The 57,671-nt window shown below is 44.0% G+C and carries 37 protein-coding genes and 1 pseudogene (1 of these 38 running past the window's edge); 11 read left to right on the top strand and 27 right to left on the bottom strand.

Going from position 1 to position 57,671, the window contains the following annotated elements; all coding sequences use genetic code 11:
* From MKX60_RS16240 to MKX60_RS16210, 7 genes are all read right to left on the bottom strand, one after another.
* Nucleotides 1-1,727, bottom strand: the 5' portion of a protein-coding gene (locus tag MKX60_RS16240) for a beta-galactosidase (RefSeq protein WP_341060380.1). 1,423 nt of this gene lie to the left of the window's left edge; the window shows 1,727 of its 3,150 coding nt (coding positions 1-1,727); its start codon is at nt 1,725-1,727; its stop codon lies off the left edge, out of view.
* Nucleotides 1,724-3,043, bottom strand: a complete 1,320-nt coding sequence (locus MKX60_RS16235; RefSeq protein WP_341060378.1) for a glycoside hydrolase family 125 protein — start codon at nt 3,041-3,043, stop codon at nt 1,724-1,726. Before MKX60_RS16235 ends, MKX60_RS16240 begins: the two co-directional genes overlap by 4 nt.
* Before the next feature lie 123 nt (nt 3,044-3,166).
* A complete protein-coding gene (locus MKX60_RS16230) occupies nt 3,167-4,684 on the bottom strand; it encodes an ABC transporter substrate-binding protein (RefSeq protein WP_340968822.1) in 1,518 nt (505 codons plus the stop codon).
* 85 nt (nt 4,685-4,769) lie between these two features.
* Entirely contained in the window at nt 4,770-5,693 is a 924-nt protein-coding gene (locus MKX60_RS16225; RefSeq protein ID WP_076283087.1) for a carbohydrate ABC transporter permease, read from the bottom strand.
* 19 nt (nt 5,694-5,712) lie between these two features.
* Nucleotides 5,713-6,594 (bottom strand): ABC transporter permease, encoded by an 882-nt coding sequence (locus MKX60_RS16220; RefSeq protein WP_042193664.1) that lies wholly within the window; start codon nt 6,592-6,594, stop codon nt 5,713-5,715.
* A 328-nt stretch (nt 6,595-6,922) separates the two neighbouring features.
* Nucleotides 6,923-8,491, bottom strand: coding sequence for a response regulator transcription factor (locus MKX60_RS16215; RefSeq protein ID WP_149644027.1), 1,569 nt, complete (start codon nt 8,489-8,491; stop codon nt 6,923-6,925).
* Nucleotides 8,491-10,305, bottom strand: coding sequence for a sensor histidine kinase (locus MKX60_RS16210; RefSeq protein ID WP_081382735.1), 1,815 nt, complete (start codon nt 10,303-10,305; stop codon nt 8,491-8,493). Before MKX60_RS16210 ends, MKX60_RS16215 begins: the two co-directional genes overlap by 1 nt.
* Nucleotides 10,306-10,553: 248 nt before the next feature.
* Between MKX60_RS16210 and MKX60_RS16205 the strand changes: the two genes are divergently transcribed.
* From MKX60_RS16205 to MKX60_RS16190, 4 genes are all read left to right on the top strand, one after another.
* Nucleotides 10,554-13,685: an alpha-mannosidase gene (locus MKX60_RS16205; RefSeq protein WP_341060376.1), complete on the top strand. Its 3,132-nt coding sequence runs from the start codon at nt 10,554-10,556 to the stop codon at nt 13,683-13,685.
* Between the two features lie 168 nt (nt 13,686-13,853).
* Entirely contained in the window at nt 13,854-15,044 is a 1,191-nt protein-coding gene (locus tag MKX60_RS16200) for a pectinacetylesterase family protein (protein WP_256721564.1), read from the top strand.
* A gap of 44 nt (nt 15,045-15,088) precedes the next feature.
* Nucleotides 15,089-15,709, top strand: coding sequence for a TetR/AcrR family transcriptional regulator (locus MKX60_RS16195; protein ID WP_341060373.1), 621 nt, complete (start codon nt 15,089-15,091; stop codon nt 15,707-15,709).
* Nucleotides 15,710-15,803: 94 nt separating this feature from the next.
* A complete protein-coding gene (locus MKX60_RS16190) occupies nt 15,804-16,583 on the top strand; it encodes a helix-turn-helix domain-containing protein (RefSeq protein ID WP_341060371.1) in 780 nt (259 codons plus the stop codon).
* Between the two features lie 55 nt (nt 16,584-16,638).
* On the opposite strand, the gene MKX60_RS16185 is transcribed toward MKX60_RS16190, so the two are convergent.
* On the bottom strand, nt 16,639-19,494 hold the full coding sequence (locus MKX60_RS16185; RefSeq protein WP_341060370.1) for a glycosyl hydrolase 115 family protein: 2,856 nt from the start codon (nt 19,492-19,494) through the stop codon (nt 16,639-16,641).
* Nucleotides 19,495-19,731: 237 nt separating this feature from the next.
* On the opposite strand from MKX60_RS16185, the gene MKX60_RS16180 reads away from it, so the two are divergent.
* On the top strand, nt 19,732-21,474 hold the full coding sequence (locus MKX60_RS16180) for an SGNH/GDSL hydrolase family protein (RefSeq protein WP_341060368.1): 1,743 nt from the start codon (nt 19,732-19,734) through the stop codon (nt 21,472-21,474).
* Nucleotides 21,475-21,630: 156 nt separating this feature from the next.
* On the opposite strand, the gene MKX60_RS16175 is transcribed toward MKX60_RS16180, so the two are convergent.
* Nucleotides 21,631-22,596 carry a 2,3-diaminopropionate biosynthesis protein SbnB gene (locus MKX60_RS16175; protein ID WP_341060366.1) on the bottom strand — a complete coding sequence of 322 codons (966 nt, stop codon included), beginning with the start codon at nt 22,594-22,596 and terminating at the stop codon, nt 21,631-21,633.
* Nucleotides 22,597-22,627: 31 nt separating this feature from the next.
* Nucleotides 22,628-24,901: a 2,3-diaminopropionate biosynthesis protein SbnA gene (gene sbnA, locus MKX60_RS16170; protein ID WP_341060364.1), complete on the bottom strand. Its 2,274-nt coding sequence runs from the start codon at nt 24,899-24,901 to the stop codon at nt 22,628-22,630.
* A gap of 104 nt (nt 24,902-25,005) precedes the next feature.
* On the opposite strand from sbnA, the gene MKX60_RS16165 reads away from it, so the two are divergent.
* Entirely contained in the window at nt 25,006-25,794 is a 789-nt protein-coding gene (locus tag MKX60_RS16165) for a YheC/YheD family protein (RefSeq protein WP_341060362.1), read from the top strand.
* 86 nt (nt 25,795-25,880) lie between these two features.
* On the opposite strand, the gene cls is transcribed toward MKX60_RS16165, so the two are convergent.
* From cls to MKX60_RS16140, 5 genes are all read right to left on the bottom strand, one after another.
* Complete coding sequence (cls, locus tag MKX60_RS16160; RefSeq protein ID WP_076283096.1) at nt 25,881-27,335, bottom strand: cardiolipin synthase; 1,455 nt, start codon at nt 27,333-27,335, stop codon at nt 25,881-25,883.
* 277 nt (nt 27,336-27,612) lie between these two features.
* On the bottom strand, nt 27,613-29,496 hold the full coding sequence (locus tag MKX60_RS16155; protein ID WP_341060360.1) for a DUF2264 domain-containing protein: 1,884 nt from the start codon (nt 29,494-29,496) through the stop codon (nt 27,613-27,615).
* Between the two features lie 8 nt (nt 29,497-29,504).
* Nucleotides 29,505-30,641, bottom strand: a complete 1,137-nt coding sequence (locus tag MKX60_RS16150) for a glycoside hydrolase family 88 protein (RefSeq protein ID WP_341060358.1) — start codon at nt 30,639-30,641, stop codon at nt 29,505-29,507.
* A gap of 45 nt (nt 30,642-30,686) precedes the next feature.
* Nucleotides 30,687-32,504 carry a heparinase II/III family protein gene (locus MKX60_RS16145; RefSeq protein WP_341060356.1) on the bottom strand — a complete coding sequence of 606 codons (1,818 nt, stop codon included), beginning with the start codon at nt 32,502-32,504 and terminating at the stop codon, nt 30,687-30,689.
* 38 nt (nt 32,505-32,542) lie between these two features.
* On the bottom strand, nt 32,543-33,688 hold the full coding sequence (locus tag MKX60_RS16140; protein WP_341060354.1) for a DUF2264 domain-containing protein: 1,146 nt from the start codon (nt 33,686-33,688) through the stop codon (nt 32,543-32,545).
* Nucleotides 33,689-33,877: 189 nt separating this feature from the next.
* On the opposite strand from MKX60_RS16140, the gene MKX60_RS16135 reads away from it, so the two are divergent.
* The gene (locus MKX60_RS16135) at nt 33,878-34,714 is read left to right on the top strand and encodes a helix-turn-helix domain-containing protein (protein WP_081392972.1); all 837 of its coding nucleotides are present in this window, start codon (nt 33,878-33,880) and stop codon (nt 34,712-34,714) included.
* A gap of 104 nt (nt 34,715-34,818) precedes the next feature.
* On the opposite strand, the gene MKX60_RS16130 is transcribed toward MKX60_RS16135, so the two are convergent.
* From MKX60_RS16130 to MKX60_RS16115, 4 genes are all read right to left on the bottom strand, one after another.
* A complete protein-coding gene (locus tag MKX60_RS16130) occupies nt 34,819-41,481 on the bottom strand; it encodes an S-layer homology domain-containing protein (protein ID WP_341060352.1) in 6,663 nt (2,220 codons plus the stop codon).
* Between the two features lie 156 nt (nt 41,482-41,637).
* The gene (locus MKX60_RS16125; protein WP_081392974.1) at nt 41,638-42,477 is read right to left on the bottom strand and encodes a carbohydrate ABC transporter permease; all 840 of its coding nucleotides are present in this window, start codon (nt 42,475-42,477) and stop codon (nt 41,638-41,640) included.
* A gap of 15 nt (nt 42,478-42,492) precedes the next feature.
* Entirely contained in the window at nt 42,493-43,431 is a 939-nt protein-coding gene (locus MKX60_RS16120) for a carbohydrate ABC transporter permease (protein WP_341060350.1), read from the bottom strand.
* 72 nt (nt 43,432-43,503) lie between these two features.
* Nucleotides 43,504-44,847 (bottom strand): ABC transporter substrate-binding protein, encoded by a 1,344-nt coding sequence (locus tag MKX60_RS16115; RefSeq protein ID WP_341060348.1) that lies wholly within the window; start codon nt 44,845-44,847, stop codon nt 43,504-43,506.
* 352 nt (nt 44,848-45,199) lie between these two features.
* On the opposite strand from MKX60_RS16115, the gene MKX60_RS16110 reads away from it, so the two are divergent.
* Nucleotides 45,200-46,978: a sensor histidine kinase gene (locus MKX60_RS16110; protein ID WP_341060346.1), complete on the top strand. Its 1,779-nt coding sequence runs from the start codon at nt 45,200-45,202 to the stop codon at nt 46,976-46,978.
* 30 nt (nt 46,979-47,008) lie between these two features.
* Nucleotides 47,009-48,619, top strand: coding sequence for a response regulator (locus MKX60_RS16105; RefSeq protein WP_341060344.1), 1,611 nt, complete (start codon nt 47,009-47,011; stop codon nt 48,617-48,619).
* A gap of 132 nt (nt 48,620-48,751) precedes the next feature.
* On the opposite strand, the gene MKX60_RS16100 is transcribed toward MKX60_RS16105, so the two are convergent.
* From MKX60_RS16100 to MKX60_RS16080, 5 genes are all read right to left on the bottom strand, one after another.
* Entirely contained in the window at nt 48,752-49,234 is a 483-nt protein-coding gene (locus MKX60_RS16100) for a DinB family protein (RefSeq protein ID WP_042186968.1), read from the bottom strand.
* 190 nt (nt 49,235-49,424) lie between these two features.
* A complete protein-coding gene (locus MKX60_RS16095; protein ID WP_256721566.1) occupies nt 49,425-50,072 on the bottom strand; it encodes a sugar O-acetyltransferase in 648 nt (215 codons plus the stop codon).
* Nucleotides 50,073-50,084: 12 nt separating this feature from the next.
* Nucleotides 50,085-50,468 (bottom strand): VOC family protein, encoded by a 384-nt coding sequence (locus MKX60_RS16090; RefSeq protein ID WP_341060342.1) that lies wholly within the window; start codon nt 50,466-50,468, stop codon nt 50,085-50,087.
* Between the two features lie 28 nt (nt 50,469-50,496).
* Complete coding sequence (locus MKX60_RS16085) at nt 50,497-51,849, bottom strand: MATE family efflux transporter (protein WP_341060340.1); 1,353 nt, start codon at nt 51,847-51,849, stop codon at nt 50,497-50,499.
* Nucleotides 51,846-52,466: a sugar O-acetyltransferase gene (locus MKX60_RS16080; protein WP_341060338.1), complete on the bottom strand. Its 621-nt coding sequence runs from the start codon at nt 52,464-52,466 to the stop codon at nt 51,846-51,848. Before MKX60_RS16080 ends, MKX60_RS16085 begins: the two co-directional genes overlap by 4 nt.
* 141 nt (nt 52,467-52,607) lie before the next feature.
* Between MKX60_RS16080 and MKX60_RS16075 the strand changes: the two genes are divergently transcribed.
* Nucleotides 52,608-53,504, top strand: coding sequence for an AraC family transcriptional regulator (locus MKX60_RS16075; protein WP_341060336.1), 897 nt, complete (start codon nt 52,608-52,610; stop codon nt 53,502-53,504).
* A 146-nt stretch (nt 53,505-53,650) separates the two neighbouring features.
* On the opposite strand, the gene MKX60_RS16070 is transcribed toward MKX60_RS16075, so the two are convergent.
* Nucleotides 53,651-54,562: a DsbA family oxidoreductase gene (locus tag MKX60_RS16070; RefSeq protein WP_341060334.1), complete on the bottom strand. Its 912-nt coding sequence runs from the start codon at nt 54,560-54,562 to the stop codon at nt 53,651-53,653.
* A gap of 152 nt (nt 54,563-54,714) precedes the next feature.
* Here MKX60_RS16070 and MKX60_RS16065 point away from each other — a divergent pair, with 152 nt between their 5' ends.
* The gene (locus MKX60_RS16065; protein ID WP_341060332.1) at nt 54,715-55,053 is read left to right on the top strand and encodes a winged helix-turn-helix transcriptional regulator; all 339 of its coding nucleotides are present in this window, start codon (nt 54,715-54,717) and stop codon (nt 55,051-55,053) included.
* A gap of 15 nt (nt 55,054-55,068) precedes the next feature.
* On the opposite strand, the gene MKX60_RS16060 is transcribed toward MKX60_RS16065, so the two are convergent.
* Nucleotides 55,069-57,057, bottom strand: a complete 1,989-nt coding sequence (locus MKX60_RS16060) for a translation factor GTPase family protein (RefSeq protein WP_341060330.1) — start codon at nt 57,055-57,057, stop codon at nt 55,069-55,071.
* A 360-nt stretch (nt 57,058-57,417) separates the two neighbouring features.
* Nucleotides 57,418-57,671 (bottom strand): annotated as a pseudogene (locus tag MKX60_RS16055) (5,10-methylenetetrahydrofolate reductase); the annotation flags it as partial.

The raw sequence follows: 57,671 nt of genomic DNA, 5'->3' as shown, positions 1-57,671 counted from the left end.
GCACTGTGCATATCCTGAACATCGAAGTTCATCTCTTTCGCTTCTGGCAGCCCTGCCGATGCAAAGTCCGGAAGCTGTGCGGGTGTCATATTCCAACGTTCCTGTAGTACTTCGATTTCCCCATGTCTATGTCGAAGCCATTCTATGAAAGCTTGTTGCTCGAAGCGATCATGACATGAACTCGGACCATCCGAGAAAATACGTGCCGGATCAAACATCGACGGTTCATTAATAAGATCCCAATCTACATTCGAAGACGCTTTATGACGAGATACAATAGAACGAATGAAACGCTTCTGAGCCTCAACACTTTGTGGGTCCAAATAAGGATTTACCCCACCCCACGTTTCCGGTGTGAAGGAGAAGAACGTGAAAGTCACCTGAAGATCATGCTTCTTCGCCGTCATGATAAAGGCATCAATCGCTCGCAGTACCTCTTCTGAAACATGACCATCGTCTTGCATCACATTACGATAAGCAGTCCAGATTCCTGTTCGGATCCAGTTAATCGCTGCCTTCCGCATTTGACCCATATCGCGATCCCATACCCCAACGTTCGGCAGAAATAGAAATTTTCGTGCCACATCACTCGTCATATAAGTCATTCCCACAACAGGTAGCGGACGCCCATCTTTTATGAAATAATCTCTTCCACTCGTTACCGGTTCACCTGCTGCCAGAAGTTCAGGGGCATGCCCCCAGAACCCTTGACGTAGAATGCGGACCTCACCATCACTGGCTTCCGCTTCGCAGACCACTTGGAACAGACCACTCCTAATTTCCAGAGGAATAGGCACCCGAACGATGTTAAGCTCAGCATTAGCCTTCATCTCTAAACAATGGGACCAATGTAAGGAGGGATCGGATTCATGCTCAACATGCATTGTAAACTTCCATTTGTCTTCATTTCGCAAAGAAGGTTTTACCCGCTCAAGCTGCTGAATCTGAAGTGTCAGAGAAGCCCGTTCTCCTGACTCATATGAAGCGTAATTTGGCTTAACCCACATTTCCGTTACACCCTTACTACAGAAACGAACCCACTCAGACATCGCGGACAGCCCTTTTTCCTTCCATAAAGAAGCCGTTGCAGCCGTATTTACGAACAGCCAGCGTGAGCCTGCAAATAAACCAATCGTATTCTCCCAAAGAACTACTGGAGCAGCAGTTTCCCGCCCCTCATGCGTAATTCCCTTCAAAAGCGGGTAAATCCGTGTGCTCATCGGACCTGCTGACCCCATTTGATGGGGTAAATCACTCGTCTTCGTCGTATGTGGCACAAGGTTCCATGTCTCTTCACTCGCTATAAAAAGAGCTTCTTGCCCCTTAAGCAGAGGAATGACATCTGATGCAAGCAAGGACTGGTTGCGAGAACAATCAACACGCAGTACCTCATGAATAGACAGCTCTTGATGATAAGAGGTCTGTTCCACTTCCACATGCCATTGTTCATTTTTCCAGCGAACGGGTTGTTTGAAGGGGGCACCTCCAATGCTGATCAGTCCACCACCTCTTTGCAAATATCCAAGAATGTCTATCCATGCCGCTTTTGGGAAATAGGGTGCATGCAGATTAATGAAACATCCACCTTCGATTTCCTTAAGCGTTGCCGAAAGCTGATTCGCATTCACGATCGTACCGAACTCACGCATGGATTTAATCGCGTCACTAGGAATCGAATTGGAAATTGGGAAATCAGAATCATAGAATATGATTACAGGTCTGCTCATAGTAGTCCTTCCTTCATCGATTTATAGACTAGTTGGGAGAACAGACTATTGGACCAGGCAAACCATTTTCTAGTGAACATATTCGGGTCATCGACATGAAATCCTTCATGCATAAAACCAGTCCCCGCATCCGTTGACTCTAGCATCGCAAGCATGTCCAGCTTCTCTTCCTTCGTGGAAGCCGTCAAACCTTGCATAGACAATGCCATATGCCAGATATAATCTTTCGGAGTATGTGGACTGCCAATCCCTTTCGCTGCTGTTCCTTCGAAGTAAAAAGGATTCTCCTTGCTCAGCGCAAATCGGCGTGTATTCTGATAAATCTCATCATCTGCTGTAACATAGCCTAGATAAGGAATCGACATGAGTCCCGGTGTTCCCGCATCATCCATCAAGCAGTAGTTGCCGTAGCCGTCGGTCTCATAGGCGTATATTGGGCCAAATTTCGGATGACGATAAATACCATACAGCTTGATTCCATGATCAATGTCCGCTTCTAATGCTTTAAGCTCTTTTAGAAATTCAAGATCACGGAATACCCATTCTGCGAATTCCTGCATATGACGTAATGCAACAACGGCGAACATATTCCCTGGGATATTGTAATGGAAGTCGCAAGCATCATCGCTTGATCGGAACCCGGACCAGACCATCCCCGTGTAATTTACAGGCATACCAAGACCGTTGCTGCGTAACGTATCTTCAGGTATTCCATTATTACGCATAAAGCGGTAAGGAGATAATTCAGCATGGCGTTGCTCTGTTCTAAATAAATTGTATATTTTGACCATTGCTGCCTTAAATCCGGCGTCGAATATATCAGTTTTCCCCGTTTCTTTCCAATAGGCATAAGCCAGACGCATAGAAAAACAGAGAGAATCGATCTCGAATTTACGTTCCCACACCCAAGGGGACATTTCCGTAATATCGCTAGTGCTCCAATGCCAGTCATTCGCTGTTTCGTTAAACGCATTGGCATACGGATCAATATGTATATACTGAATATGTCGTTTAATTAAACCGCTAATGATACGTTGAAGATCCGGATCATTCTTCGCAAATGGCACATAGTGCATAACCTGCTCCACAGAATCTCGCAACCAGGAAGCTGGGATATCACCAGTAATGATGAATGTTGTTCCATCATCCATGAGCTTAGTCGTAGTCTCAAGTGTATTCGGAAAGCAGTTCTTGAAAAGCTGCAATAGTTTAGGCCGATGAGCTAACTTCTCCTCTGCTTCGTTCAATACTTCTTGAATCGCTTGTGGAAGCGGAAGCTTCGGCATTGAGATGGTTGGCAGTCTGAATTGTTCCATATTTCCACTCCTCTTGATAAAAATGAGTATAGATAGAGAGACGGGCAGCATGGCTGCCCGTCTCCACTAATCCTATTTGCGTTACCTTTAGATTAATCGTAGGCGTTTTGTTACGTTCAAAGCTTATTTCTTTGTCTGGTTCCACTCATCAAGCTGCTTTTGAACTTCAGCAATGACTTTATCCAGTCCAGCTTCTTTAAATTTCTTGGTTGCTTTTGGCAGATATGTTTTAGGATCAACAGAACCTGTGTATAGCGCTGGCATAAATTCTTTAGTTACGTTGTTGATGGCCGCTACTTCTGTTTTTACAGGTGTAGGATCAAATGCAAAACCGAAGGTAGGGGCTTCTTTTGATGAATCATTAAACTTCTTGAAAGCATCCCATTTATCAGCAGGGTCATCAGCATGCAGATAAGTCAGTAACATATTTCCAAGCGTGAAGCCTGGCATTGCATAGCTATCTTGCATAGCTGGCAGATCTTCAATGACATTCTCGGAAATTTTCTTATAATGAGTGCCTTCGATACCATAGTTGAGCAAATTGCGTAAGTACTTATCTGTATTCAAAAGATTCAAGAACATCATAGCCCGTTCAGGATCACCTGAGGTTACGGAAATAGCGTGCATCGAACCTGCAGCGGACTGTGTATACACATAAGGCTCATGCATAGGCGAAGTTACAATTTCATAACCTGCTGAACGAGACCAACCTTTTTCTGCATAAGGCTGTGTGATTTCGCGATCGGCAAACCATTTACCTGTCTTAATGTTATCAATACCTTCAAGTGTTGCAACGTCTGGGCGTAAGTAACCTGCTGTGTAAAGTCTGCGCATCGTATCTAACGATGTTGCAAGTTCAGGTGTCTCCAGAATATTAACAACCTTGCCATCTGTGGAATCCATATAGACCCCAATAGGTAACTCATCACCTAATACATAGTCAAATGGCATGAATGGTTTAAAGCCTTTAGGAACAGCTAGCGGTGTAATATCCGCAGGCTCATTCTCTTTAATCGTTTTAAGAAGTGGCTCTAGATCATCCAATGTACGAATGTTGGAAATGTCCATGTTATATTTATCTACATATTTCTTATTGAAGCGCCATACCCATTGCTGTCCAAGCTCCTTATTTACAGGAACACCATAGATCTCACCTTTAATCTTAGTTCCTTCTAAGAAACGTGGGTCCAAAACTTCTTTCGTTTCCTTTCCATACTTATCTAGCAGATCGTTCAGACCCAAGAAGGTACCGTTAGCTGCATTACGGCGGAAATCATTTGTCCAAGAAGAGGTAAAGGCAATGTCATAAGGCTCACCAGAAGCGGTAATGACTTGCATCTTCTTATCGTAATCACCCCAATCGAACATCGTAATGTTCAACGTCGCATTAATTTTTTCTTGGGTATATTTATTAACTTCTTTTAATACAAGATCCAAATCCTTTTGAGGTCCACCAATTAAATACATCTTCAGCTCATATGGCTTTAATTCCGATGTACTCCCTGCTGAATTCCCTGCTGCCGCTGAATTGTTTGTTTCTTTAGCAGCATTTGTATTATTATTCGAACCACATCCAGCAAGAAGGCCAGAGAAAAGCATTGTTCCAGCAAGAGCGAGCGTTAAACTTTTTTTCACTTTCATTTCTATTTTCCCCCTTTAGTTTAATTAACTCTTTATTTATATCGACTCCTGTTCTAGCGATTCGAATAAATACATCTTAGTAGTGTTACTCTTTTAAAGAGCCAACAGTTAAGCCTTTTACAAAATACTTTTGGAAGAAGGGATACGCTAGTGCTATAGGCAAGGTCGCCAGTACAACCATCGCCATACGAACGGTTTCTGTCGGCAATGTCGCAGCAATCTCAAAGCTTGATCCCATCTGCATGCTGTTCTGGATAACAAACTCCATATTATTCTGAATTCGCATCAGCATCGCTTGGAGCGGTACAAGACTCGCATCATCTATATACAGCAGCGCATTAAACCAATCATTCCAATAGCCCAGCGTACAGAACAATCCAATCGTTGCAATCCCCGGTAATGAGATCGGAAGTACAATTTGCAGGAATGTCCGAAACTCCCCTGAACCGTCGATTTTGGCTGCCTCAATGAGTGCATCAGGCACTGAAGTCTGGAAGAAGGTCCGCATCACTAGGATGAAAAAGGCATTCATCGCTATTGGCAATATTAAAGCCCATATCGTGTTGTACAAATGTAAAAACTGTGTGGCCACAATATAGTTTGGAACCATTCCGCCTGAGAATAACATCGTGAAGAAGGCGAAGAAGCTGAAAAAATTACGATAGCGAAATGATCTTCGAGAAAGAACATAGGCGTAAGTTGTAATTAGAAATAAGCTAATGAGCGTACCTAGTACAGTAACAAGTAAGGTAACTCCAAAGGAACGAAATAACTGATCACCTGTGTTAAAAATAAACTGATACGCCGCCATACTAAATTTTTCTGGAATTAAGCTAAATCCATTTAAAGCGAGTACTTTCTCATCTGTAAAAGAAATGGCTATGACAAACAAGAACGGAAACACACAGGTAAAGGCGAAAACTCCAATCACAATATTGAGTACCACATTCCAAAAAGGAGTAATGGCGTTGTTGTCGACTTCTTTCGGCTTACGTTTGAATACTTCCATAACGTCAATTGACTCCTTTCTAGAATATCGCGTTTTCTTTGCTGATCTTTTTCACAATAGAATTCGTTACAATTACCATGATAAATCCAACGATCGATTGATATAGACCCGCTGCTGTACTCATCCCTAGGTTTCCTGTCGTACTCATGCTTCGATAGATATAAGTATCGATAACATTCGTTACGGAGTATAGAACACCGGAATCCCGAGGTATTTGATAGAATAGACCGAAATCAGATCTAAAAATACCACCAATCGCTAGAATAGTTAGCGTTACCATTAAAGGTTTAAGCAAAGGAAGTGTAATAAACTTAATTTGCTGCCATTTGCTGGCCCCATCAATCATTGCCGCTTCATAGTAGGACTTGTCGATACCCGCTATAGCCGCTAAGTAAACAACACTTGAATAACCAATTGATTTCCAAATTCCCATGAAAATTAGGATATATGGCCAAAAGCGAGTATCACCATACCAGGAAACAGGATCGCCTCCGAAGTAAACAATCACTTGATTCAAGATCCCTTTATCTACACTTAGGAAGCTGAATGTAAAGAAACTAATAATAACCCAAGAAAGAAAATAAGGCATAAACATCGCCGTTTGATAAACTTTGGCCATCCGTTTGTTCACAAGTTCGTTCAAGGTGATTGCAATGCCCACCGCAAGAACTAAACCGAGAGAGATCAACGCCACGTTATACAGTATCGTATTTCTTGTAATAATATAGGCGTCCTCTGTCGAGAACAAAAAGTTGAAATTTTCAAGGCCAACCCACTTACTATTTAAAACGCTTGCAAAGAATCCGTCCCGATGAATCTTGAAATCCTTAAATGCAATAATGGTTCCGAACATCGGTAAGTAACAAAAGATTAGGAACCATATTGTCCCTGGTAATACCATAAACCACAGTACTTTATCCTTATTTAAGCTTTTGAAAAATGCAGACACTATTCCACATCCCCCTTCTCTATCCCCAAACAATCCCCGTAATACCCTTTCGATCTTATTTCCTTGCCCCTTTAACTATCTTTAATTCTGCGCTATAAAAGCGGTTTCATAAAGTTGAAAAACTCCAGAATGATATGTAAAAATTAAAGATCGCAAGAAAAAATGACCTCCGTGAGGCTTGAAATCCCTTAAGATTTGAACAAAAAAAAGGAAACATTCTCGTGACCAACGTTCGTGAACCCTCCACTTGAACGTGATACCCGGGAACATTTCCTAAATCCTACGCCTTTTCTTTTTTATACATATTTCGAAGTTCTGTTGGAGATATGCCTGCTGATTTTTTGAACTGGCGATAAAAATACGCTGGATCTAGATACCCTACTTCAGCTGCTATTTCATTGGTTAATAACGTAGTTTGAAGCAGCAGTTGTCTTGCTTTTTCAATTCGGAATTGGTTCACATAATCAGAGAAGCTTCGCCCCATCTCCTTCTGAAATAGCTGTCCCAAGTAAGTAGGATGCATATTCATTCGCTGACTGAGCGTCTTCAGAGATAGTTCTTCTCTATAATGTTTGCTCACTTGATCCACCATATATCTCATATTCGGACTGAGCTCATCACTCACTAGCGATAATTGGTCCAGCGTTTCATTCACACTTTCCTGCACATGATGAAGCAACTGCTCAATGGTATGGATGCGTAGCAAAGGATTAAACACAGCACTGAAATTACAGTTTTTCTCCATATTCTTAGCGATCAACATTAATTCAATCGCCACGTTGTAATTATCAATGCGTGTAATCACGCCACATCCGAACAGCTTTTGGAATGTTTCTGCGATAAATTGATTTGCCGCCTCACGCTCTCCAGATAATAATAGTTTAGTAAATGCTTCATAATCAATTTCGAGCTTTTCCTCATGTAACACCATCTTCGACAGTTGGTCCACATCTATAATCGGGTAGCCCGGCAGCATCAGATGATCCACATATAAACTTTTCGCTTTTTTATAACTTTGTGGTACTTCTTGAAAAGTATATTCCTTACTTCCTATCGTAATCCAGACAGACTTTCCTAATTCATGCATAATCTCACATTGCACTTGTTGCAGCATGCAATACATTTCTTCTTTGTTCTCATCTTCAGCCGACTCCGCAACAATAAGAACAAGATCACCTTCCATATCTATAAATACAATAACTGTTCCGCGCTCTGCTACGGACTGCACAGCGATACGATAACATTCTTCCATAAGTTGATTAGGGTGCAGTTGACCCTCATCCTCCTCATGTTCCGTAATAAGCCGAATCGCAGCCACCGTAAAACATGAACAGTCCAGAGAAATATTTAAGACTTTAGAACGATGCAATAGCTCCTGTCGATCTATATTTCCAGTGACCCAACGATTTAGTATATTGTTACGTAAAACTTGCTGATCCTCCTTCGCATGAAATTGTTCAACATCCTCTTGATTGAGGACCTCAACAATTTGCTCAATGGTCGATTCCAATTCTTTTATGTTAATGGGTTTAAGAATATAATTCTCAATGCCTAGACTCATTCCAGCTTTTAAATACTCAAATTGTTCATAGCCGCTTAAGATAATAAATCTCATTTTTGAATCAAAAGACTTAATTTGTTGAATGAGTTCAAGTCCCGTTAGCTTCGGCATCGTAATATCTGTAATTAATATGTCAATGGCTTCGTTATGGCTATGCAAAAATTCTAAAGCTTCTTCCCCATTACTCGCTTGCCCTGCGATTCTTAGTCCATAATCTTCCCATTCGATCACTGAACGTAATCCTTCGAGAATAAGAGGTTCATCATCCACAATAAGTATGTTGTGCATTATTTAATACTCTCCCTTACCACTGGTATATTCATGATGACTGTTGTTCCTACACCGATCTCACTAGCAATCGATAATCCATATTCAATCCCATAATAAAGCTTAATTCGCTCATTCACATTACATAGTCCAAGCGAGGAAGGTGGTGCATCCATTCGCATACTGACTTGAAGTGTTTTTTGAAGTTCCGTTAGCTTGCTGGGAATAATCCCATTTCCGTTATCTCTAATAGCAATTTGAATGCTACCGTCTGATTCAGTTACTTCAATGCGGATTAAGTTATCGGAGCGTTCGGGCCTGAATCCGTGAACAATATAATTTTCAATGACCGGCTGAATCAGCAGTTTAACGATAGAACAATTCATAGCCACTGGACTTATTCGCGACTCGATTTGAAGCTTATCTTTATGCCTAATTTGAAACAGCTCAAGATATAGATTGCAATATTCAATCTCATCAGCGATGGTAACAACCATACTTTTCTTAATCATCGTTCGGAATAACGTAGATAAAATGTAAATCATCTGACCTACATCCTTCGCACCTTGCGAAATAGCCCGCATCCTTATAGCTTCAAGCGTATTATATAAAAAATGCGGATTAATCTGCGATTGAAGAGCAACGAGTTCTGCATTTTTTTGCGTAATTTCTGAAATGTAAACTTTATTAATATACAGCTCTAGTCTTTCACACATATAGTTAAAATTGTTGGCAATAAGCTGCAATTCATCCTCCCGGTTAAGATGAATGCGCGTGCTTAAGTCGCCTTCCTGTAAGCGCTTCATAGATTTGACAATGATCTTCACTTTTTTAGAGAAACGTAAAATTATTCCGTATGTAATGGACATTGCCGCAACAATTAGTGCTGCCGTAATCCCGATAATCCAATTTCGTACTACCACCATTTCTTTATTGACCTGCGACTTCTGAATGATTCCTGCCACAATAAGACCTGAGCTATTCGTTGTATTTAAGTTAACTTTGGATAATCCATCCAGTGCAGTCCAGTTGTCTGAATAAAGACCAGCGATATGCGGATACTGCTGTCCCATATACCTTCCTAAGGAATCATATATGACGTCACCGCTTGGTGTTAGAACCAACACTTGACCATTATTCTCTGTACCTTTCGTACCAAGCCATTTTGAAATAAGTTCAGCATCAAAATCTATAATGAGCATACCGATCGTTTTCAATGAAATCGGATCTTTAAGCTCCCTAGTCATCGTATACAAATTGTTATTGTCTTCCCTTATTTCCTTAAGTAATAATTTTTTTTCATGCGAAACCCAACCATTCTTGGGTATGGGTGATTTTTGCTCCGAAATATCTATATCTCTTTTGTAGAGCTGTCGTGTATTATTTTTATATAAATAATAAAATTCTTTCTCAGTGCTGTATAAGATAACGTCAGAAATACCACTTTTCTGATTCAAATACGTTTTGAAGTAAGTATCGAATGTATGGGGTACGAAGCTCCCAATTTCAGCAAACTGATCTAAACGATATTTAAGATAATCTCCATAATCATGTTGCAAAAAGTAGGACAAATCCTCACTTACAGAAGCATCACTATAAATTTGCTGGATGGCCAATTGAATCCCTTCGTACTGCTGATTCATATATAAACTCACGTAATCCAGTACCTCTCGATTAGCATCAACATGTTGACGCGTGATCGTCTGTTCATAGTATTTATAAACGGTAATGGAAGAGGCAATAAGCGTAATAATGATGATGGATGAATATATAGCTAAAATTTTATTAAACAGTTTTTTTCGTAAATGATTTTGATAAAATTTCTTTATATTCAACAAATTCACCTTCCTTCAAAATCTAGCCTTTAGGATTAGAAGCTTAACACCACCTTTCTTTTTGTGCAATGGGAGCGCATTCATTTTTAGATGTAAATCTTTCCTCCTTGCAACCTTTTTCTTTATCATGAGTTTACATCTCGCTAAAAATCGTCTATAGTTGGTTTCTACCCCCCAAACAAACCTGTAATCACCCTATAAGTCTTATAATCCTCGTCCCCCATCAAGATAATGGAGGGCTATTACTCATGTTTCTAACCAAACGTAAACTCAACTCCCAACTAAACGAGATTTCCGAATATCGTTACCGGGATCGAATACACATTCCTTTTTTCAATTCTATGATTGACGAACAAGGTGAAATTGCAGCGGAACCACCCGTGGATGGAGAATGGTCTAAGCTACAAGTTGGCGATACCTGGAAAGGCCGTGATTTGTATTTATGGCTAACGACACAGATAGACGTACCCGCCTCTTGGGCAGGACGCAGGGTACTGGGTCGATTTGATTTTGGCGAGACAGGTGCCGGAAACAACTCCGGCTTTGAATCTTTATTCTTTTACAATGGTAAACCCTATCAAGGTGTAGATTCCAATCATACAGAAGTGTTCTTGCCGGATGAAACGGTAGGTACGCAGCTTCCACTTACCTTCCGTTTATGGTCGGGTCTAGAAGGTGGCGGTCCTAAAAAAGATCAAACACATGGCATTCGTATGGCAGAAATTTGTTGGCTGGACGATGCAACGGATGATTTCTACTTTACTGCACTTGCTGTAGTTGAGACGCTGAACGTACTCGATTCAAAAACACCAGAATATACACAGCTGCTAAGTACAGTAGATCGCTCGTTTCTTCTGATTGACTGGTCTCGTCCAGGTTCAGAGGTCTTCTACGCTTCGATCGAGGAAGCTCGTAATTATTTGCGTGATGAAATTAATAAAATGGAAAAGTCTTCGCCAGTTACTGTTACCTGTATTGGTCATACCCATATTGATGTTGCTTGGTTATGGCAATTGAAGCATACCCGTGAGAAATGTGCGCGTTCCTTCTCGACCGTACTCCGTCTGATGGAAATGTTCCCTGACTATACTTTTTTACAGACTCAACCTCAGCTCTATGAATACATCAAAAACGATTATCCAGAAATCTATGAGAAGATTCGTGAACGTGTAGCTGAAGGACGCTGGGAAGCTGGCGGTGGTATGTGGCTCGAGGCAGATTGCAACTTGACCTCAGGTGAGTCTCTTGTCCGTCAATTGCTATATGGTACTCGCTTCTTACGTAATGAATTTGGTGTTGAATGTGATTATTTATGGCTGCCGGACGTATTTGGCTATAGCTGGTCCTTGCCACAAATTCTAAAAAAATCAGGAATCAATACATTCATGACCACGAAAATTAGCTGGAATCAATACAACCGCATGCCACATGATACCTTCCAATGGCGCGGTATTGATGGCACTGAAGTATTAACACACTTCATTACAACACCAGAGCCTTGGTCTGAAGAAGATTCTTGGTTCTACACCTATAATGGCCGCATCATTCCTAAGACTGTAAAAGGAATTTGGGATACGTACCGGGATAAAGAAGTGAATCGCAATTTATTACTTTCTTACGGATATGGTGATGGCGGCGGCGGGGTTAACCGCGAAATGCTCGAGATGCGCCGCAGACTCAACGATCTCCCAGGACTACCGAAGATTGAAACAGGAACAGCAGGAGATTACTTCCGTAATCTGCAAGAAACCGTTGCTAATACAGATCGTTATGTCCATGTATGGGATGGTGAGCTTTACTTAGAATATCACCGTGGCACGTACACTAGCCAAGCCTACAATAAGCGGATGAACCGCAAGCTTGAACTGCTATACCGCGAGGCGGAATGGCTAAACGCACTGCAAAGTGTGGTGTCTGAAGATTGGTCGAACTATCGTCAGACCGATTTAGACGAGGGTTGGAGAATTATTTTGCGTAACCAATTCCATGATATTATTCCTGGTTCTTCAATTCGTGAAGTGTACGAAGACAGTACGATTGAATATGCTCAAGCCGAAGCCATTGGTCAATCTGTATGGGAACAATCTACGAAGGCACTAGTGAACGGAAGTGAAGCCGGTAAATATACCATCTGGAACAATGCTTCTTGGGAATTAACTGAGCTCGTAGAAATTACTATAGAGCCTGGCATGGAAACAGGACATTGGATAAACACAGAAGGTAAACCATTACAAGCTCAGCGTGAAGGGGACCGTTGGATCATTGAAGTGTCCGACATTCCTTCTCTCGGATACACCACCATCTCCTTCGTGGCAGATGTGAATTCTGAGCCACTAAGCACTCCATTCAAGCTGAATGAATCAGGAATTTCAACGCCTCACCTTGAAATAGCATGGAACGAGCAAGGTCAATTGTCATCCATCTATGATAAACACGAACAGCGTCAAGTATTAGCTAATGGAAGTCACGGTAATGTGTTCCAAGTGTTTGAGGATAAACCATTAGCACATGAAGCTTGGGACATTGACATCTACTATCAGCAAAAAATGCGCGAAGTGATCGACTGCACTAGCATTGAAGTCATAGAAAATGGTTCATTGCGTTGTATTGTGCAATTCACATGGAGCTATATGGATTCCACGATTAAACAGCAAATGATCTTACACGCTGGGCATCGTCGTATCGACTTCGTGACGAACGTAGACTGGCATGAGAAAAAACAGCTAATGAAAGTAGCCTTCCCTGTTGCGATACGAGCTACCGAAGCCACTTATGATATCCAGTTCGGTAATGTTAAGCGTCCAACACACTGGAACACTAGCTGGGATTACGCTAGATTCGAGACTGTGGGTCATCAGTGGGCAGATTTATCAGATCGTGGTTATGGCGTTAGCTTGCTGAATGACTGCAAATATGGCTACGACATCAAGGATAATGTGATGCGTCTATCCCTAATCAAATCGGCAACACACCCTGACCCTGATGCGGATCAAGGCGAACATTCATTCACCTACTCTATCCTGCCTCATACTGGGGATTGGCTACAAGGTGATACCGTCCGTCAAGCCTGGTCCATCAACAATCCACTGCGGAGCACCATGGGGCAAGCTGAAGTAGAAACAAAGTCCATGATTCGTCTTTCTACGAATACGGTTATGGTATCTGCCCTTAAGAAATCTGAAGATGGTCAAAAATTAGTTGTACGTGTTCACGACTATTCCGGAAGCCGCCAGCAGATTGATATGACGAGCGACTTGAACATTATTTCGTGGCAAGAGTGTAATCTAATGGAACGTCCTGAAGGTGAGGTTCACACTGAACCTGTCATTACCTTTGTACTTGAACCTTACGAAATTAGAACATTTGAAATCGAAGTGTAGAATCTAATTAAATGAAGTAACATACAAAATCGGGGTGTCCCTGTAGCCATGTATAAAAGGCTGCGAGGACACCCCGTTTTTCGATTATGATTGTTTATTTTGAATTTAAGTATACACATTGCGCAATGAGTTAACGTAGCGTATACTCCAATTAAGGGAGAGATGTATATGAGAAGAATGGGGAAAATTACGCTATTCACATGCATTGGATTATTGAGCCTTGCTTTGATTGCTATTCTTGCGATTAGCGCTTTTGTGATCAAGAGACCGGCCACCGCCACCCCCGTAATCACGGAAGTGAAGCCTTATGAGTGGAATAAAGTCAAGCTGGACGGAAATGTCATTTCAAGTGATGGATCAGAGTATTTTATCTGGAATAAAAAGGGAGAGACTAATAACTGGATTATCTTTTTTTCCGGGGGAGGGGCCAGTTGGGATGCCCAAAGCGCCGCGCACCCAATCAAGCTAATGAACTTCATTAAAGGTGGAGATACGGGCAACTATTTCCAGAACATCCCCTTCTATATGCTGACATTGCTGAGAGGCATGATGGATACGGATAACCCTGCCAATCCTTTTCATGGATGGAATGTGGTCTACCTTCCCTATTCGACGGGTGATTTCCATATCGGTAACCGTACGGCTGAATATAAAAAAGAGGACGGCAGTACCTTTACAATGCGTTATAACGGCAGCAATAATGTGCGAAGCAGCCTTGATTGGATATATGCCAACGTGGAAAAGCCCGGCAAACTGCTAATTGCAGGTGAAAGTGCTGGTGGATTCGGGTCCGCCTTCTGGGCTCCGGAGATCGCCTCTCATTACAAAGACTCCGAGATCTTCCAATATTCAGACAGTTCCTTCCTGAAATCAGACAAGTGGCCAAATGTTGTGAATAAGGAATGGCAGGCAGACTTCGTTAAGAATTTTGGGTATACCCCTGAAGCGGATATCATTGGGGCAGCATTTAAAGCGAACGCTCATCTACTGCCTGCGAATACGGTAATATTGCAATCCTACTCGGTATTTGACGAGATTCTGATCCACTTTCAGAACAACATCAACGATTACAAGGGGCCCAGAGATCAACGCATTATTAATGAATGGTCACAGGAAATGCGGCAATCTGTATCATCTTTGGCTGCCACTTTACCTAATTATTATTACTATCTGACCGACTATGGGCTAAATGCTAAGACGGGTACAACCCCGCACACTTTTGCAACCAGAGAGACCTTCTTTCAGGCTGAACAAGATGGTGTGAAGCTTCTGAAATGGCTAGGTGATGCAGTCAACCATCAGAAACCCTATTCAGTGGGCAGCAAGTTCCTCATAACATCGAAACCAGCTCAGAAATAGCACAGAATTAGCGAAATACTCGCACAAGGCAGGAGAGAAAATTAATGAATTTGCGTGAAAAGCAGATGCAAATGACGAGGGAGATCATTAAGGATACAGCGCTCAGCTTGTTCTGTACTCAAGGTATTGAGCGCACGGATATGGCTCAAATTGCAGAACAAGCCGGGGTCTCCCGGCGCACTTTGTATCATCATTATAAGGACAAAGAAGAATTAGCCTCTCAAATCTATGTCCTTAACCTGGAGCGGATGTTTGGACAGCTGCTGTTTGATTTTGATTTTGAACAGCCGGTACAATCACTGGAGAACATTCTGGATAAATATTTGGCGCTAAGAGATCATCAGGAATCACTGATTTACTATGATGCCATTTTTGGAGTTTACTACAGCACGCTTTCTAAGAATCCTGCAGAACTGCCTGACTTTAAGAAGGCTATGGAAGGCTGGTATTCGCGACTTATACTGCTTGACACAATACCAGTAGCTCCGGAGGAAAAAAATAAGTGGTTGAACATTCTGCAGAAGTCCACCCACCTGTATTTCATGTATTTACAAAAAGCCGTTATTATTACGCATCAGCGGGGCGGTGTGGTCACGGAGGAAGACCGGGCAACAGACCGACAATTCAAGGATTTCATTATGCATGGCGTACGGTATTCCCGATGATTAAAAGAGTCTTTTCGTAATAGGTTTCATTTCGGTATAATATACCAATCGGTATTCGTACGGCTCTAGTTATATGGAAGGAGCAATGGCTGAAATGGACATTGGCAAATATGAGAATCTAGTTCCGAACGTTTTTTTGTTCGTCGACCGCAGATCCTTCCCGGATTGGGAGATAACGAGGAGCAAAATTGATTTCCATGACCTTACCTTCATTGTGGAAGGGAAATCAAACTATTTTATTAATGGGGAGAAATTTACGGTTGAAGCTGGTGATATGCTCTATGCACCTTCCGGAAGTATTCGGGAAGCGCAGACTTTTAAGGAGGCACCCATGCGTTCTTTTGCGTTTAATTTCTTCTGGGAAGGGGAGGACAATCATGTGCAGCTCCCTTTTGAGACCGTAACCAAAAACTGGAGAACTAAAGAGATCCTAGCGGACATCAAAGATTTCTCGCATGTATGGATGGGCAAACAGCCTTTTTATAAAATGAAGGCCAGAGCCATTTTTCAACTCATTGTGTATCGCCTGTTAAGCATAACCCACCATCAAGAGACACCTCTGATCGATCTGAGAATCCAAAAAGTAATGACCTATATTATGGATCATTATTCGGAGGAAGTTACGATCAAGGAACTAGCTGATTTGGTTGCCTTAAATCCTGTATATCTTGGCAAGCTGTTCAAGCAAAACACCGGTTCCACCTATAAGGAATTCATAAATAAAGTACGAGTGAACAATGCTGAGATGATTCTGTCCGCAGGTGGCTTCAATGTGTCCGAAGTAGCAGAGCACTGTGGTTATCAAGATGTCGCCTACTTCAGTAATGTTTTCAAAAATATCAAGGGTTATCCTCCGTCATTTGCCTTGAAATAACGGAGGACCCTGAACCATTCGGAGATTCAACCCTCAAATTAGATCTAACTATGAATTAGTACGTCCCTCTAGTATGAAAGCTCTCCTCCGGACCCAAATAGGAATAAGGCAGCTCCGCAGCGGACAACACAAGCTTTTGCAGGACCAGGCCTGCATCCAATCCGTAAAAGCGGAGGGTATGAATCCCCTTTGTTAACGCATGACTTGTGGTCACGGTATGAATATTATCCATAACCGCGCGGCACCACGGTTCATTATCATGATTGCCGCCCGCAAAATCCGTAGGTAAAGCATCAGTAATCACTGGCGTCTGTGCATCGAAGCCTACCGCATATTTTAATCCACTGAACTGTGACAGGTTGTTTGTCGGAGCAATATACGCGGTTAAGCTGTAATCTGCATTCTGCTGTACTAAAACCTGATATTCCAGATAAGGCGCATTCTCCAGCTGTTCAAAAGATACCGTATCCGGAAACATTTTAACCGAGGATAAATAACGCCCATAGTTAGCAATGGTCTTCCATTCCACCCCTGATTGTGCAACACGACTTGAGGTATGCTCCGCTTCAATGGACACTCTATTATGCGTCTCGATAAAGGTCATCGCTGGCACATCCTGAATGTCAGTCCAGTCCACAGCTACATTCACCTTAACGATGCCCCCGGCACCAGAGAGTGCAATTTCACCCGTCGATATCTCGTGAACCTTTTCCCAATCTACAGAAACCTGTAAGGTCTCCCCAGCCTTGATCCACCCCGATGTTTTCTCAAGCTTGATCCAAGCTGCACTGCTACTTGTCTGATATTCAAAGCCCGCTTCTCCACCGTTGCTGATAGTAATGCAATAGTTTTCTTTTTGCAGATTTGTAAATACAGGAAGCTTTGCCGTACCCGAAATATACGCTTCCTCCGTACCTTCCACATCAATAATCATTATAGAACCTTTGTCAGGAATCAAAGTGCTCACCTCTGGATATTTCCACCCCTCTGCATTCCAGTGAACATACCCGACATGAGGGGAACTCATCATTCCTTGCCATTTTCCTTCTGTAATTCCGCTATTATAAACCTGCTCCAGGTGTTTATCCCTATCGATGGCTTCATGAGTCAGGGTAGCGTAGGTATTGGCCAATACACTGCCTCGTCCAGCATATAGCTCGTTAAGTCCAGCATATATTTGCATTTTGAGCACATTGGCTGATGCAGCAGCAGGGAAATATACAAGCTGGTAGTACGCATCTTTTAATGATTCAGGAATAAGAGCATAGTATTGGTCAGCGGCATTCTCCATCCTAATCGCCTGCTTCAGCACTCTCTGTGCCTCATTGTAATGGATTGGACTGAAGGTTGACGGATAAATAATCTCTGGCTTGCGGCGGCCGTTCATTCGGGTATACTCATTCAGCAATTGCGCGATGCCCAGGCATCTCTCATGTTCCAGTGCATATCCGAACTGCTGCTCTACCCAACGATTGGTATATTCCACAGTCCGGTTAATCGCTCCAGTACCCCAAGCTTCAAAGTCATAGGCCAATTCCATAAAGTAGGAAATAGGCAATTCCATAGGCTTCAAATCCCCGACGTTCACAATCCATACATCACGGATGCCATAGTCGAATGCCATACACATTTGCTCCCAAACCTTCTCCAGCGGAATCGTGTTTAACCATTCATAGGAATGTGGACCCCCATGATAGTCAAAATGATAATACATCCCCCACCCTGCACTTCGATCGCGTTCGTGTTCCGTTGGGATTTTGCGGAGATTGCCAAAGTTATCATCTGCCAGCAGGATCGTAACCTCATTCAGGACTTCCCAGTCCTTCAAGCCTTCAACCTCAGCAGTGCCATACCAATACTTCTCCACTTCCTTGTATACGGCTAGAATTTGGGGCGAGTGCTCAAGATTATATTTCTTTAATAATTCTTTTTGCGTAAGGATGATGTCCTTCAGTAGGTCAATATTCTCCTGGTCGGAGCCCTCCAGCGCAGAATCACTTTCTCCCCGCATCCCTAATGTAATTAAATTGTCAAAATCCTGATTCCGTTTGATTCCATCTTCCCAGAAATCCGTAATAGCCTGTTTGTTTCGGGCAAAATCCCATAAGTTACTTGTTCCATATTGGTTGTATACCTTCTGCCATTCACTGCCTGCCCGAAATAAAGGTTCATGATGGGAGGTTCCCATTATAATGCCGTATTCCTGTGCGTGCTGGGCGTTGGCGATTGGATTGCTTTTACCGTTAAGGCTGAATTCGGCACTCCACATCGCTGGCCATAAATAATTCCCCTTTAATCGAAGAATTAGTTCAAACACCTTGTCATAGAAATCTTCATTAAAATCACCAAATCTTTGAGTTACCCAAGAGCCCAAGGACGGCCAGTCGTCATTCAAAAAAATCCCTCTGTATTTAACCGAAGGTTCTTTGGAAATCATATGTAGCTGGCTATCAGGTAAGATCAAATCTGCTTTTTTCTCTGGTATAACATCTGCCCAATATTTCCACGGACTAACACCAATTTTTTCAGAGATAGAATAAATCCCGTACATCGTCCCGCGTTTATCGCTTCCCACAATGACGAGCGCCTTGTCCACTCCTGCTGTCGGTTCTTCTACTACCTGAATCCTATAACATTCCCTTTTCCCTTGGATGGCAGACACATCCACTGTCCCCTCCGCAATTAAACGATCAATAAGCTCATTACTGCCGATCGATCCAGCGATTATAACGGTTCCATCCAATGCCTTCAATTGTGTATGTATTTCAGGTTCAACCTCTGTTACCTGTTTAACATCTGCTGCAAAAGACTGAGCCACGCGGCGCAAACCGGCATAATCTTTCCCTTTGGGATCCACGTAAATCTTAGCAGCTTTGCCCTGCTTCACAAGGATTAATTCCTGCGTAGGCATGATTATTCTCCCCTTAAGCATCCTATTTTCGTATGACTAGGCACATTATATAAGTAAGCGATTTCAACTTCCATGTGTAAACTAGCAAGTTTTTGTAATTATTAAATGAAACTTTGTTTATTGGTTGAACAATCTAGATATTTGGTGTTACTGTTAACAGGTATTCCCTTGTAACAGAATCATTTCTTTGCAAGCGCATCCATAACAAGAGAACCTTATAAAGCGAGGATGATCCATATGGAAAAGAATAACGAACTCATTGCAGGCGAACAGATTGAAGGTCCGAAAGCTCCAAAGGACCCGGCTGATCGTAGAAACGGCTTTTTTGTGCTGTATGAAACAGCAATTGAAGCAACAGCAAGAGCTGAAGGAAAACCTTCACAAGAAGTTTATCTGGAAGGCAGCTATCTGATCGATAAGACCAGATTTATAGGCGGCGTCACAGATAAAGCAATTCTGGAGCTTCTGGGGAGCAGTGCAGGATTTCGCAAATTAGTCCACAGTATTGGAGTATCCGTGAGAAGGACTAACGCGCAGGAAGATCCTGTCACTTTTTTATTGCAGCACTGGGGCAAAACTAGTAAATATGAAACCGGCAGTTATTTACGTGTACCCTGCCCCGCCGATGGTTCAGAGGTTATTTTGAAGTTAGCAGATAATCCGGGTTCTGAAGAAGATGATGTGCTCGGAAAATTTGCTTTTGAATTTAATCACGCAGGCGAACTGGCGATTGCGAGTGTTATTTTTTATTTGCATGACGGTTATTCTGTTCCAGAGCTAATCCTTGAACCACCAGTTGCTTTTGAATCGAATGAGTACCAAAAGATCATTACACAATCCTTGCTGCACGCTGGCAATAATAAAAGATTAAAAGCTGCCATGAATAAGGCTATAAAGGGCGAGGAAGTCACGATCGCTTATATTGGAGGTTCCATTACTCAAGGAGCCGGTGCTAAGCCGATACACACGGAATGTTATGCCTATCAGTCGTATTTAAGATTTAAAGACTTATTCGGCACAAATGGTGGCGAGAACATCCATTTTGTGAAGGCTGGGGTCGGCGGAACACCCTCCGAGCTTGGCGTCATCCGCTATGAAAGAGATATTCTTAGAGACGGTTCCGTAACACCAGATATCGTGGTAGTGGAATTTGCGGTAAACGACGAAGGGGATGAAACGAAAGGCAATTGTTTTGAAAGCTTATGCTTAAAAATACTTTCCGCCGATCATCAGCCAGCCGTAATCCTTCTGTTCAGTGTGTTTATGAATGACTGGAACCTGCAGGATCGGCTCTCCCCCATTGGCCGCCATTATAATCTTCCTATGGTTAGTGTAAAGGATGCCGTATCCGAGCAGTTCCGCCTGAGTAAAGCTGAAGGCAACATCATCTCTAAACGGCAATTTTTCTATGATATCTATCATCCGACAAATGAGGGGCACCGGGTAATGGCTGATTGTCTCGCTTATTTATTCACCGAAACCCATAAATCATTAATGAATGAAGATGAGATCTTATTGGATCAACGACCAGTTATCGGGAATGATTTTGCAGGAACCCTCCTGCTGGATCGAAAAAACTATTTTGACGCAGGTAAGATCGAAGTAGGCGGATTTTCGGGGATCGATACCGATTTGCAGCGGGTAGAAATGGATGCTGACTCTCACGGTACTCCGGAATTCCCTCATAATTGGATGCATTCAAGAGCGTCTGGAGAAGAAAGCTTCAAGCTGACAATAACGAGTAAAAATCTCATCCTCGTATACAAGGATTCCGGCAGCAGCGAATTCGGCAAGGCGGATATCTTCGTAGACGGCAGCCTTGCAGTTACTGCTGATCCTCACGTGAACAACTGGACACATTGCAATCCGGTAATTCTATATCAAAACGAAGCTAGCAGTGAGCATCAGATAGAAATCAAAATGGTGCCCGAAGATCAGGATAAGTGTTTTACTATACTAGGCTTCGGTTATACCCTTTAATCAGTTGCAAGACAGCCCCGATGTATTCTTCATCAGGGCTGTCTTTATTGTATCGCTTGGAATTCAGTCCATTTCCCACTAATATACCGCCAAATAAACAATGCCGACTTAATCAACCAATCACAATGGACAGAATTGCTCTCATTCTTGCTCTCCTTACTCCAGCTCGGTCCCTATCCCCTTTTCTCTCGCCTTGTTCACGTAATACACCGCTGTAGCGATATCAAAGACGGCCATCCCCATCGGGCAAAAGAAGATCGGTTCATCTTCGCCGAATTCAGCTAGGCTGTGGCGCAAGACAACATCGGTAATCATCTGGGTGTCAGCACGAGTGAGCCCCTGCTCCAAATGAAGCTGCTCAATATCCGTATTCTCACGGCACACTTCATCCCAATCGTCGACGATAATGGCTTTTAACGAAGCTAACGCCTCCGGCTTATAATCGCGCAGTGAAACATTCAACAGAAGACTACCTTTTTCAGGATACAGATTGATATACCGATGTTCGGATACAGTACAAGTAATAAAGATATTCGAATGCTGATAAACGTCCGCCCACGTCTTAGCCACTTCCATCCTATCTCTAAAGAGAGATGAGATTCCTGATAAGTCTACTCCCTTGATATCGAAAATCCGGATACGTTCGACTCGATCCCCGTACAAAGCCGTAACCATTTGACAATGATACTGCCCAATTGGTCCCCAGCCGATAATGCCTAGATGAATCCGCTCCACTGAACGCGCCAGCAAAAAGTAACGAATCATCAGTCCGCTGATGGAAGCCGTCCTAATAATACTGGGAAGCGGAGAGTTCAAGACGGCTGAAGGCCGGCCTGTACTTGGTTCATTCAATACAATGATGCTATGCGCGCGAGGAAGATCAGCCTCAGTATTATCTGGGAAGCTAGAAATCCACTTTATCCCTGCCGCGTTCACCTCTCCCCCTACGTAAGCGGGCATTGCAATAATTCGGTTTTGTGGACTCTTATACCTTAGGTAAGGCTTTATCGGCTGGACATAATCACCTGAATCGATGATACCCACAGCGGTTTCTACCGACTCCACAAGAATAGGCCAATCAACACCTACTGCCCGTATATCTCGATCATTTAAGTACAGCATACTGTCACCTCCTTATGAAACATATCGTTTCTTACATCTCAGGGAGATCGTCACATTCAGCCAACAGCTCCTGACCGAATTGGTTCTGAATCCATGAGTCAGAATATACGGTATCGAGGTAACGCTCTCCCTTATCATGCAGTATGACTGCGCAGACAGCTCCCGGAGTCAATTCTGGCTCCATCTGCTTCACGGCGGCAATGACTCCACCGGAGGATGCGCCAGCCAGGATGGATTCGTTCTGCGCCAACATCCGGCAACCTTTTACTATATCTGAATCCGAGACATGCACGATATGGTCGATTATATCTGTTCTGCAGAAAGGTGGCACGATGCCGGCACCCAGTCCTGGGAAGCGCCGTGTACTCTTATTTCCGCCAAAAATCGCGCTTCCCTCTGCATCGACAGCCACGATCTTGGTCCGAAGTCCGTGATCTCTTGCGTATTCCGCAAGACCCCGTATGGTTCCGCATGTACTAACGCTGCAAAATAAATAATCCACTCGTTCAAGATCAGTCACGATTTCTTTCATTGTCGTATGGTAGTGGGCTAAATAATTATTTGCGTTCGCATACTGATTCGGCCAGTAGCTGCCCGGTATCTCCGCCAACAACTGCTGCACACGTTTCAGTCTAGCAGGAAGAAACTCCCCTGTTACGGGATCAGGATTGGCGACATAGTCGATTTTGGCATCCAACGCCTTCAGAATTTGCAGATTCGTTTCCGTGGTTCTAGGATCAATAACGCTGATAAAACGCATCCCCAAATACTTACAAATCATGGCCAAGCTGATCGCCATATTACCAGAGCTTGATTCAATGATGGTGGTTCCCGGGCCTATTGTTTCTTCCTTCCATGCCTCTTGGATCATCCGCAGGGCGGGACGATCTTTGGCGCTTCCCCCCGGGTTCATCAGCTCCATTTTTGCATAGACGTCAAACTCACTTTTATAGAACAAGCTCTTCAGCTTGATTAAGGGTGTATTTCCGATAGTCGACAAAATACCATCAGTGAAGTCCATCTCTGCGCGATCTTTATCTTTCTGGTAATATAGCTTTTTGTTCTTAACCTTTCCGCTGTCCATTGACTCGTCTTTGCCTACTATAATGACCTCAATATCATCCAGCAGATGGTTTCGAATCATCATGCCGATTTCCGGAATGCATTCCCTAATTTCCTCTTTGATCTTCGGGACAATGGTGTTATCCGCAGATTTACTTTTGATATAAACGGTCAGCGCGTTCTTCCTCACTTTGACCCGAATGATCGCATCTTCAAGATGTCGGTATACGACCTGTTCGATATCGTACAGGCTTATTTTCTCCCCGTGCTTCAGCTCCCGACCCACCCGTTTGACGATGGAACTAAAGCTCTGCTTCTCCACACCATCTATCATCACAGACCTAAAGTCCCTTACAACGTCATAGGTAACGAAACGAATAGCTGGCAGCATTTTGCGAACCATGGAGGTAAGAACAAGAACACTTTCATCATTACTAAGCGGACTTAGTTCTTCGCCAATCTCCTGCGCCCCAACCCCTTCCGCAAAAATCCCATCAGCAAAAATATACCTGCCAAGATCATGTGAATAATAAGCAATCGTGCCTATTTCAATAGAGCCATACGTATCAATGATGTCGCGCGGTTCAAGACCGAACAGACGGGCCATATTCCGCTGCCACCCTAATGAGGCGATTTCCCCTACCAAAATAATCTTTCGGATTCCAAAAGCCTGCGGATCTCTAGTAGCATGTACGATATGATCAAGGATGGAAGGCATTGTGTAGAGTAAGTCAGGCTTGAAGGTTTGAAGCTGTTCAATATGCTGCTCAATCGGCAATTCGAAGGGAATTGAATGATGTTCCAATCCTAACCGCTCAAAAATGGACAGCGCAGTGTTCGCCGCATGCCCAGTACCCATATCCGCCAAAGCGCTAACACATCCGCTTCCCGCAATAAGATCACCGTACAGCTTCGTTTTAATATCTATATAGTGCTTATCGTCTTCCTTAGAGTAAAGTATCGCTTTTCGACGGCCAGTGCTTGTACCCGACGTCCTATATACGGTCAAAGAAGGATCAAAAGGTTGATTATAATAATAATTATCTAGTGTTGTCGACGTCATAAGCGGAAGCGTCTCTAAGCTAGAATTCGCTCTTTCGCCGCCGATCAGCCCCTTATACCAGGGAAATGCCTCAATTACTTCAAATAACTTATCCTGCAATTTGTCTTTGTCGAGCAGCATGATGGCCGCCTCCTGTTGACCGCTAGCTGCAGCCCATAGATAAATACCTACCATAATCATATGTAGAGTTCTTTCAGTGTGTTCTACGATTCGGTGGTTGCCCAATCAAAAGCTGAGGCATTTCCGTAATATAGCCTATGGATCTTTTGAGACGGAGGGACAAAATGATGAAGCAGATAAGTCGTATATCCAATAAGCTGACGAAGACAAGGGTGCTGGTTAGAAATCAAGAGTTAAATAAACATGTCCCGCTTACAAAAAAAATGGATAAGAACACTCTCTATGAAATGCTACAAAAATATAAGATGGTGTACATTAAGCCTTGCTGCGGATCTTTAGGACAGGGCGTGATACGGGTTGAACTTACTCGTGCACAATACAGCTATCAGTCCGGTACCCACGTACACAAATTCTCTAATTACGACACGGCATATCGGGCCCTCTTACGAGAAGCCCAAGGAAAGTCCTATTTAGTTCAAAAGGGGATCAGGCTGTTGGTGTACGATGGCCGCCCATTCGATATCCGGGTGATGGTGCAGCGAAATTCTAAAGGTGGGTGGGAAGCAACAGGGGTTGCAGGACGCGTGGCGCATCCTCGCAAAGTAGTTACAAACGGGAGTCAAGGAGGAACGATTTATCCGGTTGAGGAATTATTGAAAGCCTACACAAACACAGAGAATTGTACAATATTGATCCGATCCCTGAAGCAAATTGGAGTGAAATCCGCCAGACAGCTTAGCACTGTCTATCCTGGCCTTCAGGAAATCGGTGTAGATATTGCCTTAGATCAACGTCTCAAGCCATGGATCTTGGAAGTGAATACGGCTCCCGATCCGTGCCCGTTTACTAAGCTGAAAGACACCCGTATGATTGACCGAATTGTCAGATATGCAAAAGTATACGGTCGCACATACAATCTCAAGTGCATGAAATCAAAACAAGGGATGGTGTGAAGCATAGTAGAATCTATATGCCGCGGCGAACTGTGCATTTACAAGTCCACAGCTCGCCTTTTGTACGGAGTATAGGGTCTGTGTATTCAGAGGATAGACGAAAAAAGACGAGAAATCCCCTCTTTAAATTTGATTATAAGGGACCTTTCTTTATAACGCTCAGGGGTAAGCTCTGTACTTAACTGGCTATCTTCCTGAAACAATTCTTGAAGCTGTTTAGCAACTTGCTCATCATAAACAATTGCATTAACTTCGAAATTGAGTCTAAAGCTCCGGGAATCAATATTCATTGTCCCTACGGACGCTACTTCTTCATCTACCACAATCGTCTTGGCATGCAAGAAACCATTTTCATATAACAGAATTTTCGCTCCATAATTCAATAATTCACCTGCATACGCCCAAGTTGCCCAGTATACAAAAGGGTGGTCAGGTTTATTTGGAATCATAATCCGTACATCCACACCGGATAGGAGTGCAATTTTACATGCATCCATAAAACTGCTATCTGGAATGAAGTATGGCGTCTGAATATACACACTCCGTTTGGCGTTCAAGATCAGCTTAATATACATATTTTTCAGATGCTCAACTAGCGAGTTAGGACCACTAGACACAATTTGAGCGGGACTTGATCCGGCATGACCTCCAGTAGTAAAGGAAAATTGATCGAAGCTTACCTGCTCGTGTTTCCGGGCATGTTTCCAATCCAGAAGAAACCTGCCTTGAATTTGATTAACGGAACCACCCTTCATTCTAAAATGTGTATCCCGCCAATATCCAAACTTTTTATCTATCCCTAAGTATTCATTTCCCACATTAAATCCACCAATATAAGCAATTTCCCCATCGATGATACATAGTTTTCTATGATTTCGATTATTCATCCGAAAATTTATCGGTCTAAGCAGTGATGGAAAGAATACCTCTACTTCTCCACCAGCAGAAAGTAGTTCTTTAAAGAACTTAAGAGAAAGTCTCTTGGAGCCGATTTCGTCATAGAGAACCCTCACTTTTACGCCTTCTTTGGCTTTTTTAGTTAATTCATCTCTTAATTTTGTCCCTAAATCATCAGGCTGGATGATGTAATATTGAATGTTGACCTCTTTTTTGGCATTTCTAATATCATTAAATAAAGAGTCAAACTTTTGTTTACCATCGTTAAAAATAGCTATCTCGTTATCTGTTGTCATTAGCGCATTCGATGAAACAAGGTTCATATGAATTAAATCAGCATATTTCGTTAACAAAGCGTTCTGATTCTCGCGTTGATCCTTTAATGTAGCCAATTGATGATCTACAGTTGATTGTAGATATTTACTTTCTTCAGCTGAAAGGCCAAAGAAATTCTTTTTTGCTAAATTACGACCAAGAAAGAGATAAATAATAAAGCCCAAAATGGGAATGAAATAAAAAACCATAAGCCACGCCCACGTATAACCAATATCTCTCCTCTCAAAAAATAAAAAACCAGCAGAGAGCAATATGTTTATAATCATAACAAATGAAAGTATCCACGTGACCAGACTGCCGTTGTCCATAAGGAGTTCCTGCCTTTCTTATCTTTCTATAGATGTCGGTATTTCTAGTTTTGCCAAAAGTCAGTTTATTCATCGTCTGATAAATCAATACTTCTGTAAATGACTAGATAGAGTACTATAGCATAATTGTCCATCTAAGAAAACATTTGATAAAAAACTCAATAATTAAAAGATAAAATCATAAAAATCCACATAAAAACAATAGCCCTAATGCAGCAGTTCTGCATCAGGGCTGTTGTTGTGACTTTTCAATTAGTGTGAGAAATATTCAAACAACTCATTGTATATTAAGAACGATTTCTCTCCCAAAATGAGTGACAATGGTTAACGTTCCCTCGCTGAACTTAACTTTCAAATCTTGCTCAGGTGAAAGCTTGAGGACCTCATCAGCTTGATCAGCCTGAATATCCAAAGCCCCCTCTGAAGGACAACCATAGACGGCCGAAGCGAGCCAATGAATTCCCGGCTCAAGGGTGCTCGTCAACATCGGTAGCACCGTTCGAGGGTGAAGCAGGTTCGTATTGGCGTTCGGCCAGACCACCTCACCCTTCCGACAACCTAGCAAATCCTTGATTGCGCTGGTTCCCCAAGCAGTGGAGGCCATCGCACCAGCCACATCGATCTTCGATATTATTTCATTCTCTTGACCAAGTGCGAATCCACCCTCTGCGGTATCCAGCGACCGTCCAGTTTCGACTCGATGAATCCGAATATGCCAAGGCAGTCCGGCGACAACCCAAGTCTGAACCTCGACATTGGCCCACGGTTTCCAGACGGAACGAAGGACGTTGTCTATCATCTCAGACTCTATATTCTGGCGTCGTACCCGGTATAAGTTGTCTCCGACCTCGCTCATCGCAAGCATAGCGTCGAACGCTCCTTGGGAGAGCCCCCATTCGGAGCGGGGCACGCTGAAGCCGAAGCCTGTTGAATACACGAATTTTTCGTATTTGGCCGAGGTGTGGGTATGTTCATTCGTGTATAAATGTCCGCTATTGAAGGCCGCTACATGACCGGAAGCGTGCTCGCGGACGATGACAAGATGTGCAAGCTTCTGAACCATGACAGCCGGAATGGACGGTAGCGGCAGTTCCTCTTCCTTCCAGAACGGATGATCCGCCCCTAGAGCCAGCGGCAAGAAAGTCTTTAACGCCCAATACGGAGATCCGGGAGCATTGTAATTCTCCGCCATGACCAGATTCGGGTAAGTATATCCGATGGTCAGTACGCCATCGGCGTCAACAATCGGCTGACTGAACCACCAACGCAGATTTCGCAGCACCACACCTTTTACCACACCAGCAGAAAATCCTTCAACGTCTGCATAGGCAAAGGCGCTCCAAAATGCCGACTGGGCAAAGCGGTAAGTCAAGCTACGCCCATAAGGAAGTGCGGAGCCGTCGGGTGCGAACCAGCCGATGAATTCAGCAGCAAACAATTGAGCCCGTTCTTTGAACACACGGGAACGTTCGGGGTCTTCCTGTTCCATCAGCTTTGCGTACAGCAGTGCATAGTAATGAATAGCGAAAGGTACGTAATAATCGCTGTGACCATTAATCCCGTCGCTGTACCAGCCCTCTCCCAAATAGAAATCATCCATGCGCTTTAAATTGCTCTCCAGTTGTCCTGCGTCGTAGGGACGACCGATTTTGCGGAATCCGATATTGACTAGAACGTTAAAGAACAGCCAATTGCAATCATAGCAAGGATGGGCGTTTATTTGATTCAGCCAACGGTATAATTGGTCCTGCTCATTCGGAGCAAGCGGCAACCAAATCTGTTCCGGAATGGCTGCCAATGCGAAGCCGAAGACCGCCATTTCGACCAAACGCTGATCGTAGTCCTTCACCTCTCCCCAATATTCTTCATGAGAAGGATCGGTGCCATGCCGAATGCCATCCAGCACGATGTCCCAGAGTTCGCTGTCTCCACCACCAATGAGCAGGGGTACCAAACCCCACAACACCCGCGAGAAACCTTCCATTTCAGCAGTTGCTGCCGAATAGCTCGCCCCTGTTTTGCCAATTTTAAGTCGTGAGCCACCTTTGCTGTAGAACGGCCGAAGTGGATCCGTAAGCTGCTCAAGTGCGATCACCAGATCCTCACGGGTCTTTAGCGGATTATCTCCAATACGAAAAAAAGATTTCTCATTGTTCATCATAATCCCCCCTATTCCCAATAGAAGGGTCCTGCTGCTTTAAGCCGAGCCAGTGCTTCGACATAGAAAAAATCACCGTAGATAAGCGGAACATCTATATTCCGGTTCTCAGGGTAGTTACTTGTACCATGAAGCAGCAACCCTTCCTCGTCCGCATTGTCCCAACTGCCATAATTCCTGTAGAGAGATTCCACTATTCTTATAGCCCCGTTCCGGTACACATGGGACTCCGAATCATCCACCTGGTCGGCTAGCAGCAGCAATCCACTCGCTGCGCAGGAACCAGCGGAGCTATCACGTATCTCGCCGACTTCACCGGGAGCGCGAAAATCCCAATGTGGAACGTGATCATCCGGCAGTCGGGTCAAGAAGAAATGCGCTACCTGCTTGGCTGCATCCAAGTAGCTTCGCTTTCCCGTATGATGATAGGCAAGCGCTAGGCCGTAAATAGCCCAAGCCGTGCCGCGTGACCAAGCCGATTCGGGCGCAAAGCCTTGCCCACCAAGCTTCTCCACCACTTCACCCGTCTCCGGGTTGAATTTGACGATGTGGTACACAGAGCCGTCCGGTCGGATAAAATGCTCCAGCACAGTATCCATATGCGCCTCTGCGATATGACGATAGCGGGGATCACCCGTTGTCTCGGAAGCCCAAAACAACAGGCTGGTGTTCATGCAGCAGTCGATAATAGCAACTCCGCTGTTGTCCTCCCCTTCACTCCATGGATTCCAAGCCCGAATATAATGCCCTTTCAGATTGAAGCGGGCTGCCAGATAGTTGGCCGCCTTTAATGCCCGAATTCGCGACGCTTCGCTACCCGTTAACTTATAATTTGCCACACTGGTAAGAATCCACATGAAGCCTAAATCGTGATCCAGCTTAACGTAGCCGTCCAGTACCTCGTCGAGTCTCTCTTCGCAGCGCTCTGCGATCATTTTAAGGCTTTCGTCCCCACTTTCAGAATAAAACTGCCAGAGCATTCCCGGCCAGAACCCTGCTGTCCACCAGTTCGGCGCTTCAAGCAAGTATTTACCATCTTGACTCGCGTGTGGAAATTCTGCACCGATCTTTCCACTGTTACATCTTGTCTTTTCAAGTGCCTTGTTCCAAGCTTCATCCAGCCAAGTTGGGTTTTCCGTTATATTCATTTCAAACACCGCCTTCTTAGAATGGTTCACTATTTCTTTCATCATTTATATAAATTGAAAGGTGAATACTAATTTCCCTTCAGAACCGGGCTGAAGAGCATGAAAGTCTAGCGTATGCCAGACCGTATCCCTGCCAAAATGATCCCGGTAATCACGTGCAGTAATCTCTGGCTCAACGATCTGAACATCATAAGTCAGTTCCACTCCGCCTACTCCAGTTCCGGGCAGCAGCACAACACCAGAACGCAGCATTTTCGGACGACGCAAGGTAACGAACCGCTCTGTCCAGCTCACTGACTTACCGTTATACTGGTACTCGTCCATTAACTCCAAGCGAGGATGCTGCCCCTTGTACCAAACCATAGAGCGGATCAGGGATTGAAGCTCTTCCACTTCGTATGCCTGAGACAGCTCCAGCTTCAGTTCATCTTTTTCAACCGCAGCCGACGCGTACAGAACTGTAGCACTATGCTTCCTGCCAGCCAGTTGATACTGGCCGCCGATGATCGGAACCGAATGTCCCTGCGAGCCGTTACAATCATATTGATAACGGCCAGCCCTAAAATATTCAGCCGTATACTCTCCACAGCCGAGATCAGCTGCATAGATTTCGCCTCCACCTGACAGAATGAACTGTCCCAGATCATTATGATTATGAGGTTCAGCGTTATGCCCTCCCTTAGCCGCAAAGCCGAACGAACTTCCTCCGGACTGATAACGCGAGACAAGCCATCCCGCATCAGGAAGATAATAACTGGCGGCTCCCCAATCCTGATCCTGTTTCTCATCGCCGGTCCTTCTCCAGATGAGATTTCGAAAAGCCGGAGCCCAGCGGCTGCAGTGATCCTTAGCGTAAGGAGTGCGAAGCACAGGCGGAGGACATTCTACTTCTGGATAGGTATCAGCTAAATAATGGGACAAGCCCATATGTATGTGAATTCGAGGCTCTGAGTCAGAGAAATTGGCGACAAAATTGCCACCGATGAAAACTTTCTGTTGGAACTGAGCGATACTTCGCACTTTGTCCGTTGCAAACCAGTCTACTCTTCCCTCACTTCTAACCCCGAGAAGATCGCTGTAATACGTGAAATAGCCAAATCCGTAGTTCCAGTAACTCAGACCTTCCAGGCAGGCCCCATCATCCCCGAAGCCTTCCAGATAGTAGCTCATGCTGCGCTCTGTCTTCAGCAGGATATTCGTCAGCGCAGCAGGATCATCCAACATCAATAAGGCGGCTACCCCGATCGACCCTGCGCACACTGCTGACCAGTTATGACGTGCAGTCTCCCATTCATAAGGACCACATTCAATAAAAGGTCGAAATATTCTCTTTTCTACTTCATGTCTGATTCGGGATCGAAGAAGCAGCGGAAGTCGTACTCCCAGTAATAGAGAAATTTCGGCAAGGGTAAAAGCGGTCTCCGAGGAGAACAGATCAATAAACTGATCAATATTCTCTGTATTATGATCTGCAGGAAGATGGGCTGGCAGGCACCATGTGTACTCTTCGCATATAGACCATAGGATATTTTCCAGGTTCTCCAGAAGTCTGACATTATCCGGCTCAAGCAAGGTCATAAATACATATGTATTCAGCCTTCTTCTCCGTTCGAAATAGACCCGTTCATATTCTAACCTCGAACCCGTGCGCGCAAAAATTGAAAATAGCGTATCCGTCAGCTCTGATATAGGCTGGCTGTCTAATCTTTGAGCCTCCTCGCGGATTTCGCTGATATCTTCCTTTAATGTCTCGGATAATAAGGCTTGTTTCCAAAAAGCATCCGACTCTCCATCAGGATAATACAAGCTCAGATTTGCTGGCTTCATTTCTTGGACAATTCCGAAAAGCTCCTGTCTGTTCATGCTTTTCCCCTCCCTTTGACCGATTAGATCAGATCCCCCTATCTACTCAAGGCATGATCTCTCATAACATCCTCTCCGGCTGCGATTCTTTGTGCTGTCCATTTCAGTTCTGTCCCTGCCCAGAAAGGATCTGAAGGAAGTATCCCCAGAGGAAGAAATACTGAAGCGCATAAATAGAGACTTCCCGTATTGATATAGCTCTCCGCAAGCTCGGGCTGGTAACCATACACCCCCGGACGTAGCCACCCGTCCTCATCCAGCGTCCCTGGAAATCCCATAGTCCGTGTGATTACAGCGGTCAAGGCGCAGCGTACCTGTGCGGGTGATAGCGCATCCTCCAGAAAATGCTGTAGCGCCGCTTGTGATAGCAGCTGAAACGCACCAAAACGGTAAACGATAGAGCGCCCGATAAACGGATACGTTCCGTCCGGCGCAATCATCCGTTCCAGAACAGTTGCGTATCTTTGTGCCCGCTCCAGAATCAATGGCCTCAATGCGGAGTATTGCTCCGAGTCCCGTTCAAAGAGTGTAATCACATCCACAAGCATCGGCTGAATGACAAAGCTATTGTAATGATCCCAGTGAAAGTCCTTGCCATCCCCGTAGATACCATCGCCTTTATACCAATCCATGAACATGTGGATCGCATAACCAACACGCATCCGGTCATATTCTGAATCGCCGAGTATATACAAAGCTGCTTCAACCATTGCGCTAAACAGCAGCCAATTGCTCCCGCTGGGTGCAGTCCGGCGCGTACGCTTCAAGGCTGTTATTAAATTACCTTTGACCCGCTCATTCAGCCGCCCGGCAAGCTGCTTCGGTGCACGCACCAACGCATGAGCGAGAAATGCCGCATCGACCAACGGTTGGCCTTCGGACTTAAAATCCATATAGTCAGGTGATGATGGATCAACAGCAGCATCGATGCATTCCAGCATCAATAGGACATAACGAGCCCTGAGCTCATCTTCTTCACCCTCCAGCCCTTCAAGCTCTAGCCATGGGGCCATTCCACAGGCCAACCTGGCGAATGCCTCCAAATGCGCAAACTTGCTCCTGTCACTATGAAACTCGGTGGGCAGCCGTTCCTTTAATTTTCTTTGCGACAAAGCGTCAAGTACTGGGTTCCCGATCTGTAGCATCGTATCCAGCCAATATTTGCGGTGTTTCGTACTATTCATACACCATCCACCCTTTCAATTGCGTCTATTCAGCAGATGCAGATCCCTACTACTCATGTTCAGACCAGCTGTATACTTGGTTTATTGCGTAATCTTCTTCTATAGTTTAGTGTTGTATTATTGCAATGTCTTTGCGATTAATGATTATTTATTGCGTTTATTGCTATTAATCTGAAAGGGGTTATCAGAATGAAACATGCCCAGTATTATCAGCCGTTCGAAGGCGACATACTGGCGGGCATCGGCAATTCACCGATCTCACCCACCAAAGATTTTCATATTCATGATCACTTTGAAATCTTCCTATTTTTAGGCGGCACGGTGAACGGATTTGTGGATCAGTACAGCTATCCGCTTCAACGTGGCAATGTGCTCTTATTCAACAATCACGAGATTCATAAAATCATTAATTTATCTCCGGAGCCTTACGAACGATTAACAATTCATTTCAAAGCTCCACTTGTATATCCCTTCTGCACCGCAACCACAAATCTGCTCGCCTGTTTCCAGAACCGTCAGCCTGGAGAGCAGAATCTCGCTCAAATGGATGAAACACTGCTTGCAGAGTACATGGCCCTTGCCTTTCGCCTGATTGCAATCTTGGAGAATCCTCAATACGGCAGTGAGGTTCTGGCTTTAACTTATCTGATCCAGATTTTGGTCCTCATTAATGAGCTATATAGCCGTACTAGTTCCACCATACCCAGTATTATTTCATCGCATATTCAATCTGCCATGCGCTATATCGATAACCATCTGCATCTGAATCTGTCGCTAGAGCAGATCGCTGGTGAATTAAACATCGATAAATATTATCTTAGTCACCTGTTCAAGCAGCAGACAGGAGGAACGATCTACCGTTACGTCCTGCTTAAAAAAATCGCTTTATCCAAACAGCTCTTGTCCGCCGGAAACTCCGTATCCGATACCTGTTATCTATCCGGCTTCAATGACTATGCCAATTTCATACGTACTTTCAAGAACATCACGGGCATTCCTCCTGGAAAATACGGCAAAAAAAGCTGACATTGCCACTTATCGACGCCTCGCAATTGTATAAACCCTTCTTTGAACTTATAAAAAAACCTGGCACCCGCTAAATGCAGCTGCCAGGTTCATGGAAGTGCGGCTTACAAATATCCCAGCAGATTGGCGATGACTTGCGCACTTTCGGCACGGGTCATCATCTCTTGCGGTGCGAATTGCATATTGCCTCGTCCTTTTATCAGCCCTGCCTGCTCAGCGAAACTTGCTGATTTCTGTGCCCAGACATGAATCAGGAAATAATCACTGAACGAGCCTGCGGAAACTTCATTTACCTTGCTGCCTTGTAAATATTCATAAGCTCTAACGATCATTACGGCCATTTCCTCGCGGGTAATGCTGCGGTCCGGTGCGAATGAATCCGAACTACGTCCGAGCACAATACCCGCTTCGCTTACGCCTGCAATGGATTCGGCATACCAAGCACTGGAGTCCACATCAACAAACGTTGAATGACTTCCCGCCTCTAAGCCTAGTGCTCTTGCAATCATGGTCGCGAATTGTGCTCTTGTCACTTTCCCCTGCGGATTAAATTCAGTATCGGAAATACCTTGGATAATATGTTTAGCCGCCATTATCTTAATAACATCGCTAGCCCAGCTATCCGTACTGACATCCAAGAATGTCTTGTCATATTCCAGGACTGCAAACTGGCTGAAATGCTGTATTTCCGTACTCCATTTTCCATCAGCTAGCGTTCCGCCCATAAATTCAAGAGCTCCGTTCCCGGCTATATTGTAGATGCCGAGCAAATTAGGATTGGAATCTGAATCTACTATAAAGGTAAGCGTCAGTGGCTTGTCAAAACGGGCTACCGGTACGGCAGTGTCATTCGTACTAATAACTTCCAAACTGAAGTTAATTACATCACTTGCAGCAGAGAACTGAACCGAGCCGTTGACAGCTGGGTTATTCATAAGCTGTTCCACGGCAACTCTTGATGCCTTCACGGCCGAGAGTTTGATTCGTGCTCCATCAACTTGACCTCCTGCAGCTTTCTCCTGGATACTCTTTAGCGCTTCTGGGGTCAGTTGGATAGCAAATGTATTCCATACGAGACGCAGCGTGTTCACTCCGACAATATTTGACACTCCCACAGGAAGCAGAACGGAATCAGTAGCTTCTGTGATCTGAACTGTTATTCCCCCTCCAACCGGAGCCGCGAAATCGTCACTGTTAAGAATCCGCGTGGTCTGCGGCAGCGGTGTTGGTGTTGGCGATACCATCAGTGCTGTGGTCGACACCGGCCCTGAGGTTACTTCAGGTACAGGTGTCGGTGTAGGATTTGCTGTGGGTTCAACTGTCGGTGTTGGTTCTACCGTTGGTGTTGAAGTCGGCGGATGCTGTGCTTCTCCCACTGTAACTATTCTTATAACTTCAACAGCCGTATTGCCCGCGGAATCGCTCACATTATAATGATAAATGTAAGTGCCTGCTGATGAGGTATCTAGTGTCTCCGTATGATTCCCATCCTTCGTAATCGTCGCCACAATACGTTCTGTAATATCGCCATCGCGGTTATCCATTGCGGTGGCTCCGGCATCTGTATAGCTTGCACCATTGTCCAGTTGAACAGATGGTTCACCAAGCAGTGTAATGACCGGCTTCAGTACATCTGGATCTTCCGATACGATTACTTTTCGGGTGACTTCCGCAGCCGTGTTGCCTGCGTCATCGCTGACATTGTAATGGAAGGTGTAGATATCCGCTTGCGCTGTATCTAACTCAGTCAGACCATACACTTCACTGCTGACCGTTGTATTGATGCGGTCTGTGATATCACCGTCTTGGTCGTCATACGCAGTGGCTCCTGCATCCGTATATTCAGAACCGATCTGCAGGTTGACTATGGCTTCACCTATCAAGGTAATCTCCGGCTGCTTCATATCTGGCTCCGATAGCTTAATCGTTCCGCTGGCCGCAGCTTCTGCCTTCGCCTCGCCCTTGTTCAGTAATACTGTGAAGCTGAAGCTGCCGGCTGTGTCATCAGTAGCTTCCTGGAACGAAGATAGGGTGATATCACCCATCGTAACCCCCGTATCACTGAACCCGATTAAACCGTTCATCGTTTGGAGCAGCCAGGTCCGGACTCCATCTTCGCTGTTAGCTGTTTCCTTCTGCACGCTATATGCAGCACCTTCTATAATACTTTTAGCCTCGTTTACAGCCTGCTCATTGACAATGCTGACCCTGTCCTTCGCCACTGCTAAGTAACTGATCACAGATGCCTGACTATTCGTATTGTTTATCGAATATTTCACGACGCCGCTCACCGGTAGCGTAAAGTCATGAGTGATCGTGACGCCATTAGGACCTGCGAGTACACCGGTCTTGACCGTTTCGTTCACTGTCTTCCCTTCAGCATCAGTGTAGCTAAGCGTGATATCCATCGTGCGGTTGCTCATATTCCACCAGTCCCGATGGAACGATGTAATCGTGTACTTTCCTGCGCTCAGAGGGAGGGTGTAGATCAGAGGTGTATTCTTTGTATTCGAGCTGTAGACACCTGTCTGAGTTTTATCCGTGATAACCACGGCACCGCCAAGCCCTTTGAGATTATAATTTGCCCCTGTATTGATATGACCCCACACAGCGCCTGTTGATAGTTGATCCGCGGTGCTATTCAGAAGGCTGTCGCCCACGAAATTCTTGATCACCGTATAGGGTGGTGTGACGACATCCGCCGAAACACCGACATCCAAAAAGTACACGAGACCTTCTGGCACTACTTCCACATTAGCAGTGGTTTTTAGATTGCCATAAGTGCCGGTTACAGCTACTCTTTCATAGGGTGTGTTGAAGCTGACCGCGTCTAAATTCCACTTCACAGACACCTGCAATTTGGATCCATCTTCTCGGGTAGCCTCCAACTTATCTGGAAGATTCGGCAGTTTCCCGACATAAGTGGCAATATCCTGAGGAGCAGCAAGCTCCCGTATATCCCCTGTTGTCAATTGGTTCTGGGCAGAAATCAGACGTCCCGCGAGTTGCACAGCTCCTTCCTGATCCAGTCTGAAATCAGCAGCATTGTCTAGTGCTTCTTGGGCGGTGTTCTGTGCGGCTGCAAAAAGCTGCCAGTCTCTATCCGAATATTCATCCAGTTTGGTAACTTCTTTCGCCGCTATTACCGCTGATTGAAGAGCAGCTGTGTCCGCTGCACCTTTTACTTCACCGGAAACAACGGCCACCGCGTCCACTACCAAAGTACCGCTTAATACCTTTATCTGAACGTTATGCTGTCCATATTTAAGTCCGCGAAGCGTGTACGTTTGGTAGAGTTCTTTAGAGGCCATCGTATCGGCTGACAGTGTGACAATATCATCATCAACAGTCACTTCTAACTTAGCCGATCCATTATTCGGTCCCAGAATATCTAACCCGGTGCCTTCAAAAGAATATTCCATCGTAGCAGCTGCACCTTGACTGGTAGATAGGGAACGTTGATAAATATACATACCAGCCCCGTTTTGATGACTCCACAAACCGCCGTATTTTAATTTAGGGTTTGGTGTAGCAGCCAAATCATACATTTCAAGATTATCCAGTAATTCGGAATAGTATGGCGTATAGCCGTCAATCGTCTCGACCTTCAGATTATCGAAACGAACATGATAATATCCACTGGCTAAATCTACCCGACCAGACAATTCAGGGTTCGGATCAGTATAAGAAGCCAGTTTCACATCGTCCAAATAGGCAGTCACTTTATCGCCTGCAACCTGAATGGCAATGTTATGCCAGGCATCATGTGCGGTGTTAAATCCATCCAGCTTTACTCCACCGGAACCGCTCACTACATTGCCACTCGCTACTGCGCTATTATTGACCAGCAGCTGCCAACCTCCGTCAAACCAGAACTTCAGTACATAAGGTGTGCCGTTTATAGTGTGAGAGCTGCCGCCTCCTTGATACCGTGCGCCAATCGCAGCATAATTGGCTCCGCCCTGCGTACTGTTCGTCTCGAACGAAACATCTACACTGGCCTTGTAATTTGTCCACCGGTTATCACCTATAGCTGTTACGGGATCTCCACCGTTCCAAGTGCCACCCAGCCCCATAATTTCCGTATCCAGCTGTTGGCGCAGAACATAGTTGTCAGAGCCGTCCGGAAGATACGCTTCGAATGCACCGTTGCGGTCATGCGTATAGCGCGGTATCACACTTTTAGAGCCGCCGCGGGATTCTATATAACTTTGGGTGCCAGCATTCTGCCCACCTGCCCCGATCTTCACAACGGATTGATTCGAGTAGTCAAAATCATCGGCATACAGGATATTGTCCGCTGTATTTTGAATCCTCCCTGTGGCGTCGGTATCAAGCACGATGCGGTCGCCTTCTACAGGTAACGGTATTTGATACGCCTCATTGTCCTTGTTCTTCAGAGTGGTCACAGTCAATGTCGAATATGGTTTGACATGAATGGTATAAACCCCACTGCCATCAACAGCGACATCCCCGAGATATTTCATATAATTGCTGTTGAAAGCTTCGCCCGCGTCTGCTGCACGAGTCTCCCATACTTCCAATGAGGGATTACCCACAAAGTTCATATTTACCGTCTGAAGCTTATAGGTTTTGGCATATTCGCTATCGTTCACGATAACGGTTGAAAAATCGCTTCTGTCAGGTGAAGCAAGCGTCATATAGCTAGGAGAACCGTTGCGACCGCTAACAGGGTTAGTGCCTGTCGCACCCGTGGAGCTAGCCTTAGGAACTGCTCTCCAAATCCCTGCCGTATTATCCTCGTTCTCCCAGCCCACATTGGCGAACCAGCTGTAATGCTGCAGAGCAACAAGACCTGCATCATAATGAATCCATCCCGACCACGGATCACGTGCGCTAAGTAGTTCCTTAAACGAATATTGTCCACCTTCGTAGAAGGAGCCGATGGCCGGCTGATAAATAAAGTGCGTCCGGCGGGAATTGACGAATCCTTTAATAATCGTATTGCTCATCTCCAGTGGACTGCCAACACCGCCGATGCCGGTTCCTTCCACTGTAGGGTCCTTCACATTATTGTTGGGACGGAAGGCAGAGTTACTGAAGGTGGACTGCGCCTCACTGTTCCATACTTCAATATCATATTGTTCTGCGAGCTTTTTGAAATTGCCTGCGCTGTCGTCGTCAGTGTTATAGTGATATCCGGCAATCGGAGCCGCATCCCTTAGAGAAGCGTCGCTTACCATACTGCCGCCAAATGAACCAATCCCTACTTCATCAGAGATCACAACTTTGATCTGGTTATAGAGCGCTTGCTCTACTGGGCTTGCAAAACCTTCGTTATCTGTTTTAACACGCTCAGCGTACTGTTTGGTCCAGGTCAAATCCGGCGTATGCTCGTTGATATGGGGATTGACGTAGTCGACCATATAGCCATACTCACGGTAAGCAGCAAGAATTGTATCTTTATACCAGGTATAGATTTTATCGTTGTTGCTTGCCCAGGCCGGAGCACTCCATCGCAGGATGCTGACCTTGAGATCCGGATTCGTAGCCTTGGCGTCAGCCGCAAGCTGGAATCCGGGATGCCTAGTGACATTGGCTTCTTCATCGGCCGTACGCATAGTAGCCGGGTCCGGGCCGGTAGAGTTGTTACGGTCATTGCCCATCTCGATTTTCACATGCGTCATGATGGGATGCTCTCCACCGAACAGAATCCGCAACATTTCTGCGTAAGCTTCCGGATGCTCAGCCTTATAATCCATCAACAGGGCACTGGTGCTGTTGGCACTTAGTACGCCAAATCCCTTGAACGTTAGGCCGTTGACATTGTCCGCTTTAATATCGTTGCCGTCGAGTAGAACCTTGACCATGGAAGCTGCGTTCTGCCGAGCATCTTCGATCTCTTTTTGAATCCCGCCCTTGGCAACGGCGAACCAGCTCAAGATTGGCTTCTCACCGGAAACATAGGCATAGGTCAATGTCATAGGGCTACTAGCGTCGATATCACCGGGAATAGTGAATTCGCCGGAAATAAGCGGAGTCACATTAGTATTGAATTGTGCAAACGAGATCGTCTTTGTTACACCATTTGTATCCTTATATTCGATCTGAGGCTGTATTACTCGAGTGCGGCTGCCATACCAATCATGGAAACCACTACTGAGTGTATAGGTTCCAGCTTCTGGAGCCATTAATTTATATACAATATGATTGCTAGTAGGGTCGGCACGAAGTCCTACTGTCCATATGGATGGATCAGTTGCAGGATCGGTAAGTCCTCCGTCTTTGGAGTTCTTCACCTTGTTTATGGAATCATCAAATCCCCAGGCAGTCGTTCCGCTGATATATTTCTGATCTGGTGACTGGTTGAGCAACGCGCTACCGGACAGCGTATTGACTGCTTCGTACAGTGGCGAAGAAGTAGGACCATTACCTACGGAATCGCCCCCTCTGCCGCTATCCACAAAGTAAACCAATGGATTCCTTGAAGGTGGAATAACTTCTACATTGGCAACAACCGGCCCACCATTCGCTGTACCCGTGACTGTCACTGTGTCATAAGGAACGGCAAAGGTATCTTCACCTATATTCCATTTCACAGTCGCAGACTGGCCTCCAATGTCAATGCTAGCAGGCAAAGTAGTGTCAGCAGATGTCTTCGCCCCCATAAAGGCGGCTGCGAAAATAGTATCCACCGTAGCCGCAGATACAGATGGCATATGGAGTGCCGGAAACATTCCAACTACAAGCGCAGTGGTCATCATCATTGAGAATAGCTTTTTTCTAACGGAGTGTTTTCTGCTCATTCTTTAATCCTCCTTTTGCTATAAATGGTCTCTCGGCATGTTTCATGCTTGATTTGACTTTATCGCCCAGCAAACAAAGAAAGCGCATTCATTTCATTGATAAGCTAAAAAAAACTGGCAGCATGCGAAAAGTGCAACTGCCAGGTTCAAACCTGTCTAGCCTTTAATACCAGATGCTGCGACGCCCTGAACGAAGTACTTCTGAAGTGCCAAGAAAACAATCACAACCGGAATAATGGAAACCACACTTGCAGCCATTATCAGACCGTACTCGGCGGAATATTGCGAAATGAACATTCGTAGTCCAATCTGTATAGTCTTGAGTTTCGTATCCGTCAAATAAATCATCGGCCCCAAGAAGTCATTCCAAGTAGCAACAAAGGTAAAAATCGTCAAGGTGGACAAAGCCGGCTTGGATAGTGGCAGCATAATTCTCGCCCAAATCCCATATTCGCTCAAGCCATCGATTCGGGCCGCCTCGCATAATTCATCTGGGACACCCTGATAGAACTGGCGCATCAGAAATACTCCGAAAGCCGAGAATGCCTGCAATAGAATGATTGCCAGATGGGTATTGTTAAGTCCCATGTAACGCATCAAGATAAATTGCGGCACCATATATGCCTGCCAAGGTATCGCAATCGTAGCGATATATCCAAGGAATAAAACATTTTTCCCTCTGAATTGCAGTTTGGAGAATGCATACGCAGCAAAACTTGAAGTCAATAGCTGCAAAATCGTTACGATAATTGATAATTTCGCCGTGTTATAAATGAAGCGGTCCAGTGGAATACGGGTCCAGATATCCACGAAATTTCCCCAGCGCGGATTCGCCGGAATCCATTGCATCGGGAACGAGAACACATCCTTGTTCAGCTTGAGCGAAGATGACAACATCCATATATACGGAACAAGCATACAGAGCACCGTAGCAAACAACAAAATATACACTAGCACCATCGTGCCGATTCTAATTCCTTTATTTGTACCCACCATATCTTTTGAATCCTCCTATTGTCCGTATTTCTTCTCGCCGCGGAACTGGACGATGGTGATGCCAAGTACCAGCAGAAACAATACAATGGCCATGGCGCTGGCATATCCGTAATCAAGCGAACGGAACGCCGTATTGTAGATTTGATAAACCATAACCCTTGTAGAATCGTTCAACTGGTTATCAGCGCCGGCAAATAGGTTGATAAAAATATCGTAGACTTTGAACGAATTGATGACTAGAATCATCAGCACAAAGAAGGATGTAGGCGCCAGTTGAGGGACCGTCACATTGCGGAATCTTCTCCAGGCGTTAGCACCATCAAGTTCAGCAGCCTCATACAACTCAGGGTTGATCCCCTGTAGACCTGCCAAGTAAATGACCATGTAATAACCCATGTTTTTCCACACAGTGAACAGTATTACTGTGAACATCGCCCACTGTTTATCCGCCGCCCAGCGGGGAAGATCCTCCAGTGGGATACCGGTAAGGGTATGCAAAATATTGTTGATCGGCCCCATCGTAGGGCTGAAGATAAAGTTCCATACGGCAGCAACGGCTACCAAGGATGCCACATATGGGAAAAAGAATACGGTTCTCATGAAATTGCGGGCCATGATCTTCTGATTAAGCAAAATAGCCAGCGCCAGTGCAACAATCATGGTGAACGGTACTACGCCAATAGTGTAAACAATGGTATTCCATAATGCTTTATGAAATGTTGTATCTTTAATAAGCCGGGTGAAATTGTCCAATCCGATATATTTCATTGGATTGGCCCCATCCCATTTCACAAAAGCTAGGATAAAGGCGAAAAACATGGGTACTAGTGTAAACACGGCAAATCCGATAAAGTTCGGCGCAATGAAGCTGTACGCTACCAGGTTTTCCCGGACACCTTTTGACAAATGACGTTTAGGGATTTTTTTTGTATCCAATATGGTTTCGTTCTGCATTCTTTCTCCTCCAAACCTTTCTATAAAAGACGGGCTTTCACCCGCCCTTAGAATTCACCAACTCTCTTCAGGTTAATTGTTCAAGAGCTGCTGTACGCGCGTATTCATATCCTTCAAGCCTTCGTCGATCGAAGCGTTTTTGGTCATAATGTTATCGTGGGCTTCGTTTAGAATTACTTCAATGTCCGCACTCTTTTCATGCATTGGCATTTCCAAATACGTCTGAACCGTAGTCAGTGCCGCTTTGCTGTTATCATCCGTAGGGAAACCGTTAATGGAAGTAATGGAACTGATAACTTCATCGTTCTTAATCGCTGGAATGGTTCCGGTGGAAGCAATGACCTTAGCACCTTCTTCACCAGTCACAAAGTTCATGAAATCAAGTGCCGCTTCTTTATTTTTGGATTTCTGATTTACAGCCAGGGAAGTAATTGTACCCAGTGTTGTACCGGCTTCCACACCATCCGGGTGAGGGTATTTCACAATTCCCCAGTTGGTTGATTGAGACTCGCCGCTCTTCACCTTTTCAATTTGAGTCGCTATAAACCAGCTGCCCATGTTCATCATCGCAACGGAATTGTTGTAGAACACACCGGAATAATGCGTGCTTGAAGTCTTTAGTGTGGCGTAATCCATAACGATACCATCTTCCTGTTCTTTCAAGATCCGTTCATAGGTTGGCTTCAGGAAATCGTAGTTTCCACCGACAACGTTGTTCTTACCGTCAAGAATACCGAACAATTGAACCGCGCTCCGCCAAGTATGATAATGGGCTCCGTATACTTTTTCAGAACCGCTGCCGGAGGTCATTTTTCTAGCAAGTTCATCATATTGGTCGAATGTCATATCATTACTTGGATACTCCACTCCCGCTTTATCGAACAAGTCCTTATTATAGTAGACAACCCAGAAATCACTCCGGAAAGGAAGCGCATACACTTCATCGTTCACTTCGATCTGTTCTACAGTACCGCCATAGACAGATGGATCAATGTTTTTGTCTCCCATGAATCCCTTGAGCGGCTCCAAGTGATTTTGTTTCACAAGGTTTGAGTATCCAGGAATATCCTTAATCGTAAGAACATCCAGATCTGCACCACCGGACAACTGTGTACTTAGCATTGTCATATAGTCGGTGGAACCAAGATCGACATATTCGATCGTTACATTCGGATGCTCAGCTTTATAGGCATCGATCAACGGCTGATAGTATGCTGTGGCTTCCCAATCCCACAATGCCCATTTCAAGGTCACAGGGTCCTGTTTCGGTTCAGCGGAAGCGTTTGCAGTATTGCCCGTTTCTGGAGCAGCTGTTGCAGCACTGCCTTCGTTGTTGTTATTACCGGAACATCCGGCTAGCGCACTTAGGGAGAGTATTGTGGCAAAAGTCATGCCATAGAATCTTTTCAATTTCATATAAAAATCCCCTTTTCCTTCTGATTGTTTACACTGATCGGCTCATCCGATCTATTTCAAAGTTTAAGACTTTCCCATCTAGAATGGCATGTATTTTCAAACTCAGTTCATTCACTTTTCTTTGTTCTTCTCTTCCTCCTTGCTTCAAACCTGTAAAATCCTATTTAAAACATGTAATTTTCTCAGCTCCTCTGCCGTCCACTGTATGGAATCACAGGAATATGCTATGGTGTTAATATGGATATCGGTAAACTAGTTAAGCATATTATAAATAGAAGATTAACTTTGAACATGCATTAATTGAAAGATATTTTTGAAACCGCTTTATATTTTTTCTGCATTTTGTAGAGGAGTGTTCAATACGGTAAGAAAATCAACCATTAAGAGCCGCATTATTCTGATCATGACCATCTTTGCGCTACTAATCGCCGCTCTGCTATCCTTTTTCAGCTATGAATTGATTACCTATTATCAGCGTAAAACAACCATCCAGGCGACTGAGTTCAACCTGCAGCTAGTTTCCCATATTATTGAACAAGATTTGATTAATCTCTCCTCATTAGCGATGACCAATAGCACCAACTCGTCCACCAATACATTACTCACTAATTATTTTGTATCTCCAAAGGCAAGCGCCAAGGATGCTGTTAATGTATTTAACTCCATGCAGGAGGACTTTCGGATCAATCGCTCCAATAGCTATGTCCGCCGCTTGATTGTTACGGGTAACAACGGAAAGTTCCTGCAGGTGGATAATTCCGTCAGCACTTCAATTCCACTTACTGTACACAATATAGGTCAAATTCCCGGACTAAATAAAGATGCTGTGGAGCAGTGGGAACAAGTAATTAAGGACCCGCTCTCCACCACGAACGGAATTCCTTTTGTTCTACCTATTTACGGAGATGGGGCTGCCCGGATTGGAACGGTCTACTTACTCGCCAATACCTCCTTAATTACCGACAAGTTGAAGGGGTATTCCCTGCCAAAGAACTCCCGAATGCTGCTGACGCTCGGCAATCATCATTATCAGCTCATTGGCGATAAAGTGACTGCAATGACTACGCCATATGAACCTGTGGCCTACACCGATGATAAGCCTGTCGGTCCACAAACCGAGCTGTCCATGATCAAGCTGGAGGATGAAGAAAGCCAAATTGTGGTCTCTTATCCCGTGCGGAGTGGAGTGATTCTGTCGCAGACCTTATCCAATGATCAATTCGCTCCCAAAGCAAATATATGGATTCTGGTAATGCTTGGCGTTTGTTTACTAGTCATCGTCTTAAGCGGCATTATTACTTTGTACTTAACCCGTAACATCAGTCTCCCGGTAGAGAAATTAAAGAAGCGAATTGATAAGATTGCCCAGGGCAACTTCTTGCTGGACCGCAATATCGAATGGAACAGTGAACTAGGTGATGTTGGTCGAGGTATCAACCGCCTATCACAGGACATTGTTGCGCTCATGGATAGCAGGCTCGCTGACGAGAAGCAGAAACAGGAGCTAGAGTACAGGATGCTGCAAAGTCAGATCAATCCCCACTTCTTGTACAACACACTGAATTCGATCAAATGGATGGCTACGATTCAGAATGCTACCGGCATTGCAGAAATGACTACTTCACTCTCCAGACTGCTGCGAAGCATCGCCAAAGACAACCGGAGACTAATGCCACTGAATGATGAGTTAAGCCTGCTCGATGACTATTTTCTGATTCAGAAATACCGGTATGGCAGTACAGTCTCGATGGTGAAGGAAATTGAAGATGAGGAACTACTCTCCGGCCTGATTCCCCGTTTCACGTTACAACCTCTGGTTGAGAATGCTATCTTCCATGGCATCGAGCCCAAAGGTAGAGGAGATATTCTCATCACGGTGAAAAAAAGCGGCTTTGCCGATATCCTGGTCACGATTGAAGACAATGGTGTAGGCATGAAGGAAGAACAAATCTCCACCATTCTGTGTGATTCGGAGGATGGAACTAGGGGAGTTTTCGAGAACGTTGGACTCCATAGTGTAAATGAGCGTTTACGGCTAGCCTTTGGGGAGAATTACGGTCTTTCGATTGAGAGTGAAATGGGCCAGTATACTCTAATGAAAATCCTTCTACCATTTATACAAAAAGAGTAGAATGGCAAATCTAGCAAGGATGTGGTCAAATTGATTAAATTATTAATTGCCGACGACGAAGCTCTTGTCTGTATCGGCTTGCAGTCTATGCTAAAATGGGAGCAATATAATATAGAGATTGTCGGTATCGCGCACAACGGTGCTCAAGAAGAAGAGATGATTGACACTCTCCGCCCGGACATCGTAATCAGCGATATCAAAATGCCAATTAAGAGCGGTTTAGAGGTTGCCGCTTCGATACGCCAAAAATATGGTCGACTTCCGCTATTCATTATGTTGACTAGTTATGAAGAATTTCAATACGCACGCGCAGCTATAGAGGTGCAGGCCACGGATTATCTAGTAAAGCTGGAACTCACTCCGGAAGCACTGGCCGAATCCATCCGAAAGGCTATTTCCTTTCTAGAGAGTTACCAGACGATGGAAAGCTACCCAAAGCTGGTTCACCGTGGCAACCTTCAGGCGCAGCGTGATAAATTCTTCATTCGTCTGTTCAATAACCTGTTCGAGAATAAGAACCAGTATCTCCTGCAGAAAGAGGATTTGGCGTTAGAGTTTTCCGAGCCCGCCTACCTAGTCTGTACTTGCCGCATTCTGGGCCCAGACACTGTTCCTCCCCGTGGAGATAAGCTGGTTGCCTTATGCTCAAGCACTGTGCAAATGGCAAAGGATACGCTTACTTCTATACAACCCTGTTATGTAACCAGTCTTGACTTACGTAATTTCGCCGTTGCTCTACCTGTCCCCGAAGTCGATCCCCGTCACTGGATGTCTGACATTGAGAAGCAACTTACCGACATGGCATCCGTATTACATAACTATTTCAATGTAACGATTATTGGTGCCATAGGGTTTGCCGTCGAGGACCCTTATTTAATGCGGGAGAGCTACCTAGCAGCTCGAAAGGCATTGCCAGTTGCCGTGCAAGAACGGTCTTTTGTTTTCTTCGATGAGAATGAACCTCTAGAGCAGGAACATCCGTTGTTTGATTTCTCTGAATCTCGTTCGGAGATCCGCCGTGCTTTTGAAGAACTAGATACCCTTGCTTTATACACCATCATCTCCAAAATGATTGAAATCTTCGAAGACCGACCTGACTTACTGGTGCCCGCCACCGATGCTGCCTGCAATATTCTGTATATGGCCACTTCGCTTCTTGCGGATGGAGAAAACATTGTAGAGCATATCTTTGAAAATGAACCGGAAGGCTACCGGGCCATCTATCAGATGCATACAATCGAAGAGATCGCCGGCTGGTTGATTCAGTTCCGTGATGGCTGCTCGGAAATTCTCTCTACTCGAAGACAAAGCTATAAAGAACAAATCGTCAAAAATGTCCAGGAATACATCAAAAGAAATCTCGGCACTAAGCTTTCACTGAATCAAGTAGCAGATGTCTTCAATTTCAGTCCAAACTATTTGAGCCATCTGTTCTCCAAAGTCGCTAAGGTCAATTATGTAGAATATATCACGGAGACTAAAATCACTGCGGCCAAGGAAATGATGATGCGCGGTGAAGGTCGTATTTACGAAATTTCCCAAAAACTCGGTTATGAAAGTGCCTTCTATTTCAGTAAGGTCTTCAAGAAAGTGACGGGGATCTCACCCAGAGAATATATGCAACAAATTGAAGCAGGCTGATAGTGATCGCCGGCCCCTCCAAAAAGCAACAGCATTCTTTAGCAATAATAGTGACACTCCGTCCGACAACAAAAAATCTCGTTTCCAAGACAAATGTCTAAGAAACGAGATTTTTATCGTAAACACAAGTAACTATTTCATTTGAGCTTGTTCTTCTCTAGTAGGACCAATTACGCCAGGTACACGAAGACCTGCTTGACGTAAGAGAACAGTCATTTGACCACGATGATGTGTCTGGTGATCTATAAGCGATCTAAGCATTGCACCACGAGGCATTAATCCAGCAAAGGTCTGTACACTCTCAACCATTTGCTCGTCCGTTAATTTCTCAACCTCAGAAGCAATATTAGCCGCGATATTCTTATACGCTTCAACAATCACAGCCGCATGAGCCGGAACTTCCTTCGGATTGCCTACTGGAGTAAGTGTTAACCCTACCTGACCACCAAAAAACATCGGACAGGTTGCCAAGTGCCAACCTAACCATCCCAATGAGTTGTGACCTTCAACAATTACCTGATCTAATTTGTCATCGGTAAGTGATTCAAGAACGCGAATTGTCCCTGCAGAAGCGCTTGCCCATTCTCCTAGAAAATCTTGAACTGTTCTGTACATTTGAAATCCCCTTTATTGGTCGTTAAATAACGATTATTTAGTCATACCAATTAAATTATAACCTGTCACAGGGCCTGTTACAAATAAAGGACCATCATATTTTTCACTTAACTTGAGAAAAAGGGGACTTTCGGAGTATTCATGATTTTCGCATAATAAAATCTGGTCTATGGTTTGGGATGCTACATTTCTACTCGATTATATCGCAATCTGAAAGTATTTCCGGTTTATGGCGCATGCTATCCTGATTGGTTATTTTACGGATCACCTTACACGGTACACCTGCAGCAAAAGAATTTTCTGGGATGTCCTGAGTCACGACACTACCTGCACCTATTACGCATCGATCACCAATCGTAACACCTCCACATACCGTTACATTTGCTGAGAGCCAAACATCGTTACCAATGCTAACAGGCTTAGCATAGCATAAAGACGCAGCATCACCATTTTGATCAAGCATTTGTCTACGCTCGGAGGCAACGAATGGGTGAATAGGCGTAACGATGGTTACATTAGGTCCAAAACTCACATGATCACCTATCGTAACCTGTGCATCATCCTGGACTGTAAGGTTATAGTTTCCAAAAAAATGATCACCAATTTTTGTATGAACACCATAATGAAAAAAAATGGGACCCTGGATAAAACAATGCTCCCCTATGCTATCAAGTAACTGTGACAATATCGCTTCCCGCTCCTCTGTCTGATCCTCAAATGTTCGGCTATATTGACTACTCAAATTGTGGGCGAGAAGCTTTTTACGCTTTAGCTCTATGTTACCTGGATTGTATAATATCCCTTTGAATATTCGTTCTTCTTCTGTCAAATTGTTCACCTCTTTTAGTTTTTAGACAGTTAGTTCAATTTGAATGTTTTCTGGCCCTAAAATACTGCTTTCATAATATCCGTCACCTGTGGTCCGTGGTCCACTTAACGTTCTAAATCCCGCTTCTGCCAATTGCTTGGTTAGTAGATCGACTTGTTCCTTACTGCCTAAGCTGAAAGCTAAATGAGTTAAGCCCGTCCGCAAGAGATCATGAACTCCTTCTACCATATCCGGTCTGCTCATAATCTCCAATCTCGCGCCGCCCTCAAACGTGAGAAAATAGGTTCTTAATCCCGTTTTGGGATTATGGTATTGTTGATTTGACATCGCATTAAAGAATTGACTATAAAATTGTCTGCAGCTTTCTAAATCTTGTACATACATAGCAATATGTTCAATTTTCATAAAAATCTCCTTTCCGTCCCTATATGTATTAGTTTCGAACATAATTCCTCGTAATATCGTTAAGCCATTTAAATTTAAAATAACGCATTAAGGCAATCGGGGCTTTAATAACCTCGTCTAAATTGATGATAATAAATATCGTTAGAGGGGAGAGATGCCACACAAACGCACTCATGTATCCTAATGGTAATATGATGCCCCACATTACAATCGTGTCACACCAAAAGCCAAATCTAGAATCTCCTCCAGCAACAAATATTCCTCCAATCGTCGTGGAGTTTATCGATTTCGGAATACAACAATAAGCACAGACAAGAAGCATTCCACTCAAATATATTTGTGCTTGATCATCCAAATTAACAAGTAGAAACACTATAGGCTTCAGTAATAGCAAAGTAATACCTGCAACAATGCCAAACAAAATAGCATATACATTTAATATTTTCCCAGCTCTTTTAGCCATTTCAATTTCGCCATTGCCTAGATATTTACCAACAAGTACGGAGCCACCACTTGCAATACCTCCACATAATACAATGACCAGATTCTTAACGACCGAGGCAACTGAATTTGCAGCGACCATATCTGCATTGATATGTCCAATAATTGCAGATGTCACAGTTAATGCGCATCCCCAAACAATATAATTTCCTTGGACGGGTAGTGTATACCTCAAAAAATCCTTAATCAAATTACGCTGAACCATGTCACGTAAAGGTAACCTAAACTTTATATTTGATTTGATCGAGTAGATGATACAGCAACCAAATTCAACGATACGTGCCAAAACTGTAGAGAAAGCAACTGCCACTATAGCCTTTTCTGAATTACCCGGATAAAGTATGAAAATACTTATTACATTCAAGAGAATGTTCAATATAAGACACATAGAACTGATCCGGGCACTCACACGGGCATTTTCCATGCTTCTAATGACACTAAAGTACATTTGAGATATTCCGCTTATCAGATAGGAGAACGAGATCACTCGCAAGAAACTCGATCCATATTGAATTAACTCGACGTCATTTGTGAAAAATCGCATTAATTGATCCGGCATCAACAGCGATATCCCAAAAAAGATAGCGGATATAATAATAGACATCGTACATCCAATACTAAAGACTCGTTCAATTGTCATTAAATCTTTCTTTCCCCAATACTGTGCAGTCAAAATCCCTACACCTGCTGCCAATCCCATGTAAAACAGTGTTAAAACAAATGTAATTTGCCCAGCCAACGATACAGCAGACATTGTAGACTGGTTTATAAAACCTAACATGAATATATCTATTGTCACGGCTAACGATGAAATGAGGTTTTGTAAAGCAATCGGAATGACCAAATTAAGCAATTGACGATTGAAATGCTTATCTCTCATCTCAAACGTGCTTCTTCATCCAGATCTTCCTTAGTGATCTCTTTGTCTTTGTAATAGTATTTTTGGTTGTGTTCATTAATGGTGCGCATCACCCTGCATGGATTACCAACAGCAATAGAGTTAGCCGGAATATCTTTTGTTACAACACTGCCGGCACCAATAACGGTATTTTCTCCAATTGTGACCCCTGGACAAATTGTAACATTCGCCCCGATCCAACAATTGTTCTCAATTTTCACCGGATCAGCATACATATATCCTCTGTAATCTGGATGGATTGGATGTCCCACTGTAGCAATCGTTACAGATGGACCGAACATAACATTTTTTCCGATAATAATTTTAGTGTCGTCAACAAAATTACAATTAAAATTAATGTACGTTCCATCTCCAATCTCAATGTTCGTACCATAGCAAAAGTAAAAGGGCGGCTCGATCCACACCTTTGTTTCTTTACCAAATATCTCTTGCATGAGTTGTGTACGTTTTTCTAGATTATCTGGCGCTGTTATATTAAAGGCATGCATTCTTCTTTTTGCCTGTAGTCTGTCTTCAGGCAGTCCTTCACAGTAATCAGTAAATAGTTTACCGGAGGCAATACGTTCTCTCATCGTCATATTTCTGGCTCCTTATAATATCTTTTGGATTTTGTATTATTGTCGAGCAATATCAAAATTGTATAATTTCTATGTAGTCCTATCCACCGAAATCAAATATAATTCTATTAAAATCGTATTTTGTTTGAGGGAGATGTGATTGTGAGTGCAGAGCTGGAAGTATTCTCTGATTTATCGGAAGAACTAAATTATAATCTTCCTGATTTTCCGCTATACGTACGAAAAGGAGCACTTAATCATTTCGATAAATATGCAGCAGCATGCCATTGGCACCCGGACTTGGAATTTATTTTAGTACTAGATGGGGAGATGGAGTATTTTGTAAACGGAGAAATTGTACTGATTGAACGAGGTAACGGAATATTCGTTAATAGCAAGCGTATGCATTATGGTTTCTCCACCAATAAATTGGATTGTACATTCATTGTCGTTGCTGTCCATCCTTCACTACTCGGAATAAACACACATGTAGGCAAAGTATATTGGGACGAGAAATTCGGTTCTAAAACTGAAGACTATATTATGATTACTTCGCAAAGCACGTGGGGAAAGGAAATCCTGCATTCCTTACATCGGATTTATGAAGAAATGAACAGCATTCCTTGCAACCCACTACGCCTTCTTTCACTGGCTACATCACTTTGTGCAGACGTCGGAGATCATATACAGAGGGTTCCTGGGCAGATAAATGATGACCAGTCATGGATTGCCGTTTGGAAAATGACAGGATTTATTCATCATCATTTTGACCTTAGAGTAACCCTGAATGACATCGCTACCGCTGGGTCTGTTTGCAGGAGCAGATGTTGCGAGTTGTTTGGCACATACATTGGCCAAACGCCTAATACTTACCTAGTGCGATATCGTATTCAAAAGAGCTCCGAGATGCTGGTAGGAACTAATCGATCGATTAGTGAAATTGCGATGAACTGCGGATTTCAAAGTGCGAGCTATTTTTCATCAGTTTTTCGTAATGAGACTGGTTTGACGCCTCAGAATTACCGAAAGAAATCTCGAACACCTTCCCGTTCAAATTAGCTTATTGACGTGTGCTTCCCAAGATCATTCCGATATTTAATTTATCATTTCCCATTATTTTCTCCTCTATTTGGTTTATCAAAGCAAATGCCAAAGAAGCCAATAAGTCCAAAGATATCTTGGGTTATTGGCTTCTTTCAATATAATTAAGATACAACGTATGATTCACCTAAAACATGCTTAATACTGTATGACCCCTCTATCATTTCCGTGGCTATAAATGACTCCATATCACTAGATTCAATATCATACAACACTTCAATTTCCTTGGAGAACAAAATGTTTCCTTCCTTGATAAGTTCAGAGAGAGGTGGAACATTTTCAGCTTTTACATCACCATTGTAAACTTGTTGAAGTCCGTCGACATAGGCTTCTAATGATCGTGCCCCCACAATTTTAACACCTTTATTTTCTTCATTCACCAAGATAATGGTTGGAAATCCACGTACACCAAGTCTACCTGCTAACTCAAAATCCTGCTCTAACAAATCTTGTGCCGACCCAAGAGCAGCATTCGCCACTATTTCTTCGCCATTTAGCCCAATGTTGTTGACTATATCAACTAATGTTTTCTCCTCTCCAATATTCTGATTGAAGGCAAATACAGCTTCTCTTGCCTGACGCAAAAACTCATTTTCTTTACCCGGATATATATTTTGTATAACCTTGTATACTCTAGATGGCGGGTACGAAGAATGAATCGGATTGTTTTTCCATAAAGAACCATCGATAGGCATACGTGAATGTAAACCGACTTCTCTCCAATGCTCCGCAACATCTGAAGGCTGTTGAATGCCATTGGAGACATCTGCAAAACCATGCCAGCTAGAAAGCAAACCACCCATAATCGTCTTCACATTAAAATATTGACCATACTGCAGAATAAAACGATTGAGTACCGGCTCAAGCGCCCAACAGTGGGAACAGATCGGATCTGTTGCATAGTAAAGTGTGATTTTGGGGGACTGTAGATTAAAGTCGATTATTTCCATTTGCTCTTCATCCCCTGGCCCACAGACACCGGTTTTAAGGTCACACATCATATTTGAATTATTCATATATAAATCACCTTTCGCTGGAGAATCAAAGAAAGTGCCCTCTTGTAGAAGTTCTTTGTATGGGAGTATTATAATACCAATACAAATTCAAACAAGTACGTTTATTTTTAATACTAAGTATCTTTAATAATACTATTGGACAGGAGTTATGTATGAAATACGAATTTAGACTTGATCAATTATGTCCTGCAACCTTCGCATTCCATGTAATCAGCGGAAAGTGGAACCTCCCGATCCTAGCCATTCTTAGTGAGAACGACAACATACGCTATAACGAGTTAAAAAGAAGACTGCATGGAATAACAGGGACTACCTTAACCAACTCACTGAGGGATCTTATAGAATATGGAATCATTCATCGGGAGCAGTATAACGAAGTGCCACCAAGAGTTGAGTATTCTCTGACTTCATCTGGAAAAGAATTAGTGCCTTTAATTGAATCCGTTGTTGAATGGGGACAAAGAAATATTGGGGTGAAGGATAAATCCTAGAATGCTTTCTCACTCCTATTCCTGAATCTCCAAATGCATATACGAAGGCGCTTCATCCCAAGGAACGCTATATCCCGCTCCCTTTGCACAGAACATAGAGCTGGAGGTGTACTCAGGATCAGCGCTGCGGTCGTATCCAATCCTTGCGATGACCTGTTCCGGGTTATGACATGGCTGATAACCGCCTAACTTCATCGAGATTGCTCCCTTGCCCTTCGTGAATGATGCAAGCTCTACTGCATAATACATGAACGTCGCGACAGGCGCACGTCCCTGAATAAACATCGATTCACCTAGCATTTCTGGCGGGTCAAATTCACCATGGGCCAGCTGTATATCAGACATTACGCGTCCGATAAGCTCTGCATCGACTTTGATTTTGAATTGATAATAGGGTTCCAGTAGAATCTTGTTCGCTTGCTCCAATCCCTGCCGCAGTGCCCGCAGTGTCGCCTCCCGAAAGTCACCGCCATGAGTGTGCTTCTGATGCGCCGCCCCGGTTAAAAGCGTTATATACAGATCGGTGACGGGAGAGCCGGTAAGAACTCCACGATGGTCCTTTTCAAGTAAATGCTGACCGACGAGATGCTGATACCCTGTGCTGAGCTGCTCCACATGGCATGTACTGCGATATGTAATTCCCTCACCACGTTTCGCAGGCGCAAGCCGGAGATGCACCTCTGCATAATGCTTAAGAGGTTCGAAATGCCCACAACCAATCACAATGTCTGCGATCGTCTCTTTGTATAATATCTCTGGCTTGGAGAACGATACCTTGAGCTGGAAACGGTCTAACACCACCTGCTGAAGTACCTCTAGCTGGATCATTCCCATCACATGAACATGAATCTCCTCCAGCTTGTCCTCCCATGTCACTTGCAGCGTAGGGTCTTCGGCTTGCAGGATCATGAAATAGCGTAGCACTTCTCTGGATGATATCCCCAAATTGAATACAACTTTGGATTTCAACGCTGACACAAGACGAGATTCTACTTGATCTGAATGATTACCTATACCCAGTCCAATGGCTGCATCAGTTAGGCCCGTAACGGCAACAAGCTGTCCCGCGGAGGCCTCATCGCATGAAGTATATTTCCCCCCATGATAGATACGAATAGAAGTGATTTTCTGGCTTAACTCCTCATGTTCTGAAGTGCTATAGCAGAGATCCTCCCGTACCCGTAATTTTCCAGCTAATATCTTCATAAAAGTCAGTCGCGTGCCTTGCAGCTCATGACGCACCTTATATACTCGTGCCCCGAACACTGCGTTTACTTCATAAGTCGATTCCATTAGTAGTTGCATCGTCTGCATCCATTCCGCAATCCCCTGATCCAATAGAGCTGCTCCACTCATAACGGGAAAAACCACCCGTTCTTTAACCATTTGTTTCAGCGTAGCCAATACCTGCCCAGGATAAATGTTGTCTTCGAGATATGCCTCCATCAAGGCTTCATCTCGCTCAGCAACGGCAGTAATGACCTCTTCAGGCAGCATGCTCTGATCTAGACCTTTTGCCAAATACAACATATCCAGCGAAAATTGCTGTCTTAACGCTTTTAGCACACGCTGGACGTCAGCACCGGTACGATCTATTTTGTTAATAAATATAAAAGTGGGTATGCCATATTCCTGTAGCAATTGCCAGACCGTCTCAGTATGCCCTTCAATGCCCTCCACAGCACTTAAGATGACTACCGCATAATCCATGACCTGTAAAGCGCGCTCCATCTCAGCTGAAAAATCGACATGCCCCGGTGTGTCAATGAGCTGATACGATTGTTCGTTATATTTCATCACCGCCTGGTCAGCAAAAATCGTTATCCCCCGTGCCCGCTCCATCTCATGACTATCCAAAAAGGCATCCTGATGATCGACTCTCCCCCGAGTCTTAATTCCGGAAGCATGGTATAGGAGCTGCTCTGCGAAGGTGGTTTTGCCGGCATCAACATGTGCTAGCAGTCCGATGGTGATTGGTGATGCTTCTGACAGTTTACAATACATATTTCTACCATCCATTCAGTCAATCTGTTATATAAGAATCGTAGCCGAAATCTAGTAGCTTGTACAGAATCTCTCACCACCGACAGCATGCGGTAACGCCCGAAGATCCATATTATCCAATGACATAACCATCCTCGATGAAGGATTTAGCTAGAATAATATGCAAGAAAGACACTAGACAAGCTATTGAGATGATGATCATGTCCCTATTAACTTATAAAAAAACGGTAACCCTTAACAGAAAGGATTACCGGCTCAATGAATAGTAAGTTTTTGTGGTTTTTCATTTTAAACGAGAATTCACTGTTAGAAAATTCAATGCGATAACGTTAATATTTCTAATCTCCTTAAAACAATTAATCATCTACTCTCTAGACTCAACAGCTTTTTATCTAGAAATGCCTTTACATCTTTAGCAAGCTGAATGGATGCTTCAATTTCCAACTTAGTTGTTGAAACACTTTCAATGCTGCATCCAATTGGAATTCCCTTCTCCAGCCCGAACTCAAATAGTTCTTCAAATATTTTTTGAGATAGCTGAATGGATTTATCCAAAATATCGTTCGAGTATTTCAACTCGTTTTCTAACCATCCCGGGATACTGATCCCCAACC

This window comes from Paenibacillus sp. FSL R5-0914, from assembly GCF_038004525.1.
Classification (GTDB): domain Bacteria; phylum Bacillota; class Bacilli; order Paenibacillales; family Paenibacillaceae; genus Paenibacillus_AQ.
The sequence above is the reverse complement of the archived record's forward strand: the minus strand, read 5'-3'. Positions and strand labels throughout refer to the sequence as shown.

What these genes read in the sequence shown, in the direction of transcription:
- MKX60_RS16120 (WP_341060350.1), bottom strand. Translation starts at nt 43,431, where the DNA reads ATGCAGAACGAAACCATATTGGATACAAAAAAAATCCCTAAACGTCAT.
- MKX60_RS16200 (WP_256721564.1), top strand. Translation starts at nt 13,854, where the DNA reads ATGAGAAGAATGGGGAAAATTACGCTATTCACATGCATTGGATTATTG.
- MKX60_RS16140 (WP_341060354.1), bottom strand. Translation starts at nt 33,688, where the DNA reads ATGAATAGTACGAAACACCGCAAATATTGGCTGGATACGATGCTACAG.
- MKX60_RS16155 (WP_341060360.1), bottom strand. Translation starts at nt 29,496, where the DNA reads ATGATGAACAATGAGAAATCTTTTTTTCGTATTGGAGATAATCCGCTA.
- MKX60_RS16150 (WP_341060358.1), bottom strand. Translation starts at nt 30,641, where the DNA reads ATGAATATAACGGAAAACCCAACTTGGCTGGATGAAGCTTGGAACAAG.
- MKX60_RS16180 (WP_341060368.1), top strand. Translation starts at nt 19,732, where the DNA reads ATGGAAAAGAATAACGAACTCATTGCAGGCGAACAGATTGAAGGTCCG.
- MKX60_RS16190 (WP_341060371.1), top strand. Translation starts at nt 15,804, where the DNA reads ATGGACATTGGCAAATATGAGAATCTAGTTCCGAACGTTTTTTTGTTC.
- MKX60_RS16080 (WP_341060338.1), bottom strand. Translation starts at nt 52,466, where the DNA reads ATGACGATGAGAGAACGTATTGCCTCCGGTAAACTATTTACTGATTAC.
- MKX60_RS16145 (WP_341060356.1), bottom strand. Translation starts at nt 32,504, where the DNA reads ATGAACAGACAGGAGCTTTTCGGAATTGTCCAAGAAATGAAGCCAGCA.
- MKX60_RS16175 (WP_341060366.1), bottom strand. Translation starts at nt 22,596, where the DNA reads ATGCTGTACTTAAATGATCGAGATATACGGGCAGTAGGTGTTGATTGG.
- MKX60_RS16195 (WP_341060373.1), top strand. Translation starts at nt 15,089, where the DNA reads ATGAATTTGCGTGAAAAGCAGATGCAAATGACGAGGGAGATCATTAAG.
- MKX60_RS16125 (WP_081392974.1), bottom strand. Translation starts at nt 42,477, where the DNA reads ATGGTGGGTACAAATAAAGGAATTAGAATCGGCACGATGGTGCTAGTG.
- MKX60_RS16060 (WP_341060330.1), bottom strand. Translation starts at nt 57,057, where the DNA reads ATGTATTGTAAACTGTCAGAAGCATCACCAATCACCATCGGACTGCTA.
- MKX60_RS16165 (WP_341060362.1), top strand. Translation starts at nt 25,006, where the DNA reads ATGATGAAGCAGATAAGTCGTATATCCAATAAGCTGACGAAGACAAGG.
- MKX60_RS16185 (WP_341060370.1), bottom strand. Translation starts at nt 19,494, where the DNA reads ATGCCTACGCAGGAATTAATCCTTGTGAAGCAGGGCAAAGCTGCTAAG.
- MKX60_RS16230 (WP_340968822.1), bottom strand. Translation starts at nt 4,684, where the DNA reads ATGAAAGTGAAAAAAAGTTTAACGCTCGCTCTTGCTGGAACAATGCTT.
- MKX60_RS16220 (WP_042193664.1), bottom strand. Translation starts at nt 6,594, where the DNA reads ATGGTATTACCAGGGACAATATGGTTCCTAATCTTTTGTTACTTACCG.
- MKX60_RS16225 (WP_076283087.1), bottom strand. Translation starts at nt 5,693, where the DNA reads ATGGAAGTATTCAAACGTAAGCCGAAAGAAGTCGACAACAACGCCATT.
- sbnA (WP_341060364.1), bottom strand. Translation starts at nt 24,901, where the DNA reads ATGATTATGGTAGGTATTTATCTATGGGCTGCAGCTAGCGGTCAACAG.
- MKX60_RS16135 (WP_081392972.1), top strand. Translation starts at nt 33,878, where the DNA reads ATGAAACATGCCCAGTATTATCAGCCGTTCGAAGGCGACATACTGGCG.
- MKX60_RS16205 (WP_341060376.1), top strand. Translation starts at nt 10,554, where the DNA reads ATGTTTCTAACCAAACGTAAACTCAACTCCCAACTAAACGAGATTTCC.
- MKX60_RS16090 (WP_341060342.1), bottom strand. Translation starts at nt 50,468, where the DNA reads ATGAAAATTGAACATATTGCTATGTATGTACAAGATTTAGAAAGCTGC.
- MKX60_RS16130 (WP_341060352.1), bottom strand. Translation starts at nt 41,481, where the DNA reads ATGAGCAGAAAACACTCCGTTAGAAAAAAGCTATTCTCAATGATGATG.
- MKX60_RS16070 (WP_341060334.1), bottom strand. Translation starts at nt 54,562, where the DNA reads ATGAATAATTCAAATATGATGTGTGACCTTAAAACCGGTGTCTGTGGG.
- MKX60_RS16115 (WP_341060348.1), bottom strand. Translation starts at nt 44,847, where the DNA reads ATGAAATTGAAAAGATTCTATGGCATGACTTTTGCCACAATACTCTCC.
- cls (WP_076283096.1), bottom strand. Translation starts at nt 27,335, where the DNA reads ATGGACAACGGCAGTCTGGTCACGTGGATACTTTCATTTGTTATGATT.
- MKX60_RS16085 (WP_341060340.1), bottom strand. Translation starts at nt 51,849, where the DNA reads ATGAGAGATAAGCATTTCAATCGTCAATTGCTTAATTTGGTCATTCCG.
- MKX60_RS16215 (WP_149644027.1), bottom strand. Translation starts at nt 8,491, where the DNA reads ATGCACAACATACTTATTGTGGATGATGAACCTCTTATTCTCGAAGGA.
- MKX60_RS16235 (WP_341060378.1), bottom strand. Translation starts at nt 3,043, where the DNA reads ATGGAACAATTCAGACTGCCAACCATCTCAATGCCGAAGCTTCCGCTT.
- MKX60_RS16065 (WP_341060332.1), top strand. Translation starts at nt 54,715, where the DNA reads ATGAAATACGAATTTAGACTTGATCAATTATGTCCTGCAACCTTCGCA.
- MKX60_RS16100 (WP_042186968.1), bottom strand. Translation starts at nt 49,234, where the DNA reads ATGTACAGAACAGTTCAAGATTTTCTAGGAGAATGGGCAAGCGCTTCT.